Here is a 56638-nt window from a genome sequence, read left to right as displayed (position 1 = left end):
GGAGCAGAGTCGCGACTGCCTCAGGGTCATCCTCGGGCGGGTTGGATGGATCCGGCGAGCCGGGAGAGAGCAGCCACGCTGCCCGGATGCCGTGCGGACCGAGTTCGCTGGCGAGCTGGCGGCACAGGCCGGAGAGGGCGGACCAGGCAATATGGGAGCCGCCGAGGCCAGGGATGGCTTCCCGGCCGCCCCCCATGGCCAGGATCACCCCGGTGCGGCGGGGGATCATATGGCGGGCGACGGCGGTGGCCAGAGTCAAGTGGGTGGTGACTGCCTTGGTGACAGGGCGCAGTACGTCTTCGTCGGCCATGTCGACCAGCGGTGTGCCGTGCAGGTCGTCGTTGGACGTGGCGTTGAAGGCGATGTCGATCCCCACGGAGTGCCGGGCGACCTCGTCGGCGTGCTGCTCGACCGCGGCGCGGTCGGTCGCGTCGAGCGTGGCGACCGCGACGCGACCCCCGGATGCGGCGATGGTGTCGGCCAGCTCCTCCAGAGGTGCGCGGGTACGCCCGGCCAAGTGGACGGTGGCGCCTTCGGCGGCAAAGACGCGGGCGACCGCGGAGCCAATGGCTCCAGCGCCGCCGTAGACGATGGCGGTCTTGTTCTCCAGCAGCATGAGATTCCCCTACTTCATCGAGGTTCGATCACCTGGCCCCGCAGCTATACCGCGCTCGCAGGCCACCGCCCATCAACCGCGTGCACAACCTTCAGGGCCACTTCACCCGGCTGGACCGATACCGCCACGCCTCCATCCGCTCTTGGAGCGATCCGCCTGCCTCGGCGTCGACGAATGCGCTCGACACATCACAGAACACGGCCCTTCACGCCGATACGTGCTCCCTACCCCTCGGGGCCGAGCAGGTTCAAACACAGGCTCCGAGGACGAACTCGTAGCAGTCGGGCCCGCGCTCCTCACATCCGGGATCTCAGCACGTCGACCTCGCAGCCCGGCGCGGACGGGTCGAAGCCGTGCTCGACCAGCCAGCGAACCCCCAGCAGGCTTCGCAACGACCACCACGCGCGGATCACGTCGAGGTCGACGTCAGTGCCGTAGCCGGCGATGACGTCGCCGAGGTGCTCCTCGTGTCCGAGCGTGAGGGTGGCGAGGTCGTACAGGGCATCGCCCTGGCCCGCCTCGGACCAGTCGATGATGCCCGTGATCTCGTCGCCGTCGACGAACACGTGAGCGATCTGCAGGTCGCCGTGCGTGAACGCCGGAGGCGACGGTCGGAGCGCGGCCTCGGCGATCTGGCGGTTACGGGTGACCAGGTCGGCGGGCAGGACGCCGTCCGCCACGAGCAGTTCGCACTCGCCGTCGAGGTCCGCCGTCAGCTCGTCGAGGTCCCGGCCGGCCCGGCCGGGCCTGGGCGGCAACGGCGCATCGTGCAGCTTCCGGATGGCGGCGCCCGCCGCGGACCATGCCGCCGGGGACGCGGTCGACGGCTCGCCGAGGCGGCCGAGTGCCCTCCCCGGGACTGCGGCGATGGCGAGCACGGGCGGCTTGCGCCACAGGACCTCTGGTGTCGGGACCGGCGCCAAGGCCATCGCATCGACTTCCACGTCGATGCGCGCCTGATCGGCGTCCACCTTCAGAAATACGTCCCCGACCCTCAGGGTCGCGCGCTCGGAATGGGCGACGACTACCTTGACCTCATCCATGGCGACCAGTATCTCGAGGTGACCCGTCGACGTCGCCGAATTTATCGCGTGCGATGGCACGACTGCCCATGTCCCGCTACTCGGTGGCCTCGGGCACGACTCCGACTGCGGAGCAGGCCCAGCCCACCACTGCTGTAAGGAGTCCTCAGGCGGCTCCTTCTGAGCCCGGCGGCCTGCCCCTACGGCGTTCGCCTGCAGCACCGTCCATCGATCACCTGACAGTTCTCCCGCCCCACGCGAAGAACGTCACGTCGGACGGCGCCCCTTCACCACACCGTCCAGGCCGGCATCGACGACAACAAGGGCTGAGTGGTCTCGCAGCTGCCGCTCCCCATTCGTCGAGGACGGCTTTGCGCGCGGCCTCACGGGGTCGATGGTGGTGCTGGTAACGGTGGGGGGCGGGATCGTCGTGTCCGCGCCATAGACGCGGCCGCGCATCAACTCGTCCATCCCCTTGAAAATCCCGCCCGCCGCTGACACCCAGCTGAACGCGGAGCCGTTCCTCCGCGAGCCGCCACGAGGCGAGGCACCAAGGTCCCTGCTCCCTCCGGTGGAGTTGTCGAGCCATTCCGGTGATCCACCACTCGCGCGGCGAACTGTGCAGAGTCCGGTTCGTTTGGTCGGGCATGCGACAGATCAAGCGTGTAACCGTGACCCTGGGAACCTGCGCCGTCATCCTGACGACCATGTCAGCCGCGTCTGCCTACGCCGCACCCGCGAACCTGGCTTCCGTGCAACCGATTCTGCAGGGGATCCTCGCCTTCGTCCGGCGGATGCTCCTTTGACGCCAGCGGGGTGGTGCGGCCGACGGCAGCACGGCCCCTGGTCTGCGGCGCCGGCGGCCAGGTCGACTCCGCTGGGGCGACAACGCCTACGACCGGCCCGGCAGCCTCAGTCGGCTGCGTGGCCGGCCTGCGGGGGGTGTCTGTGGCAGGAGTGAAGTACCCGGCAGCCGCAGCCCGTTGACGCGCCATATGCCCGGTGCCCCCACCGCGAGGTCGGGGGCACCGGCGCGACACCAGAGCACCAGGACACCAGGACGGACATGCCTACTCGGCACCCTGATCCCGCCCAGCTCTGTATCTCATGGCTAACAGGAACGGAACCGCGCAGCTGCGAGCAGTGCTTTGTGGCCGCGCTGCTGACATCAGCGAACGCGCACCGTCACGACGTCAGAGGCGTGCAGGCGTACGGGGTGTTGGTCGTGCGCGCTGGTCAGGCCGTACAGCACCGCGCGGAATTGCAGGTCGCCGCGGCGCGCGGATGTGCCGTGTGAAGTGAGCCGCGCGTCGCCCTTGACGGCGGCGCTGCAATTCTCCTGGTGCCATCCCTCGCCGAAGCCGTTCTCCTCCAGGCACAGCTGATGCAGGTAGCCGACACTGTCGTCGCCGCCATGCGCTTTGATCGTGATGGTCTTACCGACCTGTGCCGTGTGCGGCGCCGTAATGTCCACACTGCCCTTGGCGAACGCAGGCCCGGCAGCCAGAGCCACCGACGCCAGACCCAGCGCACCGATCGCGGCCACACGGCCGCCCCGCGCCATCATCCCGGTCTTCGTTGTCCTGGTCATGGACTTCCCTCCCGTGGGTCTCCCCCACATGGCGAGAGCCCCCTTCACGAAGGCGCCCGGTGCGCCTCGCTGACCATCCAGATGAGCCGGCAGACCCACCCGTTGCATCCCGCCCAACACCGTTACAAATCCACCACAAACCTGCCGACCACGCTGATCTCGGATCAAACCGAAGGAGCCACTCAGGGCAGATCGGAGCGAGTAAAAAGCCCTCGATACAACGGGTCTGACGGGGTGTCGCCCCTCCGGCGGCCCGGTCCCAGGCTGACCGTCACCGACGACACCCGCCCCTACGGTGTGTAAGGACGGCGCCGCGTCAGAACCGGGGAGCCCACCCCCCGTTGTCGGAGCATCCGTCCGGGTGCTCCATGACGCACACGCGAACGTGCCCAGCTCACTGACTCGGTTCGTCAACGTGCGGACGCCGGGGCATTCCGGGAGTAGCTGCGGTCTGCGAGATCTGGCGCCACCCGGAGCCGCCCTGTCAGAGCGAGGAACGCGACGAATGCGCCCATCGCCATCCCGCCAAGGCCGGCCAAAGAGCCCCATAGCATCGCAGGCACGGACACATACCAGGTACCAGGGCTGCCCCGGATACTGACCGCCCATCAGTGCTGCGCCCCTGCCCTCGGGTAACGCACAGCGGCTTTGCGCGGTAGCACCGTTGAACCGCGCGCCCTGAGAGGATCGGCGCATGACGGACTCCCCTATGCGTGTGAATGCCCTCATCGTCGATGCCGCCAACCCCGTTCGGCTTGCCGCATTCTGGTCGGAGCTGCTCGGCAGGCCGGTCGTGGGGCGCACGGGACCGTACGTATGGCTGCAGCGCGAGAACGGCCTGGGCCTGGGATTTCAGGAGACCGACGAGCCGAAGTCGGGCAAGAACCGCATGCACGTCGACATCAGCTCACCCGACCCGGCCGCCGAGCAACAGCGGGTCGAGGCACTCGGCGGGCGCAGGCTGGAGCAGTACGCCGATGGCGGGTTCCTGGTGATGGCTGACCCCGAGGGCAATGAGTTCTGCATCATCCCCGAGGGCCCGGTCGAGCTCGATGACGAGGGGCGGGCCCACTACCTCAACTGACCGACGCTCCCGGTCACCAGCGGCCCGTCGCGTCGCTGTTCGCTCTCAAGCGTCTCCGCGCTGAAGCTCCAAGCCGTGGCGGCGCTCCGGCCCCTCAGTGGACGAATAACACGTTGGCCGGCCGCCGCCGAGCTGCGACGATGCCTCTGTTTGCCGAGCGGAGGTTCTTTGTTCGTTTTTGCGTGTGTGGGGTGCGACGCCGGCCTGACCATCCCGCTGTCCCAGGTCGCCCTGCCGGTCCATGCCCATCAGAAGTACGGAAACGGGACTCAGCTCCCGGTGCTCATGGAGTCGGGCACTTTCGCCGTGGACCCGAAGCCCTTGGGGCCGCCGTGGCGGCGGTGGGAGGAGGTCGATCCGGACGAGGCGGCGGACCGCGGCATCCATGCGCCGGTCTACGCCCTGTCGGACGGCTCACCCGGCGCCATCGTCATCGCACCCGGCGATGCACGCGGCACCCTGCTGATCCCGGAGAAGGGCGGCGGCTATTGCTGCGGCCTCGACTGGGCCGACGGCCCCAACATGGCCTGCGAGACGTGCGGCCTGCCCGTGGCGAGCAGGATTGACGACTGCTCGCTCTGGCAGGCGGTGTGGTTCGCACCAAACGCCGTGTGTCGCCGCCTCGTCGACGGCGCCGACGCCGCACCGCTTTCCTGGGCGGAGCTGACGGCAGAGGGGAAGGGCACACCCCCGTTCGAGCCGATCGCCACGTGGGGATCGTGGCTGGGGTCGGACCGTTGGTGGTCGTGGAGTCCGCAGTGGGAGGCGGCAGTCGGCCGGGCGCTCGCCCACCTGTTGGTGGCCTCGGAAGGCCGACCGGTCACCGTCCCGGAAGGCCTGACCGAGGAAGTGTTCCAGCGCGCCCTCGACGCCCTGCTACCCGCGGGTCCGCCGGTGCGGCGGGCCGTCCTGGCCGGACCGGGGCTGCCCGCCTCCGACACGGACGCCGGCATCCTCCTCGTGCCGACCCATCCGCAGACGGGTGAGACTTGGAGCCCGGCCGACCCGCCCAATCCGGCCGCCTCGGCATACTCGGTACCCCTGCCGTTCGGCGTGTGGCTGTGGTTGGCATTCCCCGAGCCGTACCTGCCCGTCCCTGCGTCAGGCGGCATGCCCGCCGGCGTCCTCCGCGACGACCCACCCGCGCCGCGCCCCCGTCACCGGTTCCGGGCCGACCCGGGTACGTTCCACGACACCCTGGTCCGGCTACCAGCCGTCCGCAGCCCGTGGCTTCGGGAGATCCTCGAAAACCTCACCAGGCACATGCGCGCCCACCTCTTCTAGCCGGCCGGCAGAAGGCACGGACACCGCCCTTGGACCCATCCGGTGATCGTGCTGCCCCAAACGAACAGTGCCGGACAGCGGTGCCTAAGAAGTGGGCTTCTGGCTCAACTGCTGTGGTGGCAGCGCTTGAGGTGGCCTGCCCGGGACGGCTGATTCAGGAACCAGCAGGTCAGGTGCGAAAGCCGTCGTCGCGGCAAGCCAGTTCCACAGAAGGTGCGCCAGAACCCGCTCTCGTGTGCGTGTAGCGATGCAGATCACGAAGTCTGCGCATCTGCAGACACGGACGGCATCGGGCCCCGGGAGTGCAAGGGCTCAGGACACCACTCCGCGCAGAATTCGGGGCTAATATTGCCGGCGGCTTCATCGGCCGAAGAAGGCTTCATCGGGGGAAAGAGAAGGCGTGGCAAGGATAGAGCTGTCGTGCACACCGACGGTCGAGGACTTCCGGGAGGCATTGCGGGTTCGGGCGAAGGCTTCGAAATCGGCTCGCCGGACTCGCTGGCTGCTTGCAGGCACGGCTGGTTGCCTAGCCGTCGGGCTGGGGCTGTCGTGGACGACTCAGGGGACAGTCGATCCGCCTCTTGTGGTCATGCCGTTGGCTCTCGTGCTGCTCCTGGTCGGACAGGCACGGCTCCAAGCACGAGCTTTCCACCGCCTCGCCGCAAGCAAGGGCGAACAGCGCATCATCGCGGACGAATCCGGAGTCACCGTCACCACTGAGCAGACGTCCACGTCCCTTACCTGGCAGGCAGCGCCCCGTTACGCCGAGACTCCGCGATTGTTCGTATTGCTGAGTGGTGACAAGAACGCCTCGTCCATGACGCTGTTGCCCAAGCGCGGCGCGGGTGGGGAAGCCGATGTCGATCGGCTACGCGGCCTCCTTGAACAGCACCTTGCCCCCATCGGATCGAAACGCGATCGCGCCTACGCCTGAGTGATCCGGGGGTTGGCTTTCGTCTCCCCCGCGGGTGTCATGAGCAGGGCGCTACTCATAGCGGACCTCAGGTTCGGACAGGCCGGCCCCGAGGCATCGACATCTTGGTGAACCTGCCGTCGACAGCAGCTGGATAGCGAACCCGGGGAGCGGCCCGCATCCCCCCTTCGCCAACGGATCAACTCCAGCAAACTCTGCGGTCCTGGTTCTCACGGCCGTTGAGGAACTCCGCGGCAGCGCGCAGCTGGTACCCACGGGGCGACTGTGAAGAGCTGCGGGGCTGTGGAGAGAGGGTCGGTACGTTCGTCGGTGATGCAGTGTTCTGCTCAAGGGCGAAGGGCTGGACATCGACCGGGAGGACCCAGCTGCAAGGGATGTGCGGTTCAGCAAGGCTCTGCGGACCCTCGCCCGTGCCGGACGCCTCTGCCGGCCGGCTACGCGATCGTCCGACCGCCTCCCTCACCCGTATTACGCGGTCCGTCCCCGGGAGCCTTTCCTGGCCTGGGTGGCGGACTTGGCGGGGGTGGATGACCGGTCTTCGCTGATGCCGGTCAGTCCGGCGAGCCCCGGGCCGTACTGCTCGTTCAGCGGCTCACTGAGGTCGGTGTAGATCTGCTGGACGTACATGTCGTGGCGTACATATCCCTTGACCAGCGCAGCGAACAGCGGGTCGTTGACCCACACGCAGTCCCAGTCCTTGCCGTCGGGTGCCAGGGCCCACAGCGCCGTCGCGCCGTCCGCCACGACGGCCAGGTGCCGGGCCTGGTGGTGGCGGTAGACGACGCCTTCGGTACTTGCGTGGCGGAGTGTCCGGCCGGGCAGTTCGAAGGGCGGGGTGCCGAAGCAGAGCATGTCGAAGGTGACGCCCCGTTCGGCCGCGGCGGCCGCCTCTTCGCCGAGTGCTTCCAGTTCCTCCGTGCGGCCCGAGAGGTAAACGTGCCGCTCGGAGTCGGCGAGCAGACTGCGGGCCCGCCCGATGATGGCGGCGCGGTCGTTCGTGGACCGCAGTGGTCGGATCTGCTCTGTCCGGTCCTCGGCGACGAAGCGGTTGAGTTCGTAGCGGGCGTCCGAGACCCGCCTTCGGAAGTCGGTCTCGAGGTGGCCGAGGAGTTGGTCGGCCGCTACGGCGGCGAATCGGGCCGGGGAATCGCCGACCTTGACCACAGCGCCCCGTGAGGTGAGCCGCCGGAGGGTCTCGTAGACCTTGGGCTGCGGGATGCCGGTCACGTTGGACAGTGCGTATCCCGTCAGGGGCTCCTTGCCGAGCAGCCCGACGTAGGCCCGTGCGTCGTACTGGGAGAAGCCGAGCTCCACCAGCCTGGCTGCGGTCTCGTCAGCCGTACTCATGGTTCCGCACTCCCGTCAGCCGGACTTCGCAGGGTCACTACCGTAAGAGTGAGTGTATCGGCGGCCAGGGGCTGCCCTGTAGTCCTTGGTGGGTTCGCGACGACAGCACTTAGGAGGCCAGGGTCTCCAGTTTCCGGCGTGCGGTCTCAGGGCCGAATGCCCAGAAGACCACCAGGCCCACCACCAGAGTGGTGAGGAACATGAGATAGAGGGCCCCCATCCCTCCGTCGCCGTCGAGAACCCAGCCGATCACTGCGGGGGCGAGGACGGCCCCCACGTTGCGGAAGCTGCTGGCGGCCATGGTTCCCCACGCCCGCATCCGGGTCGGATACAGCTCGCCGGTGTACATGAAGGCGATCGGCGCGACCGCGTTCACGCCCAGCAGGACGGGTACGGCAAGAGCGATCAGGCCGACCGCGGACTGAGGGTGCCCGGACCAGGTGACGACGGCGCCTGTCGCGGCGCCCAGTGCGGAGACCAGGTAGCCGAGTGTGATCCAGAACCGGCGCCCGAGGCGGTCCACGGTGAGGGCGATGGTCACGACCAGTGCCACGTTGACGGCCTGGAGTCCTGCGCTGGTCAGGGATGCGGTCGCCGGGTGCATGCCGCCCTGGTTGACCAGCAGGCTCGGCAGCCAGGTGGTGAAGCCCCAGAGGGTGAAGTAGGTGGTGAACCATACGGTCCAGATCATCACGGTGCGCCTGAGGTACTGCGGGGAGAAGATCTCCGACAGGCGCGTGGACCGGGTGTCCGGCGCGATCGGAGCCTCGGGGGGCTCCAGGCGGCGTCCCTTGCGCAGGCTCTCCGCCTCCATGGCGGCCACCAGCCTTTCCGCCTCCGCGATCCGGCCGCGGGAGGTGAGGAATCGCGGAGACTCCACCAGCCGACGCCGTGCCCAGAGGGCGACGAGCAGCGGGGTCGCTCCGAGGCCGAGCATGGTGCGCCAGGTCGCTTCGTCGTGCAGCAGGCCGAACAGGGCTGCCGCGACGAGGGATGCGGCCATGTTGCCCAGGGTGAAGCTGGTTTCGTACAGCATCACCGCGCGGCCGCGGGCGCGGCCCCGTACGAGCTCGTTGAACAGCGCGGCGGCCACCGGCACTTCGGCCCCGAGGCCGATGCCCTGCACGAGGCGGAAAAGGCCAAGGCTCAAGCCGCTCCACGCGCCCGCCGCCAGGAGGGCGGCCACCCCGAACAGGGCCATGGCGGCGAGGAACACCGGGCGGCGGCCGTAGCGCTCGCTCGCCCGACCCAGGCCGAGGGCGCCCGCTATCTGACCGACGTAGCCGGCGCTGATGAGCAGGCCGGCGTCGCCGAGGCCGATGTCCATCGTCGAGGTGACCGCGGTGAGTGTCACCGCCAGCGCCACGGTGTCGAAGAACGTCCCCGTCCCCAGGATCTGAAACGCCCTCCGGTGGGCGCTGGTGAACGGCAACCGCTCCCATCTGGCGAGGAGTTCGCCCCCTCGCGTGCCGTTGTCCTCGGATCGTTGCCGTACTTCGGTCATCACGCCTCCCACGAACAATCAACCAATTGAAGGGCTAGTCACTACCGCAGTAGGTAGTACACACTGAGGCGAGCCGGGCCCCGCTGTACAGAGGCCTGCACGGAAGAAACGAAAGGGAGCGGCCCGCTCCCGACACAGACAGGAAAAGGAGCGCGGATGAGGCGGATCGACCTGCATTGCTATCCCGGGACCGCCGAGTGGATCGCCTCCCAGGAGCCTTTCCCGGCGGCGCTTGCGGAGTACTGGAACAAGCCCTGGGAACCACGCACCGAGGAGGAGGTGGTGGCCGACCTGGACAAGCACGGCATCGAAGCCGTGCTGGTGGCCTTCGACATCGAGACCGTCACCGGCGCCCCGCCCTGCGGTAACGACTATGTCGCTGCCCTGCGGGACCGGCACCCGGGCACCTTCCTCGGTGCCTGGGGAGCCGTCGACCCGCTGCGCGGGGAGCAAGCCATCGCCGACGCCGAGACGGCGGTGCGCGAACACGGTGTGCTCGGCTTCCACTTCCACCCGATCATGGGGCGCTACTCGGTGGACGACCGGCGGCTCTACCCCCTGTTCGAGACGATCACCGCCCTGGGCGTGCCGGTGATGATCGACGTGGGAACGACGGGGATGGGGGCAGGCATGCCCGGCGGCATGGGCGCCCGCATCCGCCATGCGCACCCCCGGGCGGTGGACGAACTGGCCGCTGACTTCCCGGACCTGACGATCATCGCCGCGCATCCGGGCTGGCCCTGGATCGAGGAGATGACCGCGGTGGCCCTGCACAAGGGCAACGTCCACTGGGAGATGTCGGGTTGGGCGCCGAAGCACTTCCCGCAGCAACTGCGTACCGACATCCGTGCCCGGCTGCGGGACAAGGTCATGTTCGGTACTGACCACCCGAGCCTGCCGTTCGAGCGGCTGCTGCGTGAGTGGGAGGAGCTCGGCTACACGGAGACCGTCATGAATCAGGTGTTCCACGGCAACGCGGAACGGCTCCTCGGCCTATAGGCCCAGGTCCTGTCCCCCCAGGTCCTGTCCACGCAGGCCCTGTCCGAGTAGGTCTTGTCCATGCGAAAGGGATGATCATGACTGACGACACGCCAGTGGCGCTGGTGACGGGCTCCGCACGAGGAATCGGGCGGGCTGCCGTTCTGGCGCTGGCCGCGGCCGGGTACGACGTGGCGGTGAACTACGCCTCCAGCGACCAGGCAGCCAAGGAGACCGCAGCCCTTGCCGAGAAAGCCGGGGCCCGGACGATGGTCTGCCGCGCCGACGTGGCTGACGAGACGGCGGTGCTCGGCATGGTGGAGGAGATCCGCAACCGGTTCGGCCGCCTGGATGTGCTGGTCAACAACGCCGGCACCACGGCCCGTACGCCGCCCGCCGACCTGGACGGGCTCGACATGGCCGAATGGGACCGGGTCTTCGCGGTCAATGTGCGCGGCCTCTTCCAGGTGACCCGCGCCTGCGTGCCGTTGCTCCAGCAAGCCGCCACGAAGCGTCCGGGCCGAACGGCCGTGGTGAACCTGGCCAGCATCGTGGGCCTGCGTCCCGGGCCGCAGCCGTTCCCGTACGCCGCGTCCAAAGCAGCGGTGGTGAACCTGACCAAGACCCTTGCCGGGCGCCTCGGCCCGGACGGCATCCGGGTCAACGCCGTCGCACCCGGCTGGATGGTGGGCGAGTGGATGGAGGACCAGCTCGGAGAGAACTACGAACGGCTGATGGAGCGACGGGGCCGCCACACCCCGATGCGGCGGTGCGTCACACCGGAGGACGTCGCCCGGAGCATCCTTTCCCTGATCGACTCCAACCCCTTCGTGACCGGCGAGATCGTCGTCGTCGACGGCGGCTTCACCGCGACCACCTGAGTGCAGGAGGACACCGTGACCTTGGACGGAATCGTTCCCTACCCGCCCGAGTACATCGAGCGCTACCGCGCGAAGGGCTACTGGGAGGACCGCACCCTGCGCGACGTGTTCGCGCAGCTCTGCGCGCAGTATGCCGATCGCGTGGCCCTGCACCACGACGGCGCCGACATGACGTATGCCGTACTGGAGGAGCGCGCCGCACGAGCGGCCCAGGGCTTCTGGGCAATGGGCCTGCGTCCGCTGGACCGGGTGGTGCTGCAACTGCCCAACGCCGCCGACTTCGCCGTGACCCATCTCGCGCTGCAGAAGATCGGCGTCATCCCCGTCATGGCCCTCCCCGCACACCGCTACCGGGAACTGGAGCAGTTCGCGCGGCTGTCGGACGCCGTCGCCGCGATCACTCCGGACAGGTCCAAGGACGCCGATCACCGCGAGATCGTCGCCCGGGTGCGCGCCACGGTGCCCTCGCTGCGTCGGCACATCGTCGCCGGCGACCCGGGCGAGGACGCCACGGCGCTCAGCACCGTCCTGGCCGGCGATGTGGGCGAGGACGCCTGCGTGGACCTGGCGTCCGTCGAGGTCGATCCCATGGACCCGGCGCTCTTCCAGCTCTCCGGCGGCACCACCGGCATCCCGAAGCTCATTCCGCGCCTGCACAACGACTACGTCTTCAACACCAGGAACGCCATGTCGGTGTGCGACATCCGGTCGGACGACTGCCTGCTCAACGTCCTGCCGATCTCGCACAATCTGCCGCTGGCCTGCCCCGGCCTGCACGGCTTCCTCTTCGCCGGAGCCCGCACCGTACTGCACCCCACCACGCGCGGCGCCGAGGTGTTCCCGCTGATCGAGAAGCACCGGGTGACCCACATCCACGTGGTGCCCGCGCTGCTGATCAAGTGGCTCAACGACCCGCTGATCCACGACTACGACCTGTCGTCGGTCCGCGTGATCCAGAGCGGCGGGCAGCGCCTCCAGCCCGAAACCCGCGCGCTCGCCCAAAGCATGCTGCCGGGGTGCCGCATCCAGGAGAACTTCGGCATGGCCGAAGGTCTGCTGACCTTCGTACGGCTCGACGACCCCGAAGAGGTGCGCATGGAGACCGTCGGCCGCCCCGTATGCCCGGACGACGAAGTGCTGCTGCTGGACGAGAACGGCCACGAGGTGCCCGACGGCGAAGTCGGGGAGCTGGCCGCGCGCGGCCCTTACACGCTGCGCGGCTACTTCCGCGCCCCCGAGCACAACGCCCGCGCGTTCACCCCGGACGGCTTCTATCTGTCGGGGGACCTGATGCGCCGACACCCCTCAGGCAACTATGTCGTCGCCGGCAGGCGCAAGGATCTCATCAACCGCGGTGGGGAGAAGATCAGCGCCGAGGAGATCGAGAACCTTCTCATCGGCCACCCGGCGATCGTCAACGTGGCCTGCGTTCCGGTGAGCGACCCCGTACTGGGCGAGCGCATGTGCGCCTGCGTGGTCCCGCGCGAAGGGGTGGCGCCACCGACCCTGGAAGAGCTGACCGACTTCCTGTCCCGGCACGAGATCGCCAGGTTCAAACTCCCCGAGCGGCTGGAGATCATGCCGAGCCTGCCCCTGTCCCACGTCGGCAAGGTCTCCAAGAAGGACCTGGTCGCCCGCTTCGCCGACGCCGCACCGTCCGCCGCACCGGGCGGTACCTCATGAGCGCCCTGCTGCGGAGTCAGTGCGAGCGGGGCACCGCCACTCTCACGCTCGACGACCCGGACCGCCGCAACGTCCTGTCCGGCCCGCTCGTCCGCGAACTCCTCGCAGCATTCGACGAGTTGGAGGCGGACCCGGCCATCACCTCAGTCGTTCTCACCGGGGCGGGCTCGGCCTTCTGCGCCGGAGCCGACCTCACGGACCTCATGGCGGCATCCGAGGGCGACACCTCGGGAGTCGAAACCGTCTACGAGTCCTTTCTCCGTGTCGCCCGCTCTCCCCTGCCGACCATCGCCGCCGTCAACGGCCCGGCGGTCGGCGCCGGCCTCAACCTCGCGCTGGCATGCGATGTGCGGGTGGCCGCCGAATCCGCGTGGTTCGACACCCGCTTCCTCAAGCTCGGCCTGCACCCCGGCGGCGGCCACACCTGGATGCTGCACCGCGTGGTCGGAGCCCAGACGGCCGCCGCCATGGTGCTCTTCGGCGAACGCCTGGACGGCGCCGCGGCCACCACCGCTGGTCTGGCCTACCGGTGCGTTCCCGACCCGGACCTGCTTCCCGCGGCCCATGCTCTCGCCGCCAGAGCAGGCGCCGTCGAACCGGAGCTGGTCCGCCGTACCAAAGGGTCGCTGCGGCGCGCGGGCGACGGGCGGGGGCACGACCAGGTGGTGGAAGAGGAAACCCGGGAGCAGCTCTGGTCGCTTTCCCTGCCCGGCACCGCCCAACGCCTCCGCGAGCTCCGGAAGAACCCCAGAGGCTGAAGTCCGCCTCCCGACATGATGAAAGGAGTTCACCTGTGCGCTCCGTTGTGATCGTCTCTCTCCTCCGCACCCCTATCGGACGGGCCGGCAAAGGATCGCTTCGGGACATGCGTCCCGACGACCTGGTGGCCGGTGTCATCGCCCGAGCCGTCGCGGATTCCGGCCTCGCGCCGGACCTGCTGGACGACCACGTGCTCGGCACGGGCTACCCCGAGGGGCGCCAGGGCTCCAACCTGGCCCGACGGGCGAGTCTGCTCGCCGGCTTGAGTCCGGCGCTCCCCGGCTCGACCGTGACCCGCTTCTGCGCCTCCAGCCTGCAGGCCGCCCGGATCGCCACCCACGCGATCCGGTGCGGCGAGGCCCAGGCATACCTGGTCTCCGGAGTCGAGTCCGTCAGCCAGGTGGGGCGCACCCTCAAGGAGGAGGACAAACACCCTGAGTTGTCCTCCGGGGAACAGATCACCGATGTCTACATACCGATGGGCCTCACCGCCGAGAACGTGGCCGAACGGTGGGACGTGTCCCGCGAGGACATGGACGCCTTAGCCGCGGAGAGCCACCGGCGGGCGGTGGCCGCCACCGGGGCCGGGTTCTTCGCGCGCGAGATCCTGCCGGTGCACAGCCCGCAGGGACCGGTCACTGCCGACGACGGGCCGCGCCCGGACACCGACAGGGACAAGCTGGCGGCGCTGCCACCGGCCTTCCGGCCCGGCGGCACAGTGACCGCCGGCAACTCCTGCTCGCTCAACGACGGCGCCGTAGCAGCCGTCCTCGTGGACGAACAACTCGCGGAGAGCCAGGGGCTGCCCGTACGGGCGCGCATCCTCGGTACGGCGGTGAGCGGCGTCGATCCGGCCGTGATGGGCGTGGGCCCGATCGACGCGGTCCGCCGTCTCCTCGACCGGGCAGGGCTCCGCATCGACGAGGTGGACATCGTCGAGCTGAACGAGGCCTTCGCCTCCCAGGTCCTGGCCGTCAGCCGAACTCTCGGCATCGACCTGGACGAGCAGCTCAATCCGTACGGAGGGGCCCTCGCCCTCGGACATCCCTTCGGCATGACGGGGCTCCGGCTCATCGGCACCCTGCTCAACGGGCTGGAGACGACCGGCGGGCGCCTCGGCATCGCCACCCTGTGCGTGGGCGGCGGCCAGGGCATGGCCGTACTCCTCGAACGGGTCTGAGAACGGCTCGCGCCCGGAAAGGTGGTGCCGGCGGGCGCTAGTGGGGAACGGCGTCGGCCCGTCACCTCGGCACCGGCGCAGCGAACGGAAACCGTGCGCAGCGACGGGCAGCACGGAGCGGGCGAACACGGCAGGCCGAAGGCGCACCGCGAGATCTATCGCTGCGGTGATGTGGAAGGCATGCGCAGGCAACCCGACCGGAGGCCTGTGCGGACGTTACAGCCCCTTGCCGTCCGCCGCGATGCTGCTCATGAGGCGGTTCAGGTGAGAGCGCATCACGGCGATCAAGTCGAAGGAGCGGCCGGCCGCCAGCCACTGGATCCGCAGCCCGGCGTCGAGCGCGGCGCACTCCCGGGCGATGTTCTCGTGGTCCAGTCCCGCCTTGAGTTCGCCCGACTCGGTGCCGGCACGCAGACGGTCGGCGAGTTCACGTACGCCCTTCTCCTGCCATTGGGAGAAGAAGTCGTGCGCGGGGTGGTCGGGAGCGGTGGCCTCGGCGCCCACCACGACGGCGAGTTCCATCATCCCCGGCATGTTCAGCGACTCGGCGGAATCGTCCAGGTGACATCGGAAGGCGTCTCGAACCGAGTCGGACACACGGACCCACCGCTCGTCGAGCTTCTCGTGCCAGTACTGCACCACGGCCAGCAGCAGTTGCTGCTTGTCGCCGAAGTGGTGAAGCAGCCCGGCATCGGTGATTCCGGCGTCGCGGGCAACGCCGGCCAGCGAGGTCTTGCGGTAGCCGTCCTGCCCGAAGCGCAGCAGCGCGGCCTCAAGGATCTGGTTCCGCCTGGCCAGCCCTGTTGCGTAGCCGCCGCGCGGCCCCCTTGGTGTCCCCATGCACCCAACCGTACCGAGTGCCGGGGCAGGTACCACCGAGCCCCTGCCGCCTGGAGGGCGTCTCGTCGATCAGTGATGCGTTGTTCCGGGGCATGCTTTCCCAGCAGGGGCAGCTGACCGATGACCGCGCACGTCAGGCCGACGCGGTGGCTGTCACCCGCCCGAACGCGATGCCGCCCGCCCTTTCCCACCACGTGATCACCGGCACCTGACGGAGCCGTACGGCAATGGGCGACCTGCCGCCGCGCACAGGAATGCCACCGACATCTCGACGTGGGTGCCGCCTTCTTGCACACTGACCGCCACAGCTTGGGTCACGTCGACAGCGGATCGTCAGGCCGCCGCAGGTGGCCGCGCGACAGCCGGCCGGAACGCACAATCGGGAATCGGTGAGGCGCTTTGGACGACTCGCTCGCAGGTGAGGCGCGGCACGCCGATGACGGACCTTCGCCCGTGCCGGACGAAAAGGGCTCGATAGCCCGCCGCCGCAGGCCCGAGTCGGGCGCGCGGCCCGTCCTGGGCCGCGCGCTGCAGATCCTCGGCGCGTTCAGCGCGAAATGCCCGGAGATGACGTTGAGCGAACTGTCGCGGCGGTCCGGGCTGCCGGTGTCGACCGTGTACCGGATGCTCGGTGAGCTCACCGCCTGGGGAGCGCTGGAGCGCGGCGACAACGGGTGCTACCGCGTCGGCCTGCGACTGTGGGAAGTCGCCTCCCTTGCGCCGCGCGGGCAGGGCCTGCGCGAAAGGGCCCTGCCGTTCCTGGAGGACCTCTCCCGGATCACCCGCGAGAACGTGCAGCTCGCGGTGCGCGAGGGCACAGAGGTCGTCTTCGTCGAGCGCATCGCGGGGTCCGGTGCGGTGCCCGTACTGACGCGCGTGGGCGGGCGGTTCGCGCTCACGGTCACCGGTGTCGGGCTGGTCCTGTTGGCGCATGCCCCTGCCGAGGTGCAGGAGCAGGCGCTCGCCGGCCCCCTGGAACGGTTCACGCCGGGTACGGTCACCGATCCGCGTGCGTTGCGGCGCATGCTGGCCGAGGCGCGGACCCATGGCTACGCGGTCAGTGACCGCCAGGTCACGATGGACGCCCTGTCGGTCGCGGCTCCTGTGCACCGCGGTAACGCGGTGATCGCCTCGGTGTCGCTGGTGGTACGCCACGGCAGCACCTCCGCGCATGCGCTGGCCCGGCTCGTCTGTACGAGCGCCCGGGCGATCTCCCGCGCGATGAGCACGCCGCAGGTCTGAACCCCGCCGTCCCGGACTTGAGCCTCAGGACCGCGCATGCCGTGCCACGTCCTGACGCGTCGTGCCCCGTCGTGCCCCGTCGTGCCCCGTCGTGCCGCAGATCCTGCGGGACGTCCCGCCGCGGCGGGCGCGGCCGCGCTTACGCAGAGGTTTCCCGGCATCCGGAAAGCTCCCTGGTGACCCGGGGGCGCCGACCCCACGATGGTCTGCACCGGTCGGCGCCCGGCACCGGTCCGCCGGGGCCCCGCGACGCTCTCCGCACACCCCCGGCGGCGAGGGACCGATAAGCCTCCGCCCCCTCGCTGGAGCGCGCGCACCGTACGCCCCACTCAGAAGGGAACGATCATGACTGCTTTCGTACGCAATCACTGGTATGTCGCCGCCTATGGCCGCGAGGTCGGGCGCGAGTTGCTCGGACGCAGCGTATTGGGCGAGCCGATCCTGCTGTACCGCACGGAGGACGGCCGGGCCGTGGCCATGTCCGAGCGCTGTGTGCACCGACGCTTCCCACTGTCGCACGCGCCGAGCCGGCTGGAGGGCGATCGGGTGGTCTGCGGCTACCACGGTTTCACCTACGGCACCGACGGTGGCTGTGTCTTCGTTCCCGGCCAGCAGCGCATCCCGCGCACGGCGCGCCTGAAGACGTACCCGGTGATCGAGCAGGATTCCTTCGTGTGGGTGTGGATCGGCGACCGCGAGCCCGGGGATACCCTGCCGCCCCGCGCTCCGTGGATGGACTCCCCCGACTTCACCGTGGTGTCGGGCATGGAGCCGATCGACGGCGACTACGGTCTGCTGGTCGACAACCTCATGGACCTGTCGCACGAGACGTACTTGCACGGCGGTTTCATCGGCACTCCCGAGGTGGCCGAGACGCCCATCACCACCGAGGTCGACGACACGGCCGGAATCGTCCGCGTGCGCCGCCACATGGACGACGCGGAGTGCCCTCCGTTCTACGCCAAGTCCACGGGTATCGAGGGCCGGATCAGCCGCTGGCAGGACATCGAATACCACGCGCCCTGCCTCTACTTGCTCCACTCGCGCATCGCGCCTGTCGGCGCACCCGGGCCGAATCCTGACGGCAGCGACCCGCATGCCTTCCACGTCGAAGTCGTCTACGGCATCACCCCTTCGACGGAGAGGACTACGTACGACTTCTGGGCCGTGGCCCGCGACTTCGCCCTCGATGACCAGGACGTCACCGCATTTCTGCGCAGCAACAACCACACCGTGGTGATGCAGGACGTCGTGGCCCTCAACGTGCTGCAGAAGTCCCTGGACACCGAGCCGGCCGGCTACCAGGAGCTGAGTATCAACATCGACACGGGCGGGCTCGCGGCCCGGCGCCTTCTCGCTCGCCTGGCCCAGGAGGGGGCCGCGGCGCAGGACCGGGCGGTGGCCCCGTGATTCCGCCGCGCCCACCTGTCCTCTCCGGCGAGGACGTCTACCGCATCCACTGGGTGCTCGGCACCGACCTGCTGCTGGCCGTCTGTCACTGCGGCGCGCAGCGGGAGTTCGAGGACCCGGTCGAGCTGTGGGACTGGCTGCTGGGCCACCCCGAGGGCCACCGCCCCGTCCCTGCCCCGGAGTTCGGTCCCTCGTCCACCCCTCAGCCTCGAAGGCGGCCTTCGCTTGATGCTGCCCCCCGCCCCCGTCCCGTTACCGGACCCGGTCCGGAAAGAGAGTCACCATGAGCACTACGAGCCTGCCCCTCACCGGGGACGAACTCGACCTGACCCTGCTGCGCAAGGAGCCCCTCGCCGAGGGCGTCGTCCGGCTCAGCCTGGCTCATCCCTCCGGCGAGCGGCTGCCCGCATGGAGCCCGGGTGCCCATATCGACCTGGCACTGGGGCCCGATGTCGTACGGCAGTACTCGCTGTGCGGGGACCCGGGGGACGCGTTCCTCCTCCAAGTGGCCGTGCTGCGGGAGCCGGAGAGCAGGGGCGGCTCCCGGTACGTGCACGACACGCTGGCCGAGGGCGACACGGTCCGGGTGAGCGGCCCCCGCAACCACTTCCCGCTGGTCGACTCCCCCCGCTACCTCTTCATCGCCGGCGGCATCGGCATCACCCCGGTCCTTCCGATGATCGCCGCCGCCGAACAGCGAGGAGCTGACTGGCAGTTGGTCTACGGCGGGCGCAGCCGCGCCACCATGGCCTTCGCCGGGCAACTGGCCAGGGACCATCCCCACCGGGTGGAACTGTGCCCCCAGGACGAGTCCGGCCTCCTCGAACTGGACGGGCTGCTGGCCGGACCCGCCGCCGGCACGCTCGTCTACTGCTGCGGGCCCGAACCTCTACTCAACGCAGTGGAGCGGCAAAGCGCTTCCTGGCCGGACGGCACGCTGCACATCGAGCGGTTCGCGCCGAAGACACGGATGGACGACACCCCTTCAGCCTCGTTCGAGGTGGAGCTCTCCCGTAGCGGCATCACGGTGACCGTCCCGCCGGACAAGACCGTCCTCCAGAGCGTCGAGGAGGCCGGCGTGCAGGTCCTGTCCTCGTGCCAGGAGGGCACCTGCGGCACCTGTGAGACCGCGGTCCTGGACGGGGTGGTGGACCACCGCGACTCCCTCCTCAGCCCCGCTGAACAGGCATGCAACGACACGATGTTCCTCTGCGTCTCGCGCGCCGCCTGCCCGCGCCTGGTCCTGGATCTGTGACCCCACAGGCAAGAGTCCCTCGCATGGACCCGAGACCGCGGCCGTGATCGCCGCGGGACCGGGTCCATGTTCGGTTCGCCTCCGGCGAGAGCCTGGCACCCGGGGCTGTGATGTGCGTCACGCATCCAATGCCTAGCGAGTACTAGGTATTGGCTTCATCATCATCCGAAAGCGAGGGACAGTTTCGAGCCAGCGCCCGAGACACGAGCCATCGACGAGCCATCGGTAGTGGCTGCCGTCATCGGTAGTGGCTGCCGTTCCCCGCACGAACCCCCGACCGCCCTGTTCGCGAAAGGAGCGGCTCCATGACATCGACGTCTGCCGGCCCCTCGCTCGACGCAGCACAGTCCGACGACACCGCAAGGTGGACCCCGCGTCTGGTGGGCGTGCTCATCGCGCTGATCTGGCCGACCCAAATGCTTGCCGCCGCCGGGATCCTGGGGGCGTATGCGACCTCCAGCGTGGCGCAGAGCTTCCACACCACCTACGTGGCCTGGTTCGGTCTGACCTTCGTCCTCGTCACCACGCTTCTGACGCCGTTCGTGATGAAACTGGGTGACCGGTACGGCAAGAAGCGGCTCATGCTTGTGATCACCGGCATCGGGGCCGTCGGCGACATCATCGCCGCGACCGCGGGCAGCTTCTGGCTGATGCTCATAGGGCGGGCGATCGCGGGCTGTTATGGCCCGTTCGGCGCCCTGTCGTTCCCGGCCGTGCGGGACATCTTCCCGGCCCGTCTGGTGAAGCCCGCCAGCGCCATTCTGGGCAGCAGCGTCGGCCTGGTGGGCGTCGGCGCCCCTTTCCTGGCCGGCTGGCTGGTCGACAGCTGGGGTTACCAGGGCGTGATGTGGTTCCTCACCGCGGCCACGGCCCTCTCCTTCGTGCTGATCGCCTTCCTGGTGCCGCACACCCCGCCGCGCGACAAGCGGCCCGGCTTCGACTGGCTCGGCGGTCTGGTGCTCGGCGGGGGGCTGACCGCGGTCATCTACGCGCTGGGCCAGGGGCAGAGCTGGGGGTGGGCCGACGCCCGTACCCTTGGCTGGCTCGCCGGCGGTCTTGTGGTCTTGGGTGTCTTCTTCTTCGTGGAGCGCTCCAGCGCCCACCCCATCCTGGACTTCACGGTGCTCAGGCGCCGCCCGGTCGCCCTGGTCCTCACCGCGGGCGGGCTCGCCCAGGCCATCGCCTACACCATGCCGAGCCTGGTGATCCTGCTCGCCGTGTATCCGCACATCCCCGGTGTTTCCGCCGGTCTCGGGTGGTCCGCACAGCACAACGCCGCCGTCGGTGTGACCTGGAACCTGGTGATGTTCGGTACCGGCATCGTCGCCAGCCGCCTGATGCGCAGAGTGGACGCCCGCCATCTGTGGTGGGCGGGGCTGCTCCTGATGGGGCTCGGCTACGGCCTCGCGGGCTTCTTCCACGCCGATGAAACGGAACTCATCCTCACGTCGTGTCTGGCCAACCTCGGCTCCGGCCTCGTCGTCTCCGGCGCTCCGGTGTTGGTGGTAGGCGTGGTGTCCAAGGACGAACAGGGCCTGGGCAGCGGCATGCTCAACATGCTCATCACCCTCTTCGGCTCTGTCTTCACCGCCCTGGCGTTCGCCGTTCTGGCGAGCCACAGCGTCGTCAAGAGCGGCACCGCCTTCTACCAGGACGCCGGCTACGACTGGATCTTCTGGACCGGAGCACTGCTCACCGCCGTGCCCCTGGTGATCTCGCTGTTCGTTCCGCGCCTGCGGGATCCCGCGGAAGCCGACGCCGCCCCCGCCGCCTGACCACCGCTCCCCCACAGCCCCGCCCGCCGACACCGAGAAAGACGCCCATGCCGCACACCTGGACCGCACAGGTCATCACCCCCGCCTGGCGCGAAGAGCCGCCCGTCGCACCGGGCCGCCCGGCTGCACTCCTGCGCGCGGAGTTCACCGCGAGCAGCCCGGTGCGACGGGCGGAGCTGCGGGCCACCGCCCTGGGGGTGTACGAGATGCACCTCAACGGTGCCGTGGTCGGGGACCACGTCCTGGCACCGGGCTGGACCAGCTACCACCACCGCCACCGCTACCAGTCCTTCGACGTGACCCCATGGGTACGGCCCGGCGCCAACGCCTGGGGCGCCCACCTCGCGGACGGCTGGTACCGGGGCCTGCTCGGATTCAACGGCGGCAACCGCGACATCTACGGACCGGACACCGGGCTGCTCGCCGAGCTGCGGATCGCATACGCCGACGGCAGCGTCCAGACGGTGACGACCGGTCCCGACTGGCGGGCCGCGGCCGGGCCGGTCACCGCCGCCGGCCTGTACGAGGGGGAGGTCTACGACGCCCGCCGGGAGCTGCCGGGCTGGTGCGAACCAGGCTTCGATGGCGCCCCTTGGCAGCCGGTGCGCGTGCTGGACTTCGACACCTCGGTGCTCTTCCCGGCCGACAGCCCTCCGGTACGACGCATCGAGTGCCTCCCTCCGGTGGCCGTGACGACCTCGCCCACCGGCCGCACTCTCGTGGACTTCGGACAGAACCTGGTCGGCAGACTCCGCATCCGCCTCCGCGGTGACGCGGGCCGCACAGTGACCCTGCGGCATGCCGAGGTGCTGGAGGACGGCGAGTTGTGCGTCCGTCCGCTGCGCGGCGCCGCGGCCACCGACCGCTACACCCTGCGCGGCGATACCGACGGCGAGCAGTGGGAGCCCCGCTTCACCTTCCACGGCTTCCGCTACGCCGAACTCGACAACTGGCCCGGCGAACTCACCCCCGGTGACGTCACCGCTGTGGTACTGCACAGCGACCTTCGACGAACCGGCTGGTTCGAGTCCTCCGACCCGTCCCTGAACCGGCTGCACGAGAACGTGGTGTGGGGAATGCGCGGCAACTTCCTGGATGTTCCCACCGACTGCCCCCAGCGCGACGAACGCCTCGGCTGGAGCGGCGACATCCAGGTCTTCGCCCCCACCGCCACCTTCCTCTACGACACCGAAGACTTCCTGCGTTCCTGGCTGAGCGACCTGGCCGCCGACCAGAGCGACGACCCCGACGGCGTCCCGCCCCTCATCAGCCCCGCCATCCCCGTGAACATCCCCGTTCCGCTGCCCCCCGGCAACCTCGCGATGGCCGGCTGGTGCGACGCCGCCGTCATCGTCCCGTGGGTCCTGTACGAGCGGTACGGCGACAGTCAAGTACTGCGCACCCAGTACCCGTCCATGCGCGCCTGGGTGGACGCCGTCGACCGGATCGCCGGCCCGGGACACGTGTGGGGCGAGGGCTTCCAGTTCGGTGACTGGCTCGACCCCACCGCATCCCCCGAGGACCCGGCCGGGGCGACAACCTCCTCCCCGCTGGTTGCCACCGCCTATTTCGCGCGCTCGGCCCGCCTGCTGGCCCGCAGCGCCGACGTGCTGGGGAAGTCGGACGAGGCCGAGGCCTACCACGCTCTCGCCGACGCCGTGCGGCAAGCCTTCCGCGCCCGCTTCCACATCGGCGGCGGTCGCCTGGCCGAAGAGACCCAGACCTCCTACGCCCTCGCCCTCGGGTTCGACCTGCTCCAGGACGGCGCCGAGCGCGCCGAGGCCGGCAGCCGGCTGGCCGCCCTGGTGGCCGAGCGCGGCCACCGGATCGGGACCGGCTTCCTCGGCACCCCTTTGGTATGCGACGCGCTCACCGCCACCGGCCACACCGACACCGCGTACCAGCTGCTGATGGGCCGCTCCTGCCCCTCCTGGCTCTACCAGGTGGACAGAGGAGCCACCACGACCTGGGAGCGCTGGGACAGTCTGCTCCCCGACGGCAGCGTCAATCCCGGAGAGATGACCTCCTTCAACCACTACGCACTCGGCGCCATCGCCGACTGGCTGCACCGCACCGTCGCGGGTCTCGCACCGGCCGCCCCCGGTTACCGCCGTCTGCTCGTGCGGCCCCGCCCCGGCGGCGGCCTCACCTGGGCGCGGGCCGCGCACGAAACACCGTACGGCCGGGCCGAAGTGGCCTGGCACCTGCACGAAGGGCAGCTCACCGTCACCGTGACCGTTCCGCCCGGCGTCGAGGCCACCGTCGAACTGCCGGACGCCGAGCCCACCCGCGCCGGGCCGGGCACCCACACCCTCCACGCCCCCCACCGCATCGCCGAGGAGCAGCAGTGAACCTTCCCTACCAGGACCCCAGCCGCAGCGTCGAAGAACGGGTGGCCGACCTGCTGCCCCGGATGACACTGGAAGAGAAGGCCGGACTGCTCTTCCACCACGCCATAGGCATCGGAGCGAACCCCGCCCCTGTCGGCCTCACCGCCGAGCAGATGATGTCCGGCGCGCTCATGTCGCACTTCAACCTGCTGGGCGCGGGCACCCCGCGGGAGATGGCCGAGCTCCACAACCACCTGCAGGAGCAGGCCGCAGCCACCCGTCTGGGCATCCCGGTGACATTGTCCACCGATCCACGTCACGCGTTCACCGACAACCCGGGCACCGCGATGATGGCCGGCCCCTTCTCCCAGTGGCCCGAAACCCTGGGCCTGGCAGCCACGGACGACGCCGGCCTGGTGCGCCGATACGGCGACACCGTGCGCCGCGAGTACCTGGCCGTCGGCCTGCGCGTCGCCCTGCACCCGCAGATCGACTTGGCCACCGAACCCCGTTGGGCCCGCATCTCGGGCACCTTCGGCGAGGACGCCGACCTGACCTCCCGTCTGGCCGCCGCGTACATCGAGGGCCTGCGGGGGCCGGGCGGACAGCTCGGCCGGGACAGCGTGGCCGCGATGGTCAAGCACTTCCCCGGCGGCGGTCCGCAGAAGGACGGCGAGGACCCGCACTTCCCCTACGGCAGGGAACAGATCTACCCGGGCGGCTTCTTCGATTACCACCTCAAGCCCTTCAAGGCGGCCCTCGCCGCCGGCGCCACACAGGTGATGCCGTATTACGGCATGCCGGTCGGCACCCCGTACGAAGAAGTCGGCTTCGGCTTCAACCACGGCATCATCACCGGGCTGTTGCGCGAGAAGCTGGGCTTCGACGGCATCGTCTGCACCGACTGGGGACTGCTCACCGACGGCCCGATCATGGGCGAGACGCACGCGGCCCGCGCCTGGGGCGTGGAACACCTGACCCCCGAGCAGCGGGCGTTGAAGGTACTGCACGCCGGTGCCGACCAGATCGGCGGCGAGGCATGCCCCGAGCTGATCACCGCGCTGGTCCGCGACGGACTGCTGACGGAATCCCGGCTCGACGTGTCCGTCACCCGCCTGCTGGCCGAGAAGTTCCGCCTCGGCCTCTTCGACGACCGCCGCTACGTCGACCCGGACGCCGCCGAAGAGACCGTCGGCCGCGCCGACTTCCGCACCGCCGGCGAGGCCGCCCAGCGCCGCTCGCTGACCCTGCTGGAAAACCGCGCCGCCGTACTCCCGCTGACCGGCCGCCCCCGGCTGTACATGGAAGGCGTCGACCCGGACACCGCCGCCGAGTACGCAGACCTCGTCACCGATCCCACCCGGGCCGATATCGCGGTACTGCGCCTGAACACCCCCTACGAACCCCGACCCGGCCTCTTCGAGTCCTTCTTCCACGCCGGCCGCCTCGACTTCGGCCAAGAACGCCTCCAGCAGATCCTGACCCTGCTCGACACCGTGCCCACCGTCGTCACCCTCCACCTCGAACGTCCCGCCGTCATCCCCGAAATCGCCGACCGCTGCGCCGCCCTGCTCGCGGCGTACGGCGCCGGCGACCGGGCGCTGCTCGACGTCCTGTTCGGCCGGGCCGATCCGCAGGGCGCACTGCCCTTCCCGCTCCCCCGGTCCATGGCTGAGGTCGAGGCCGGCCGCCCCGATGTCCCGCAGGAGAGCGCCGAGCCGCTCTACGCGTTCGGCCACGGGCTTCGATACGCCACGCACCGTGCCAGGCAGCCGGACCGCGCTCGCTGAACCCCCGGTCCGTCGCACGCCCCTCACGACTCCCACACAGGCGACCCGCCCCCTGCAGTCTTGCCCACCCACATCAGCCCCTTCGCATCACGCGTGAATACGTGAATACCAGGAGTACCCATGAGCAGCACCTTCCCCAACGGCTTCCTTTGGGGCGCCGCGACCGCTTCCCACCAGGTCGAGGGCGGCAACGTCAACAACGACTTCTGGGAAATGGAACACCGCCCCGACACCTTCTTCGCCGAGCCCAGCGGGGACGCTTGCGACAGCTGGCACCGCTGGGAGGAGGACCTGGACATCGTGGCCGAACTCGGCCTGAACACCTACCGCTTCTCCCTGGAGTGGAGCCGCATCGAGCCCGAAGCCGGTGAAGTTTCCCGCGCCGCGCTGGACCATTACCGGCGCATGATCGCCGGTTGCCGCGACCGCGGGCTGAACCCTGTCGTCACCCTGCAACACTTCACCGTGCCCCGCTGGATGACCGCCGGCGGCGGATGGGCCGCTTCCGGCTCCGCCGACCGCTTCGCCCGCTACTGCGAAACGGTCCTGCCCATCCTGGCCGAGGGCGTCTCCCACGTCTGCACCATCAATGAGCCCAACCTCGCCGCCATGACAGCCCAACTCCACCTGCCCTCCACCGGCGAGCCCAGCCCATTCCCCGGCTCCATGCCTCCGCCGCACCAGCCCACCGCCGACGCGCTGATCGCCGCCCACGCCCGCGCGACGGAAATCCTGCACAGCCGCCCCGGCCTCGCAGTCGGCTGGACCGTCGCCAGCCAGGTCGTCCAGGCCGCACCCGGCGCCGAAGAGGCCGCCGCAGCCTGGTCCCGCCGGCGCGAGGACATCTTCCTCGAAGCCGCCAAGAACGACGACTTCATCGGCGTGCAGGCATACACCCGCACGGTCGTCGGCCCCGACGGCGCTCTCCCCGTCCCGGAGACCACCGAGCGGACGCTGACCGACTGGGAGTACTACCCGCAGGCCCTGGAGCAGGCCGTACGTCACGCCTGGCGGACCACCGGCGGCGTACCCGTCCTGGTAACCGAGAACGGCATCGCCACCGCCGACGACACCCGCCGCATCGACTACGCCCGCACCGCCCTGCACGGGCTGCGGGCCGCCATGGACGACGGCATCGACGTACGCGGCTACATCCACTGGTCGCTCCTGGACAACTTCGAGTGGGTGGCCGGCTACAAACCCACCTTCGGCCTGGTCGCCGTCGACCGTCAGACCTTCGCCCGCACGCCAAAGCCCAGCGCCCACTGGCTCGGCACCATTGCACGCACCGGCCAACTCGCCGACTGACCGTCCGCGCGCCGCAGCCAAGGTGAGCGTGGCACCAGGACGGGAACACGGCGAGCACCGCGGCGGCCGGTCAGGCGTAATGGCGGTAGAAGGCCTGGGCGACGCAGGCCGGCTTGGCACTGCCCTCGACCTCGACGGTGAAGGTCAGCGGCATCTGCACGCCGTTGCCCTTCACCTCCTCCACCCTGCCGACGACACCGTGGAGGCGGATCTTCGCACCGACCGGGACGTGGCCGGCCTCGGGGACCTCCCGGTCCCCGTCGAACCGGTCCGGGGTGCCGAGCTTCGGCCGGCGGTAGACGCGGTGACGATGTCGATCACGGCACCGTCCAGCCGGACGAGCATGATCCCGAGACCGCGGCCTGGGCGGACGGGAGGCCAAACACCCAGCCCACTCCCCCGGCCAGGCCCTGACACAGGAACAGGCAGGCATCTTGGTGACACGCAACCCCAGGCGCCTTGGACGCCTGACACCCCACCCGCCGGCACCACACCCCCACTCGCGCCAACCTGCGCACCAGATGCCCAACGGCCGACGTCGTGCGGGCTTGTCACCGTCGCGCCAGGCGCCACCGGCTCAATCGACGAAGGCCAGATGATCGGCGTCCCCACCGCGCCACTCGATGAGGAAGATGGTCGCGTCGTCGCTGGTGATGCCGCCCCGCCCCTGTTTCAGGGCGTAGGAGAGCGCGCGCACCACCGGCCGCACCGCAGCGTGCTCACGGACGGCGCGGTTGGTCAACTCGATGAGTTGCTCCTCACCGAACTGTTCCCCGCCTGTTTGGTGTTCCTCGATCAGGCCGTCGGTGAAGCACAGCAATCGGTCCCCCGGCTGCAGCACCCGCTCGCTGACTTCCGGCTCCTCGCCGCCGAAGCCGACCGGCAATGTGGTTGGGCTCTCCAGATGATCCACCACAGCACGGTTACGGATCAGCAGTGGTGCCGGGTGTCCGGCATTGACCCATTGCAGCCTGCCCGTGGCGATGTTCAGACACATCATCTGCGCGGTGACGAAGTGGTCGTGGCCGAACTGCTCGTTGATGGCCTTGTCCATGAACGCATACACCTGGGACAGACCGGTGTTGGCCCGCCGAGCGTGGCGGTAGGCGCCGATGGCCACCGTCGCCATGGTCGCCGCGTCCAAGCCGTGGCCCATCGCGTCGATCATGGCCATATGAAGGATGTCGCCGTTGAGGGCGTAGTCGAAACTGTCGCCGGCCACCTGGTACGCGGGCTCCAGGATTCCGGCCACCTCAACCTGCGGAACGGTCATCGACAGCGGAGGCAGCAACGGCCACTGGATCTCTGCGGCCACGCTCATCGGGGCGCTGCGTCGGCCTGGAAGAACAAGTCGGTGTAGGCGTCCTTGGTGACAATCATGTCCGCGACCAAACCGGCAAGTCTGCGCAGGAGCCGCCGGTCGTCGTCATCCACGCTGTCCAGGGTGAGAGCCATCGCGCCGACCTGGTCACTGCCGTCCAGCAGCGGCACATACATCCGCACGCTGCCGTCCTGCGGCACCTCAACCGTTCTGCGGCTCAGGAATGCCTCACCGGCGGGTGAGTCCTCAACCGGCTCGGGGTGACCGACCGTCAGCCCTCGGCCCGGAAGCGGCACCAAAGGCATCTGTTCGTAGTCCTGCAAGAGGATCGACAGGTCCCGGCCACCGGCCCTGGCCACCTCTTCCGCGACGAGCGGGGCGATCAACTGCGGCGGCATCTCGTGAACCGGCCAGGGCCGATCGCCGCGCCATGCGCTGAAGCTGGCGCTCGGGCCGCTGGTTGGTCTCGCGCGCGTGATACGTCCGGCCAGGGAGCACACCTACCGGTTGATGATGAAGCTCGTGCAGCGGCTGAATCGGGCGGTACGGGCCGAGGCGGGGGGTCTCGCTGGAGACGGCGGCAGCGATGGCCGGCGGAAGCGGGCTACACGGTCAAGGACGTGGCGGTCGGGGGCGTCGCTGCGGTGATGGGGCGCGTTGGGCAGGAGGGCCGTCGCAGGGCCTGTCCGGTGAGCGCGGTGCTGGATGTGCAGGACGCGGTCATCGATGGTGTTCGCCTTCGGCGACGCCGCAGCAGTTCGGCCAGGTCCGTTTCACATCGTCGCACCACTCATTTCAGTGACATAAAGCCACATATGACGTACGTCGAGTTATGGTCTTCGTGGCGGTGAGCGACGCGCGGTAGGCGTGGTGACGCCAGGCGGAGTCCACCAGCTGGCCGTCCACCGTGATGGCTCGCCGTAAGGAGTGTTCATGAAACTCTCCCTGTTCCCTTCTCCTCGAGTCGCGTGCGCGGTGGCGTCCAGTGCGCTCATCGCGTCTGCGTTGGTGACATCCGCGGGCCCGGCCTTCGCCGGACCCGTCCGCGGTCCGGAAGCGCGGCAGGCCGAAGCGAGCTCTGCCGCACAGTGCGGCTTCTTCCGATACAGCGTCCGTGAGTCCCAGTTCGCCGCTTACGGCCACTGTGGTCCGACGACGGTGCTGATCCATGTCGACGTCCGAGGGCATGGCAGCACGAACGACTACCACCTCTGCGTCGGCCTCGGCAACACGCAGCTACCAGGTGCAGGTCCGAACTACCTCAACGCCTACTACATCGGCGGTGCCGGGTGTCGGCTCGGACATCGCTCCGGACACACGCCTCACTGACGCGGATGTGAAGGTGGCACCGCTGTTGGCCTGCGGTGTCGGATGGGGCGCGTGACTCGCTCCCCTGGTCATCATCTCGGTCGAGGCAGCCCCTGGTCGTCGACCAGGTCATGCACTTCAGCGACGCCGCGGGATCAAGCGATCCCGCGCGACCAGGGGGATGAGTCCACCCCGTAGAGCACGGGTGAAGCGCCCAGGCGAACGGGCCGCCTGCGTGCGTCGGGTGTCGCCGACCGCCGCACGCCGGCCGGCCAGCTAGCCGACGACATTCCCACGCTCGTGGCGCGTACGGGCCACGAGTACGAACGACCGGGCGAAGCAGGAGGCTTGGCCGCCGCCCGACCTCATCCGTATCGCGCCTGCCACGTTCCATTCGATCAACTCGGCGGCGCTCGGGCTCACCCATCATGCGGTCCCGACGCCGTCGCTGGCTGCGGCCCTTCACCACCGGAATTCACCGCCGTAAAGGCGCCGGTGCCACCATTCGCCATGCCACCGCAGGCGCCGGTAGGCGTGTGGGTCGGGCAGGGTCCGGCGGCGGAGTTCTGCGTCCAGACACGCCACCACGCGCCCGAGTTCGGCGCGGGACGGCTGCGGAAGCGCACGCAACGCCTCTTGCAGAACGTCCCGGGCGTTCGCCACGTCGACGAGCGATGATTCGGGATGGGGCGAGGCGGGGAAGCACAGTTCCAGATAGCGTCCGGGCTGTCGCAGGAACGCCCGGTAGTGCCTGAGCGCGGCTTCCACCGACCCGTCCCACAAGCCGTCCCACAGACCGGCCCAGGAGTCACCGTGCTCACGCTCGGTGCGCTGGATCTCGGCGCAGGTGCGCTCGGACAACCCGGGAATTCGGCAGGTCCCAGGGCTCCAGGCGGGCGGGATCGGATTTTCGGCGCGTAGCGCGCCAGGCCGTCTACGCGGCATGGGCCTTTCGGCTGGTCAGCATGGTCGCGATCATGCCGGACGGCCTGACAGCCCACAAGGCCCTGCGGACCTCACCGTCTCGCGACACACTCGCACCATCCCGATCTTGCGGGGTTGCGCTCGCCGACGTTCCACGTGTCGGACAGAGCCTCAATGAACAGGCCCCCTGCTCTGTCGCGGGTGCCCCACGTCAGCGGTGAAGCGCGGAGGGCCACCGTCGGCTGTCGTGGCTGCCGCAGCAAGTCACGGGCGGGGGTGGCCCATTGACAGGCCATCGAAGAGGAGGTCTAGAAACGGGTATCGCGAATACCCCCCGCGGCCCGCCCAGTTCCTGCTGTGACGCCGACTGCACCGCGGATCTCGACAGCGCGGAGCCGCCTTGCCGTGGCCGGCGAATCAGGTTCCGCAGGCGCAACCAGCGGCAGCCGGTGCGGGTTCGTCGGCTGGGGGTTCGCTGCGGCAGCAGGTGTCGCCGTTGCGGACGTCGCTCTTTCCCAACTGGTCGGCATCGGCCTTCACGACGTAGACCTCCCAGGGCTCCTTGCCGGGACCGTGCACCCAGACCTTGTCCTGGAGGGCATAGCAGCAGGAGGTGTCGTTCTCCTCGAAGGTCGCCAGCCCCGCGTCCTTGAGGCGGCTGATGGCGGCGGCGACCTGATCGGTGGTGTCTACCTCGACGCCGAGGTGGTCCAGGCGGGTCTCCTGGTCCGCCTCGCCCTCGATGAGGACCAGCTTCAGCGGCGGCTGGGTGATGGCGAAGTTGGCGTATCCGGGACGGCGTTTGGCCGGCTCTACGCCGAAGAGCTTGGAGTAGAACTCCACGGACCCTTCGAGGTTGGCGACATTGAGTGCGAGCTGGATGCGTGACATGACGATCTCTCCCGGTCTCGTTGCATTGATGCCTGCCTGAAACCGTCTCCGAACCCATGACTGTCCCTCGGCCTTCGAAGCCTTCGGCGCTGTCGTCTGCGTGCACAACGCCGGCCGGTCTCAGATGGCCGCCGCCTTCCTCTGCTACCTCGGTCAGGGCAAAGTCGAGGTCCGCTCGGCGGGATCCGCACCGGCCACACCGTGAATCCGGCCGTGGCGGAGGCGATGGCCGAGACCGGCATCGACATCGCCGCCGAGACGCCGAGACACCGAGACACCGAAGATCCTCACCACAGGTCGTGCAGGCGTCCGACGTGGTGATCACCATGGGATGTGGCGACGCCTGCCCGGTCTTCCCCGGAAGGAGGTACCTGGACTGGAAGCTCGAAGACCCGGCCGGACAGGGCGTGGATGCGGTCCATCCGATCCGGGACGAGATCGAGCAGCGGGTCCGGGGCCTACTGGCCGAGCTCCTGCCCAGCGAAGCCTGACCGCAGGAGGCCTGACGGCCCGCCCCTTGGGACCTTGCGAGCGGGACGAACGCGCGGCGACCCGGCCTGCTTCCGCCCCGGATACCGGCAGGTGAGCAGCGCACATGTCGCTGCGCGCTGGGGTCTCCGGAAAACCGCGCCTGGGTCCTGCGCCGTACGCAGGTGCCGTACGCAGCCGCGCACTCCCCCACCCTCGCCCCGGACGACCGGTGCCCCGCGCCCCGCGCCCGTGCCGCTCAGTAATTCCCTACGTCCTCTTCAGCAATTCCCTACGGCCTCTACGGAGGCATCAAACGGCTGCGATCTGGGCCGAGCCTTCTGCGCCGGGACCTACTCCGAGGGTTCGCGCAGGCGCACGGCGAGGGCGGCGATGTCGTCGTCCAGGCGGCCGCTGCTGTAGTGGACGAGGTCCCGGTGAAGAGCCGCGAGCAGCTCGTGGGGCGGCGTGGGGGGCTGGCGGCGCATCCAGGCCGCCAGCGGGAAGAACCCACCATCGCGGGCGCGGGCCTCGGCGACCCCGTCGGTGTAGAGAAGCAGCAGGTCGCCGGGGGCGAAGTCGAAGGTGTCGATGGTGTAGTGATCGCCCATCAGCTCCGCGAGGTTGAGCAGCGGCGAGGGGGTGGTGGGCTCAAGGGCACGGAGTTCCCCGCGGTTCAGGATCAGTGGCGGAGGGTGTCCGCAGTTGAGGATTTCGATGCGACTGCCCTCGTGCGGGATCTCGACAAGTAGGGCGGTGGCGAAGCGCTCCATCGTCCGCTCGGGGGGAAAGGCGGCGTTGTAACGGGTGCTGCTGGCGTCCAGCCGGCGCGCGATGCTGACCATGTCGGCCTCGCCGTAGGCGGCCTCCCGGAAGGAGTTGACGATCGCCGCGGCCGCCCCCACCGCGGGCAGACCTTTACCCCGCACATCGCCGATGAGCAGCCTGACCCCGTAGCGCGTGTCGACCACTTCGTAGAAGTCCCCGCCGATACGGGCCTCCGCCGCGGCCGCGAGATACAGCGACTCGATCTCGACGCTCCCGAAGCGGCGCGGCATCGGACTCAGCACCACCTGCTGGGCCGCGTCGGCGACGAGCCGCACCTGAAAGAGCGTCCGCTCCCGCTGGAGCCGGACATGACTTCCGTACGCGGCTGCCACGGTGACCGCGATGATCCCCGCGGCCGTCCACCAGGTCCCCAGACCGGGGAACACGATGCTGAGGCCGATCATCAGAAAGAGGCAGACGGTCCCGAGCAGGATGGTGGGGAGCACCGGCCACATGGCGGCGGCCAGGGCCGGTGCCGCGGGCAGGAGGCGGCTGAAGGCCACTTCTGGGGGCGTGGCGTATGCCAGGCCGGCGATGACGACGGTCAGGATCACCGGCGACAGCCGCACAAGCGTCCCCCGGCCGGGGCGACGACGGGGCCTCGGCCGTCCAGACTCGATCACACATCACAGAATATCTACGCAAAGCGAACATGGCGCCCCCGGTCGATGCCGCGCGGACCGCCCCCTGGGCCTTGACCTGCGGTTGCCGGTCCGATGCGGCCTCCTCCACCAGTGCGGCGGGACGGCGTTTCCACCCGCCCCGTCGTCGCCGGAGCGCCGTGGCGCCGGCTTGGCGGGTCAGCCCTCCAGAGCTGCTGCGATGCGGTCGAGGTCGGCGAGGAGCGCCGCGGCGCGCTCGGGCGGGACCGCTTCGACCATGCGCTGTTCGACGGCGTACACGGCGCCCTGGACGGCGGCGAGACGCGCGTGGCCCTCTTCGGTGAGGCGGGCGGGCCGGGCCCGGCCATGATCGGCGGTGGCAGGGCGGGTGAGGAGTCCCGCGTCCTGCAACCCCCGCAGGACGACGTTCCCGGACTGCCGGGTGACGAAGGTCGCGCGGGCGAGGTCGGCGTTCGACATGCCGGGGTGCTGGGCCAGCAGTTCGAGAGTGGCGTACTGAGGCACGGTCAGCCCGTGCTCGCGCACCACCTTGTCCATGGCGCCGCGCAGGGCGGCCTGGGCACGTTTGAGCAGGTACCCCACGTGGTGGGTGACGTCGTCCGCGGGACGGAACGGCTCGGTCGGCGCACTCTCGTTCATGTCAGCATTTTGACATGGTCGATTCCGGCGCTCTAGTCTCCCTATGTCAAAGTCCTGACATAGAAGAGTGAGGGGAACTCATGCCTGTCGCCATCGACGGTCCCGACTTCGTCGCCCTGCAGGTCCATGACCTGGAAGCCGCGGCGGCCTTCTGCGAGCAGCATCTGGGGCTGCGCCGGGCCGCGGTCTCGCCTCCGCATGCGGTCGTCTTCGACACCGAGCCGATCCCGTTCGCCGTCCGCGCGCTCCTCCCGGGCGTCAACGTCGCCGACACCCCACGGCCGGGCCTCGGTGTGGTGCTCTGGTTCCGCACTCCGGACGCTCATCAGCTCCACGACCAGCTCCTCGCCGCCGGCATCAAGATCCTCACGCCGATGGCGGACAGCCCCTTCGGGCCGATGTTCTCCTTCGAGGGGCCGGAGGGCTACACACTCACCGCGCACGGAGGCTGATCCACACCGCCGCCCGCCCCGGGACGGGCTCCTCCTCATTTCCCACCGGCATCCGGTTGCTGGAGGAAAGCTGAAGGAAAGGGGATGGCGCACCGCGGTCAGGCCACGTCCCGCCAAGGCAGAGGCCGGGATTCGCGCACGACCTCGGTACGCCTGGCGGCCAACGGGCCGGAGTTGCCCATACCGGCCCCGGCGGGCTGACCGGAGCGGTCGACGCGCCGGCTGGTGACGAGCCACAGAGCGGTGACGCGCGCCAGGAGGCCGGCCCGGCTGCCGGCGGCGAGGCCGATCACCGGCACGTTCTGGGCACACATCCCACCCGGCGACTCCGGCCCGGGAGATACGCCGCCCGCAGGGTCCGTTGCGGCGGCGATGCAAGGCGTGAAGACCCTGCTCCCTGGCGGTGACCACCACGGCGGCACCCCAGACCGGGCGGCGAAAGTCCGGTCCGCGTCCCGGCGTTCGGACCGCCGGGACGCGGAGTCCGGTCGCTCACGCCGCACTATCGGCGGGCTCGGGGCCCCGCGCCTCCTCCCGCGCGGCAGACGGCTCCGGCGCCGCAAACGGCTTCGTCGCCGGGGGAATCCGTCCGGCCATCCGGCAGCCCAGGCAGCCGGGGTGGCCGTTCCCGGCCGCGAGGTCGCGCGTGCGCATCGGCTGCTGCTCCCTCGGCCTGGGGCCGCTCGGTTTGCCCCAGCCGGCCAGATGCAGGGCCCACGTCAGGAGTGCCGCGACGACGCAGACGGCCAGACCTATCAGGATGCCCGCGGGTCGGCCTGCGCAGAGGGAGACGCCGATGCAGGTGGTGCCGAGGAGGGCCGCGGCGGTACCCGTCCAGCCTGCGACCGTGTGACCGAGGTCCGCATCGCCATGAGCGCTCATCGTTTCTCACTCCATCGAGGTGCCGGCGGTAAGCTCGGGACAGGGAAGATTTATCTCACGAGCTAATTTACTTAGATGCTAAGGAGAATCTGCGTGATGGGCAAGCCCCGCCCCGCGGCATCGGCAGAGCAGGCGCTGCAGCACATGGACCAGTTCGTCTCGCTGGGCCTCATGGGCCAGCACCACGCCGCCGAGCTACTGGGGCTGAACGTCACCGATCTGACCTGCCTCGGGCACATCATCGGCGCGGGAGCGAAGGCACTGACGGCGGGTGAGCTGGCTGAGCGAGCCGATCTGACCACCGGCGCGGTGACCGGAGTCCTCAATCGCCTGGAGCGCGCCGGCTACGCCGTCCGGCGTCCGGACCCGGCCGATCGCCGGCGCATCCGCATCGTCGCCGACGAGGCCGCCGCGGCGCGCGTCATCGAGGTGTACGAGCCCTTCTACCGACGTCTGACGGCGTTGTTCGCCGACTACTCCCCCGACGAGATCGCCGTGCTGGCCGACTGGTTCACCCGGGCCACCACGGAGATGCGCGCCCACCTCGAAGAACGAGCGGACGCCGGCAAGGGGTGACGGGAGCGGAGACGGCTCGGGACCGGTGTCCGACGACCGGCGAACCGCCACCCGCACCCGGCGGCGCGTCAGACAACTCGTTGGGAGGCCGGCTCAGCAGACGGCGTGGCGGGCGGCGCGGGTCGGGCAGCCGACGCGCCCGCTCCCGCCACACAACGTTCGGGCTGGCCCGTTGCCGCCGGACGAGCCCGCAGGGTCGTTCAGGGCCTGCGGCCGTGGAAGGTGCGGCGCAGGTCGTTCACCCAGGCGTCGGGGTTCTCCCAGGGGATGAAGTGGCCGCCGTGGTCGTGGGCGTTGACGTTGACGTGGTGAAACCAATCGGCCTGCGGGCCGGCCTTGAAGGCCCGGACGCGCTCGTCGGCGGTGTGGATGCCGGGCGGGTTCTCGTACGTGACGAAGGTGAGGCCGACCGGGGCCTGCACGACCGGGGTGCGGTCGTGGGCGGGGGCCCAGGGGTAGCGGTTGGCGTTGGCGTAGTAACGCATCGACGTGGCGATGGAGTTGTTCACCCAGTAGATCGTGGCGTGGGTGAGCAGGTCATCCTTGGTGAAGACGGACTCGACATCGCCGCCGTTGTCGCTCCAGGCCTTCCAGCGCTCCAGCAGCCAGGCGAGCAGTCCGGCGGGTGAGTCGCTCAGCCCGTGGGCCAGGGTGGCGCCGTCGAGCATGTGCACGGCGAGGTGGGACGCCGAGCGGTGGTCCAGCTCGATGATGCGGGCGCGGACGTCGGCGGGCTGGTCGTCGGTGAGGGGCCGGTTCCGGGCGAAGTCCCAGGCGCGGGGTCCGGTGAAGAAGTCGAGCGGCAGTCCGGAGCCGATGTGGATGCCGTACAGCTCGTCGGCGTACTTGTGGCCGAGCTGGCTGGAGACGATCCCGCCGATGTCGCAGCCGCCGGCCGCGTACTTCTCGTATCCCAGGGTCTCGGTCATCAGGGTGTGCCAGAGGTCAGAGACCTTCCAGAAGTTGATGTCTGAAAAGCCGGTGAGCGGTCCGGGGAAACCGAAGCCGGGCAGGGACGGCACGATGACGTCGAACGCGTCGGCGGGGTCACCGCCGAACGCGGCCGGGTCGGCGAGCGGGTCGATCACCTTCGACCAGTGCCAGAACGTCCACGGCCAGCCGTGGGTGAGGATCAACGGGATCGGGCGGGGGCCGCGGCCGGGCTTGCGCATGAAGTGCACGGGGACGCCGGCGACGCTCACCTGGTAGTGCTCGTAGACGTTGATGGCGGCCTCGGCCTTGCGCCAGTCGTAGTCGTCCCGCCAGTAGGCGACCAGCTCACGCAGATAGCTGTCCGGGACGCCGTAGGACCAGTCCCCTTTCCCCTCGTCACTCCCCTCGTCATTCTCCTCGTCCGCCGGCGGACGGGTCAGTGTGAGACGGGCGCGCAGGTCGTCGAGGACCTGGTCGGACACGTGGATCGGGGTGGGCTCCAGGGGGAAGGCGTGCGGGGTGGTCATGGCGTGGTTCCTTCGGGGTGAGGGAAGCGGTGTCGTCGGCCTGTTGGGTGGTTGGGCGGGGCGCGGAGCCATTTCAAGGACGGCGGGCAGCGATGCGGCGAGTGCCTGGCGGTGCTGCGGGTCGAGCTGGGCGGCGACCGGGCGACCGATGCGCTCCTTTCGCCGCGATTCGACCACCTTGGCACCGGCGCGGACAGTCAACGGCTCTGACGATAGGACGTTCCCCCATCCGCCCCGGTGCGGCGTGACTCGGTGGTCGCCTGCGTCACGCCCGGCCGTCCGGCGGTCCGCCTGCGGCGATCACGATGCATGGGTCGTTGCGAACGACTGGACTTCTGAAATGGCCTCGCCTGTCAGGCCGCCGGCACGCCCCGGCACGGACACCGAGGTGAGACCTGCGCCGGCCCGGCTGATGTACGCGTGTCCGCCGACAACGGTGAACCGGTCGATGAGGTCGGCGAGTTCGCCCCTCCCGGCCGGGTGGGCGTGGGCCTAACCTGGGATGACAGGGCAGAAGACGCTAAGGGGGAGGCGGCATGCCTGAGTGGGCTCTCGCGATACTTATTCCGGTCGGTCTGCTGGCTGTGGGCCTGGGGACGTTCTTGGTCTGGGCCCGACTGGGGACGAAGGAACCGTTGAATCACGACAACCCGATGCCGGAGACCCATTTTCGACAGGGTGATGGTGCGGGCGGTGGCTGACCGGCGGCGTCCGGCACGGCACGGCCGGCCTTCGTCGTGGCCGAGCAGGCCGAAGCGGGCGGCCGAGAACGTGTCCGGGTCAGCCACGCCGCCATCGACACGGCGCAGGACTCCGGCGCCGCCGGGCTGACGCACACCGGCGTCGGCAGAAGAGCTCCATCGGGCTGAGCAACGCCTTCATGCATCAGACCTGAGAGGGGATTCCGGCAGGGACTCCGGCAGGCCCGGAGCCGCTCGGCCAAGGTCCGTCACCGCCGTGGCGGGCCTTCGTCGAGCGCAGGCGCCAGGCGCGGCGGATCAGGTATGCCGAGTGAGTTGACGGACCGCGGCGTCATTGCTTCACTACGGATGCCCAGTGGCTGAGCCACTGATTCAGTTGGCCGGACTTCCCTGGAGACTTCCCATGCGTGACGAGACCATCGCACGTCAGTCGGTGGTTGACCTTCTGGAGGCACGACTCCGCGACGACATCCTGGACGGTACGCACCGACCGGGGTCGCTGCTCCCTCCGGAACGCGATCTCGCCGCGCGGTACGGCGTCACCCGTACGACGCTCAAGCACGCGCTCACCCGCCTGGAACAGGCCGGCATGCTGCGTACCCGGCACGGTATCGGCACCAAGGTCCGGGACATCTTGAAGGTCGGCGGCGCCGAGCTGCTGCCGATGCTGGTCGGGCGGGACAGTGCCTGGCTCGCGGAGATTTTCGAGGCCCGCCGGCACATCGGCGCCCTCATCGCCCGCCGCGCCGCCACCCGGCGCACCGATGCGCAGGCGCGACGGCTGTCCGCGCTGCTGGTGGCGGTGGCCGAGGCGGCAGACGGCAACGCCGCACAGTTGGCCGATGTCGAGGTGCACCGGGAGCTCGCCCGCGCCACCGGCAACAGGGTGTACCTGCTCCTCACCAACACGTTGTTCAACGCCTACCTGCCCGTGCGGCTCAGCCTGCGTGCGCCCTTCGAGCAGCCCGCCGAGGCCGCCGCCCGGATCGCCCCGCTCGTGCAGGCGGTGGTGGACGGCCGGGCGGCGGACGCCGAGCGCGCTGCCGAGTGCTATCTGCGTGCCACGGAGGAGCAGATGCTGCGTCCTCTGAAGACCACGCGCTGACGGGCACGGCGTGACGGGCGCGCTGCCCGTACGCCCACCCCAGGGCGATCGCCCTGTCATCCGGGCGGTGCGGCGGGGCCGACGGATGCCCGCCGCGGGCAGCTTTCGGTGCGCGCGGCGGGCTTCCGTCGGCCGGTCAGGAGCCCCCGGCCTCGACCACTGCGTTACGGCTCACGGCGAGCGCGGCCGCCATGATGGAGAGCTGCGGGTTCACCTCCGGGCAGCTGGGCAAGGCCGATCCGTCGGCGATGAGAACGCCGGCCGTCCCCCGGAGCCAACCGTCCTCGTCGGCAGGGCACACCTGCGCGTCGGTACCCATAGCGACGGTGCCGGTGGGATGGAAGGCGGACAGGTGCAACTGCCGGGCCGAGAGTGTCCGCACCGTCTCGTCGAGTTCCTCCGCCGACCGGACCCGCGGGGCGGTGGGAACGCCCGTGAGGACCTCCTCCGCGCCGGCGGCGAACAGCAGCCGGCCCATCGCGCCGACCGCCCTCAACAGGCGGTCCCCGTCCCGCGGGTGGAGGCCGTACCGGATCAGTCCGCGACCGCCCACCCTGCCGGAGGGACGGTCGGCGACCATCGCTCCGAGAGTCGCCAGGGAGCCCGCTTCCGCCAACTCCCCGCGGAGTTCCCGGCCGAGGCCGGGCAGGATGAACGAGCTCATGCCCGGCGGCCCGCCGGTCGCCTCGATGAGGATCCCGTCGCTGTGCAGTTCCTCGACACCGACGCTCTGGAGCACGCCCCGCCACGACTCGACGGGCTCCGGAAAACGGCCGGCGACACTCGTCGCGGGGTGAATGGCCAGATTGCGTCCCAGCCGTGGGTGGCGGGCGAGCCCGGAACGCCAGAGCAGGGGCGGAGACTGCAGGGCGCCCGCCGCCACCACGACCAGCGGGGCGAGGATTTCGCATTCGCTGCCGTCCGGGCGCCGGACGACCACACCGCAGGCCCGCGGACCGCCCGGCCGGTCCCGCTCCGTCAGGATGCGCAGCGCCCTGGCGCCGGTGACGATCCGGGCGCCGGCCCGGCACGCGTCGGGGAGCACGGAGAGCTGAACGCTCTGTTTGGCGCCGGTCGGGCAGCCGACCACACATTGGCATGAGCCCTTGCAGCCGGTCGCGTTGCGCCGTAGCGGCGCGGCCTGCCATCCGAGACGTTCTGCTCCCCGCAGGGCGGTGCGGCCGTTCGTACCCAGGAGATCAATGGGCGGCGTGGCCACCTGCAAGGTGCGCTCCACCTCGTCGAGGCAGGCGCCGAACGCCGCTTCGTCGGCGATGCCGAGGCCGAAGGAGTCGCGCCAGCGGGCCAGTACGTGGCCGGGCGTGCGGTAGCACGTCCCGGAGTTGACGACGGTGGTGCCGCCGACGGCACGCCCCACAGGGAGCAGGACCGGCGGATTGCCGACGGCGAAGGTGGCGCCCCCGTCGCGGTACAACTCCCCGAACCGGTCGAGGGGCACCCGTCGCGCGAAGTCCGCGGTGGTGTGCCGCTGCCCCTCTTCCAGCACGATCACCCGTAGACCGGCGCGGGCGAGGGTACGCGCGGCCACCGCCCCACCGGCGCCCGATCCGATCACCACGGCATCCGCGGTCGAACGGTCCGGCCACTGGTCCGACGCTACGCAGTCCAGCGGCGGGTCCTCCGGAGCTCCGGCGTCGGAGGGGGCGGCGGGCGTCTGGTGGAGCATCCGTGCCGTTCCCGCGGCCAGCAGGACCGGCATCTTCAACACGTCGAACTGCGCCAAGAGTCCGGGACGGCTGCTGATCGAGGCGAGCAGGTCCTCCCGCTCGGCGGGCAGCATCCCACTGAGCCCCCGGCCGGTCCGCAGGACGGCGTAGGCGTCGACGGCCGAGGCGGCGCCGTGGACCGCCACGCGGGCCGCGGCCGGCATCCGCTCCAGCAGAGCGGTGAGCCGCGCGGGCACCGAAGCCGCCCACGGCGCGTCACCGTCCTCCGCCAGCAATGCGGCGATCAGACCCTCCAGTGCGCGGCTCATCGCTCCCCCACCTCGGCGTGCGCGGTCCCGTCCAGGCTCCAGGTGGCTTCGGTGCGCCAACGGCCCCACCAGCGCTGCAGTACGACGCGTGCGTGCGAGGTCTCGCTGTTGCGGCACACCGCGGTGCTGCCGTCCGGGTCGGTGTACTCCAGGGCCAGCGTCCGGTTCTCCGGTTGGGTCACCAGGACCCGGATACGACGCAGCCCGGACCGCCCGGTGACCGTCCATGACGGCAGTCCGATCCGGGCACGGAAGCGGCCTGCCCCCAGTCGGCCGAAGGCGCTGCGCTCCGGCGTCCGCGGCCAGGTGCGGCCGTTCCTGCGCAGTCGGAGGAAGACCGTCGGCGGCAGCCTGCGCAGTCCCGCCTTCTTCGAGACGGCGGCCACGATCTCCAGGACGTCCCCCGACCCGAGGTCCGCGTGCAGCCAGGCCCAGCGGCGGGCGTTGCCCTCACCGTAGATCCGGGCGTCGGCACCGGGTGCCGCGTCGAGGAGCAGCCGGCGTCCCTCGTGCGTGACGCTGCCGGTGTAAGTGGCGGACGGCGCGCTGACGAGGTGGGCGGCGGGCAGCAGCCCGCGCCGCCAGGCCCAGCGCGGAAAGGTGTACAGCGGGGCGCCCCCGGAGTGCTTGGTGAGGTCCCAGGCGAACGCTCCTGCCGTACCCCGCAGTCCGCTCGGGCCGGCGTCGATCCCCTCGGCTGCGAAGGACTTCGGCGGACGGTCTGCCGACTCCACCGGATCCGGTCCGAAGCGGGCGTGTTGCGGGGGTGCGTCCGGCGCGAAGAGCCCGATCCATCCATGTGTGTAGGCGGGCGACCCGTCGGACGGCGCGGTCAGTTCGTGGTGCAGCCAAAGGCCCGTGCCGGTGGCCGGATCCGTCATGGTCGTGTACCAGACCTCGGTCCGGTCGGGTTCGCCCGCCCAGCGGCGGGCGTACAGGGACGCTGGAGCGTCGTCCCGTTGGGGCCATCGGAAACTCGCCACGAACGGCACCAGCGCACGCGCCACTTCGAACCGCAGCACACCGTGTCCGACCTCCGTCCCGCCGTCCAGCAGCACGAACGGAAGGACCGTCAAGGACGCCAGTGGTCTGCGGGGGGAGACGGATTTCCAGCCGTCGAGCGTGTAGTGGCGTCCGTTCGCGGTGAACCGCATGCGGTAGCGGATACGGCGCCGGGCCAGCGGCGAGATCTCCATCTCCCCGCGCACCGGCACGTCACCCGGGAAGCCCTCGATCCGGACCCGCCCGTCGATCCGGCCGTCCGTCGTGCGATGCGGCAGCAACATCCGGTCGGTGCGCACCGCGAGGTCGAACCGGATCCGGCGCCCGGCGGACTCGCCAGCGAGTCGCACCGAGCCCCTCATGGTTTCCCTGAAAGCCGTCGACCGGCCACCCATCGCCTTCCTCCGCTTCCTCTGCGTCCCGTTCCTCTGTGTCCCGGTGGGATATCCAGCGCACTCCGCCGCTCACCGAACTTCGCCCAGTGGTCCACTGGCTGAGCCACTCAACCACCAGGGAGATGTTCCTGACAAGACACAACCGGAGCCGTCCTCACCACAGCGCCACGAGGTGAGGGTTCGAGCGCGGCCCCGCCGACGCAGGTGGACGACCCTCGGATCGCATGCACCGCCGTCTGCCACACGTCCTCGCACGAGGGCAGGCCGACGCGGGCGAGGCGACCGGCCGCACAAGGCCAACCACCGCCCATGGAGGGGCAATTGACCGCCGTGCACGAGTCCTGAGCGCCCCACCCACGCGATCGAACGGCAGCCCGGCCGCCCCGGCGGGCAGGTGCCGTTCACCCTCCGTCCCGCGCGACGACCGACAGACCCTCGCACGGCCTCGCACCGCCTCGCCCGCCCCCTTGACCGACCTAGGGCCTCGCGGACACCGCCGCTCACGGAGAGCCCCTAAGCACAACCACATTTGCGCAACCAGAGTTGGCGAAGACACAATGGCGATATGCCGGAACCCTCTCCCCCTACCGTTGCCACCGACGAACTGGACGTCGGCAGCCTCGCGCTCTTCGTCGGCTTCGCCGCCTCCCACCTGGTGCAGGAGCAGCTCACCGAAGAAGGCTTCGGCGACCTCCGCTTCTCGCACGGCTATGTCTTCCAGCACCTCGTCAACGACGCCCGGCCGACCGTCGGGGAGTTGGCCGCCAAGCTGGACATGACCCAGCAGGGCGCTTCCAAGGCCGTCGTCGAACTCGAACGCCTCGGGTACGTCGAGCGCATCCCCGATCCGCAGGACGCCCGCGCCCGCCGCGTGGTGCTCACCGCCAGTGGCGACAGGGCGGTCAGCGCGGCGCGGCGCGCCCGAAAGACGCTCGACGAGCGCCTGGCCGCACGGTTCGGAGCCGACCGGCTGACCGAACACCGTGCGCTGCTCGCGCAGTTGCTGGACGAACTCGGTGGCGCGGCGGCCGTCCGGCGCCGCAGCGTCCGGCCGCCCGCCTAGGGAGTGAGGCCGACATCATCCCCAAGGTGCCGGCGCCCTTGTTCAGCGTGTCGTGTGCGACCGGCCGGCGCAGCACCGACGGCCCCCTCCCTCGAACATCACGCCTCCGCCGGTGCGCGCCGGAGCGGGCGATGGCCCGGCCAGGGGCGGGCCGCCTTCAGAGCAGCGCTTTGGCGTTCCGTTCAAGGTCCTCAATGCCGCCGCACAGGAAGAATGCCTGCTCGGGAAAGTGGTCGTACGCCCCGTCGGCAATGGCATTGAAGGCATGGATCGACTCGTCCAGCGGGACGGTCGAACCATCCATGCCGGTGAACTGCTTGGCGACATAGGTGTTCTGCGACAGAAAGCGTTCGATTCGACGGGCTCGGTGGACCGTGATCCTGTCCTCTTCGCCGAGCTCTTCGATTCCCAGAATCGCGATGATGTCCTGAAGGTCCTTGTACTTCTGCAGAATGCTTTTGACGCGTGCGGCGCAGTCGTAGTGCTCCTGCGATATGTAGCGCGGATCCAGAATGCGGGACGTGGAGTCCAGCGGGTCCACCGCCGGGTAGATGCCCTTCTCCGAGATCGGGCGGGAGAGCACCGTCGTGGCGTCGAGGTGGGCGAAGGCCGTGGCCGGAGCCGGATCGGTCAGGTCGTCGGCGGGGACGAAGATCGCCTGCATCGACGTGATCGAGTGCCCGCGGGTCGAGGTGATGCGCTCCTGCAGCATGCCCATCTCATCGGCCAGGTTCGGCTGGTACCCCACCGCCGACGGCATGCGGCCGAGCAGGGTCGACACCTCGGAGCCGGCCTGGGTGAATCGGAAGATGTTGTCGATGAAGAACAGCACGTCCCGGCTCTGGACGTCACGGAAGTACTCGGCCATGGTGAGGCCGGCCAGCGCGACGCGCAGACGGGTGCCCGGCGGCTCGTCCATCTGACCGAAGACCAGCGCGGTCTTGTCGATGACGCCCGACGCGGTCATTTCCTCGATGAGGTCGTTGCCCTCACGGGTACGTTCACCAACACCGGCGAACACTGACACACCGTCGTGATGGCTGGCCACGCGGTAGATCATTTCCTGGATGAGCACCGTCTTACCGACACCGGCACCGCCGAACAAGCCGATCTTGCCGCCCTTGACATAGGGGGTCAGCAGATCGATGACCTTGACGCCGGTCTCGAACATGTCGGTTTTCGATTCGAGTTCGTCGAACCGGGGCGGGTGGCGGTGGATCGGCCAGCGCTCGACGGTGTCGGCGGGCTTCTCGGTCTCGTTCAGGACATCACCGAGCAGGTTGAACACCTTGCCCTTGGTGAAATCGCCGACCGGGACCGTGATCGGGGCACCGGTGTCGATCACCGGAGCCTGACGGACCAGACCGTCGGTGATCTGCATGGCGATGCACCGCACCACGCCGTCCGCCAGATGCTGGGCCACCTCAAGCACCAGAGTGCGCCGCTCCCCCGCGAAATCCACGTCCACATGCAGCGCATGATGGATTTCCGGCAGCGCGTCCGGGGGGAATCGCACGTCCACGACGGGCCCGAGCACACGGGCAACTCTGCCGGTGACGTGGGTGGCGGTAGCCATGAGAGGGCACTCCTCGCTGTCACGGACGGGGCGGGCCCCATCGCGGTCAATTTCCCACAACCTTAGTTGCACAACTTCAGATTCTCAACTTTAGTTGTTTACTCTCGCGAGGGAGGGAGGCTCGGGAGGGAGGAGAGACGGACGGCCTCTTCGACCGGTTCGGGGACAGCTGCACCACAGGCCAGGGCTGCTCGATCCCGCCTGGGGGACCGGGGGGACCGGACGGGGGCAGCTTCATGATCCGAGTACCGAGACCGTCGGCACGCCTGGAGGACACCACCTTGGACACCGCTCCAGGCTCCGCCCCAGACTCCACCCCACAGTCCGCGAGCCAGGTATGCCCCCGAGCTCCGAAGTGTTTCCCCGTCAGTTCGGACGCGCCTGCCTCCCCCGGGGTCCCGCGGCATTTCGTCGTCTCCCCTGACGGCTGGCGGGTCCTCTTCGTCCGTACCCGCGGCGCGACCCCTGGGCACGGGTGCTCGCCACGTCGGCGCGGGCCACGCTGTGCACGCAGGGCCAGCCGGCGGCCGGGCGCGCAGCCCCTCCGGCAGCAACAGGGCCCGTTGGTCCGGCAGTTGGGCCGCCACGAAGCCGGGCTACCAGATCACGAGGGTGCCGCGGCCACCCCGAGGTAGTGCAGCGTGTACGGGTGCACCTGGCCCGGAGGGGTCCGCAGCCAGCTGCCGGGGATCAGTACGGCCCGAGAAATCCACGGTGTGGTGCGCGCGGCCCGAGCCGACGTGGATGAGGGGGTGACCGCGCGGCCTCTGCGGCGCCCCCCGCCCGCCGCATTGCAGCGGCTCACCCTCGAATCGGCCCGGGATCTGGTGGACGGTTTTGCCCAACCAGGCCCAGGTCAGGCCTCGCCAGGCCAGGTCACGCAGACTCAGGCCCCATCGCGTTGATGACCGCGAAGACGGCGCCCTGCGGGTCCTGCACGACCGCCATCCGGCCCGCCATCATGTCGAACGGCGGCTTGAGGACATTGCCGCCCGCCCGGATCAGCGCGTCGACCGTGCTGTCGGTGTCGTCGACCGCGAAGTACGGCAGCCAGTGCGAGGGCGTGCCGGTCGGCAGGCCGTCGATGTTGGAGAGGGCCTGCATGCCGCCGACGGTTCGGCCGTCCACGTTGAGCGCGTAGTAGCCGCCCCCGCCTTCCATGGGGGCCGCGGTGATGCCCAGCGCCGTGGAGTAGAAGGACGAGGCGGCGTCCGTGTCGCTGGTGTCGAGCTCGTTCCAGATGATCGCGCCGGGCTCGTTGACGATGCCTGCGCCGGGGAAGTCCTTGGCCTGCCAGAGACCGAAGACGGCTCCCGTGGGGTCGCTGGCGACGGACAGCCGGCCGAGCGTCATCACGTCCATGCCCGGCATCATCACCTGGCCGCCGTTGCTCACGATCTTCCTCTCCGTGGCGTCGACGTCGGCGGTGGCGAGGTAGCTGGTCCACACGGGCGGCGGCGTGGGGTCGGGCTTGGTACCGTCCCGATTCATGGCGGTCATGATCCCGGCGACCGGCTTGCCGTTCAGGGAACAGACCGCGTAACCCCCGGTTTCGGGCGGTCCGACCTCTCCTTGCCAGCCGAACAGATCCCGGTAGAAGTCGAGAGCCGCCTGCTGGTCGGAAACCATCAAATCGACCCAGCAAGGTGTTCCGGGCGCGTACGGACCGGTGACATCTGACATGAGCAGCCTCCATAGCCTGACTGAGCGGTCGCGGAGCTGCGTGCGCGCAGAAGGCCAGCCAGTGATCTCTCTGCCGGCACGGCTTCAAAACCAGTCAAGCACCGGTCCACGGTGGGTGCACGCCGACGGGTGACGGTCCGGGGGCAGGATCTGCGTCGAGCCGCCTGTTCCGCTTGCTGACATCGAAGCTACTGAGCAGTAGTGTCGCGGGTCGAGGAATGGAGCTCATATGACCCGCACGCAACGCGCCTACACGGCATCCGGCAGCATCGTCGTCAACACCGCCCCGTCCACGGCTTACGAGCAGGTCAGCAGCCCTGCACTGATGGGGCGCTGGAGCCCGGAGAACCTCGGCGCGACGGTGCGCGACGCGCAGCAGCCCTCCTTCGTCGGCATGACCTTCGACGGCCACAACAAGCGTGGCGCCTTCCGCTGGACCACACGCTGCACCGTGACCGCGGCGGAGCCCGGCGAACGCTTCGCGTTCCGGGTGCACGCCATAGGGCTCAAGCGGCCATTTCTGCGGGGCCCGATCGCCACGTGGGAATACCGCTTCGAGAGTGCCGGCGCGGGCACGAAGGTGACCGAAACCTGGACGGACGACCGGCGGTCCTGGCCCGATTTCGTGGCCAACACCTTTGACCGGATCGCCACCCGCGGGCACACCTTCGCTTCCTTTCAGCACCGCAATATCCAGACGACGCTACGCAACCTCAAGTCGGCGCTGGAGGAGACTTCGAAGACGCCCTGATGAGTAGCTCGCTCCCTGTATGCCGTGGGGAAGGGCGCAGCGATTCGCCGCCACGTCGCCGCACACACCGAAAGATGCCGGTTGGTGCGGCGCCAAGGGCCGGGCTCCCGGTTCAGGCGCCAAGGGCCGGGCTCCCGGCGGTGGCCTGGGCGTACTGGTTGAGAGCGAGCCAGACCCGGTCCCGGGTGACGGGCAATTCGGTGAAACGGATGCCGGTGGCATCGCGCAGCGCGTTGGCGAACGCCGGAGCCACCGGGTTGAACGGGCTCTCGCTCATCGACTTGGCACCCAGCGGGCCGATCGCGTCCGTCGTCTCCATGAAGTGGACCTCGGTCCGCGGGATGTCGGCGTACTGGGGCAGGCGGTAGCGGCGGAAAGCCGCTGTGGTGACCTCACCGCGCTCGTCCACCCGCACGGTCTCGAAGAGGGTCGCGCCGAGCGCCTGGGCGACGCCGCCTTCCACCTGGCCGCGGCACTGCATCGGGTTCATCACCTTGCCTGCGTCGGCCGCGTGCACGCTGCGCAGGATGCGGATCTCGCCGGTGCCGGGGTCGACGGCGATCCGGAACCACTGGGCGTTGAAGGCCACCGAGCGCGGGGATCCGCCCCAGTGTCCGTCCGCAGCCAGTTCCTCCTCCGCCCCGGCCGCGTGGGCCGCCTCGTACAGTTCCTTCAGCGTGACCACCCGGCCCGCGCAGTCGATGGCTTCAGCGCCGATCTTGCACAGGTGCCGTGCCACGCCCGTGTGCCGGGCCGCGAAGGTCTGCAGACGCTCGGCCAGGGCGGCGGCTGCCAGCAGGACTGCCTTGCCCGCGACGACGGTGCCGGCCGAGCCGAAGGCTCCCGTGTCGTGGCGCACGACGTCCGTGTCGGACTGCCGGATCGCGATCCGGTCCTCGGTGGTGTTGAGTGCGCCGGCGGTGATCTGCTTGTGGACGGTGGTGGTGCCGTTGCCGAACTCGGCCGTGCCGACGGCGATGTCGTACGTCCCGCCCTGAAGGAGGGAGACACGCGCGTCCGCGTAGTGGCCGCCGGGCGGGCCGGTCGCGATCATCGCCATTCCCGTGCCCTGACCGATCAGCCAGCCTTCCGGGGCCTGTTCGGCGCTGGTGTCCTCCGCCATCGCGGTGCGGACCACGGACAGGCACTGGTCGAGCCCGTAGGAAGCGATATGGAGGTCCTCCTCCTCGCCGATCGGGCTGAGCATGTGCTCGCCGGGTCCGATGATGTTCTTCTCGCGGAAGGCGAGGGGATCCAGGTCCAGGCGGCGGGCCAGTTCGTCCATCACCGACTCGACGGCGAACGTGACCTGGCCCAGGCCGTAGCCGCGGAAGGCGCCCGCCGGCACGCAGTTGGTGTAAACGGAGTAGGCGTCGACCTTCTTGTGCGGGGCCCGGTAGACGGCCATCGACTCCCCCACGCTGTGGAACATCACGGCCGGGCCGTGGTTGCCGTAGGCGCCGGTGTTGGACACCACCCGGAAGTGGAAGGCGGTCAGGGTGCCGTCCTGGCGGGCGCCCATCTTGATGGCGACCTTGAACGGGTGGCGGGTGGTGGCCCCGTAGAACTGCTCGGCGCGGGTGTACTCCAGCTTCACCGGGCGGCGCAGCTTGAGTGCCGCGAGGGTGACGATGTCCTCGGTGAGCATCTCCTGCTTGCCGCCGAAGCCGCCGCCGACCCGGCCCGCGATGACCCGGACCTCGTCCTCGGGCAGGTCGTAGAGCGCGCACAGCGCGCGTCGGGTCAGGAACGGTGTCTGGGTGGAGGAGCGAACGGTCAGGCGCTCGCCCGTGCCGTCCTCCTTCGGCTCGAAGTACGCGACACAGCCGTGGGTTTCGAGGCTGGCGTGCTGGACCCGCTGGGTCTGGAAGGTTTCCTCGTAGATGACGTCCGCCTCGGCGAAGCCTTCCTCGACGTCGCCGATCTCCCCGTGCACCTCACCGGCGACGTTGTTCTCGGCGCGGGCGATGCGTGCGTCGGGGCCCTTGTCGCCGTGCAGCGCGGGTGCGCTCGGGAGCATCGCTGCCTCGGGGTCGATGACATGGGGCAGTTCTTCGTACGTGACCTCGATGCGTCGGCAGCCCTCCTCGGCGGCCTGCTCGCTGTCGGCGACGACGGCGGCGACACGCTGGCCGACGTACCGGACCGTGGTGTCGAGGACCCGCGTGTCGTCGGGGTCCTCGGTGGGGTGCTCGTGGCGGGCGGAGGAGTACAGCCGCTCGGGGGCGTCCTCGTGCGTGAGGACGGCATGCACGCCCGGGACCCGGAGGGCCGCGGCGGTGTCGATGGCGAGGATGCGGGCGTGCGGGTGCGGAGAGCGCAGGAGCTTCATGTGCAGCAGCCCGGGGACTTCGATGTCGAAGGTGTAGCGGGCGGTGCCGGTGACGACCTGGGGGCCGGCCGGTGCGCCGAGGCTCTTGCCGACCGCTTTGCCGGCGCACGGCCGCTCGGTGTGCTTGACGCCGCACACCGCGTCCTTGATGGCGCGGTAGCCCGTGCAGCGGCAGATGTTGCCCTTGAAGGCGCGGGGCAGGTCGTCGAGTTTGCCGTCGTCGTGTGCGGTTCCCTTCTCGGCTTCGAGGGCTGCCGTGGTCATCAGGAATCCGGCGGTGCAGAAGCCGCACTGGAAGCCCTGGGCGTCGAGGAACTTCTGCTGGACAGGGTGGAGTTCACCCTCGGGGGAGGCAAGGCCCTCGACGGTGGTGACGCTGCGGCCCTCGGCCCGTACCGCCGGATAGAGGCAGCTGTGTACGGGCTCGCCGTCCACGTGAACGGTGCAGGCTCCGCAGTCGCCGGCATCGCAGCCCTTCTTCACCCCGAACCAGCCGCGCTCGCGCAGATAGGTGCGAAGGCACTGCCCGGCGCGGGGGTCGGCGTCGAAGGGCTGGTCGTTGACCTGGATGTGGAAGCTCATCGCACACCGTCCTGGGGAAGCTGGGTGAGTTCGCGGCGGATCTCCTCGGCGAAGCGGAACGCCATGTGCCGCCGCCATTCGGGCAGGCCGTGGATGTCGTCGAACCAGTCGTCGTCGCCGACGGCCGCCTCGATGGCGCGGCGCAGACGGTCCTCGTCGGGCGGCAGCGGGAACCAGAGCCGGAAGGGTCGTACGGTGGCGGCGGTGACGGTCACCGCCATGGAGCCGTCCACGGGGTCGAGGGTGCCGATGACCAGCGCACCTGAGCGGCCGAGACCGTACAGCGATGCCTGGCGGAAGGCCGTACGGCTTCCCAGAGCACGCGCGGGCAGAGCGACCGAACGCAGCAGTTCGCCCTCGCCGAGGTCCTTGCGGCCCGCGCCGGTGATGAAGTCGGCGACCTTCACGCGACGCAGCGCGCCGCCTTGTGACTGGAGCAGGCACTCCCCGTCGAGCCCCGCCGCCAGCGAGATCATCGGCCCGGCCGGCAGCCCGTTGCAGAGATTGCCCCCGACGGTGGCCATGTTCCAGATCTTGAACGAGGCCAGGAAGGCCCGGCAGCACTGCTCGAACAGCGGCGCCGCCACAGCGTCGAATGTCCGACCGAAGCGGTAGAGCTGGGCGATGGTGCAGGTCGCAGCGATCTCCAGCGCCCCGTCGTGCCCGTGCCTGACCGGCTCCCAGCCCATCCGGCTCAGATCCACCAGACGCCGCAGATGCGGCTGGGGCTCGGAGAACAGGTAGGTGCCCCCGCCCAGCCAGGCGTCACCGGGCTGCCAGGGCTCACGACGGCGCGCGTCGCGCACGTCCAGCACCGTGTTCAGATCCATGCTTCCCCCGCCTTTCAGCCATCGCTTCCCCCTCAGTGAACCCCCTGGCGGGGAGGGAAAACGACTGGTTCAGCGCACGGAAAACCACCACCCTGACCACCCCGGAACTGGTTGATCAACCAAGAGGATTTCCGTGGCGAGACTTGGGCATTTGCAATGCTGAAGCTCACAATGGCCTGGTGAATGTGAGATGCGTGCTCGCCCTGCAGCCGCGCCAGGAGGCACCGCCTGCACGTCGAAAATCTCCTCCTGCTCGACAGCCTCGACATCGCCCTCGTCCGGGGCGACGAGTCCTTTCTCGGCCAGGAGATCAGCGGAGTCACCGGCAGAGATCTGGACGACCCGACGCGATGGCCCTCACCGCGGATCTGCCCCACCCTGGACCATCGGCAGCCGCCGACCGGCAGGGCATCCACAGAGGCGTTCTCACGCCGTCGAGGCGGCGGCACAGCCGGCTACCGGGCGCCCCTGCCTGCGCAGTGGCAGCGCCGCGCCCGGCGCCTCTGTGCGGTGTGTTGGTCTCCGCCCCGGACCAGGCCTTTGACGTACCGACAGGTACCGGATCCATCGCGGTGTGCTGGTCAGACACCCAGCACGCGTCGGGCATTCAGATGGGCAATCTTCGCCTTCGCCTCAGGTGAGAGGTCGGCCTTCGCGATCGAGTCCACGGCTTCGGCCGTGGACTCGTAGAGGGAGTCATTGGCGAACATGACCGCGTTGGCGGGTTCGGCACCTCTCAGGCACGCCGGCGTCGAGCGACGACCTCGTGAACGCCCTGGTCGGACTCGTCGAAGGTCGTGGCCGAGTAGCCGCCCGTCTGCGCGATGCGCTGCTGCATGGCGATGCGGTCCTGAACGTCGTGGGCAAGACGCGACCAGTTGTGCACCAGGCAGACCACCTCGCGGCCCACGGCTGCCGCCCGCATGGCCGCGAGCAGCTCGCCCAGCTGCGGCCGAGCGGAGCCGAGTGCAGCATCACCGAGGTCGAGCCAACGCCCGGCAAGGACCCATCCCTTGCGGTCGGCGTAGGCGTGGCAGCCGATGAGTCGCATGTCGAGAGGGCGCTGGGATCGGGACGCGCAACGGTCGTAGACGAAAGCCAGCGCAGCCCGGTTGGCGCTCACCGACCCACCTCAGCCGTGTGCCGGGCCAACAGCCACTGACAGTCCTGGGCAAGCTGATGCACCTGGACATGCGCCGCCGGCGCACCTCGTCCCAGGCCCTGCCTCGTCTGCCGCTCGATGGAGTCAAGGCGCCCCGTCAAACGGTTCGCCTCCACGCTGCCCTGCCCTTGCGCTCGATCCGGCTTGCGCGCCTCGGCGAGGAGTAACGCGATGTGCCCGCGGAGCACTTCCTCCAGCTCCACCATCTCGCTGAGTTCGGGTCTTCCCGAACCGAGTTGCCGCGCTCGGCGGATCGTCTCGCTGATGGTCTGCGCGTCAATCGGCACCTGTTGCATCAGGTTCAGCGTCGTGGCGGGCGGCCTGTCCATGTCCATGCTCCGATCTGGTCTGGAGGCACAGAGCGTGCTCTCCACACGACGGATCAGGAATGGCCAACAAGGGTTACCGAGACGGTAATAGACTCGTTTCCGGTGTAGCGCGACGATCAATCGTGCCTAGGATCACTCCGGGAGAGGGCCTATGGACACCCCCCGTAACCGGCTCAACTCCGACGTGCTGGAGCGTAACGATCTACGCAGAGCACTCGACGAGCACGACTTCGCTGCCGCCTTCGCTCTGATCAAGAAGTGGGGCGGGCTGAGTCAAAACAAGATCGCTACAGCATGCGAGCTGACCCCCGGCAAGGTCTCCAACGTAATCTCCGGTCAGCACCAGATCACGTCAATAGCCGTCATCCGCCGTATCGCTGACGGCCTTGGCATCCCCGGTGCATTGCTCGGCCTCGCCCCACGCCCATGGGAGAACCAGGCACAGAAACCTACCCCGCCCCCCACAGAGGATCGCCGGCCCTCCGAGGAGGTGTCGTGGCATCCCGACGCCACAGTCGGCCTGGCCGACCACCTGACGAGGAGCGATCTCGTGCTGAACCGCCGGGCCGCTACACGCGCCCTGTCCACAGCTGCCGTGAGCGGCGCCGCACTCCTCGATACTCTTGAGGGCTGGCTCCAACCCGCCAACGCCGACACCCGCGCCCGGCGCCGCGGACGGCTCGGAACTCGCGACCTTGACGATCTGGAGACGACCGCTCGCACGTTCCGCGCATGGGATCGCCAATACGGTGGGGGTCTACGCCGCAAGTCCGTCCTGGGGCAGCTCAACGAAGTGGCATCCGCCCTCGATGAGCACCAGAGCGCGCCCATCGAGCAACGTCTCTACGGAGTGATGGCTCAACTTGCAGGCACCGCAGCCACCATGGCATGGGACGACGGGCAGCAAAGACGTGCGCAGGACTACTACCTCGTAGCGCTGCGGTCCGCGCACGCCGGCGGAGACACCGCCTTCGGCGCCAATGTGCTTGCCGGCATGGCGCAGCAGATGCTCTACGCCGACCGCCCCCAAGACGCCCTCGAATTGGTCCGCCTCGCGCAAGACGGTGCGCGCGCCACCGCGGGGCCGCGGCTGCGCGCCATGCTCCACACCCGTGAGGCATGGGCCTACGCCGCGATGGGGCGGCACGCCGCCTTTCACCGCGCCAGCGGGCAGGCAGGCGAGGCCTTGTCTTCCGCCGGGCAGGACGAACCGTATTGGATCAGCTACTTCGACACCTCCGAACTCGCCGGCGTCACCGGCGGCCGCCTCCTCGACCTGGCGCGCCAGGCTCCCCGCCAGCACGCCGACACCGCGGCGAAGGAGATCCGCACGGCCCTCAACCAGCGCGGGTCCGAGGCGGGCCGGAGTCACGCCCTCGACTGGATCGGACTCGCCGAGTGCCATTTCCTGGTGGGCGACATCAATGGGGCGGTGGAAAGTACCCATCAGGCCGTTGGTGCCGCCACTCATACACAGTCGGGACGGGTGCGGCACCAGCTCGCACAGCTGTACCCGTATACGGTCGGCAGGGACGTCCCCGGGCCACTGCGCGAGGCCCGGGACCGGATCCGCGGGCTGCTGGCAACTTAGGAGAGACGGAGACCATGACCACCATCGCCGTTACCGGGCACATGGACCTCACGGAGAGCACCGTGCCTCTGGTTCAGGAGGCGCTGCGAAGCCTGCTGCGCGTGTACAACGCGGACGAGTTGACCGGGGTCACCTGCCTGGCACGCGGCTCCGACACTCTGTTCGCCGAGGCGGTGGTCGAGGCCGGCGGACACTTGATCGCCGTTCTCCCCTCGCAGGATTACCAAGAGGCAAAGGTCAAGCCCGATCACGCCCCTGCCTTCAATCGGCTGGCTGCCGTCGCGGACGTGGTGATCATGCCGTACGACACAGCGAATCGCGACGCGTATGAAGCAGCCAATGGCGAGTTGCTGAAGCGGGCCGACCGCCTCGTAGCAGTGTGGGACGGCAAGCCGTCCACAGGAAAAGGTGGCACGGCCGACACTGTTGAGCAGGCCCGCGACGCCGGCCTGCCTGTCGATGTCGTGTGGCCGAGCGAAGCCCAGCGCGGCGCCTAAGGACGAACCGGTTTGCGAGGGGGGCGATACGCCTCTTAAGGCAGGGGTGGGTGACCGCCCTCTGGGCCGGGCCAGGAAACCACGTTGGGTACGAGCGATTGCTCGTCGCGTGGACGGTCCCCACCGACACCTACCTATGCATCCCCTTCGACCGTCTCAGGCACTCAGCCGGCGTCGACCATCAGCTTCGAAGGCTCGGAAACCCCCAAACCCATCCGCCCTGGGGCCCCTTCACCAAGGTCAAACGCCCTCCCGAGCGTAAGACACGTCGCAGAGCTGGAAAACGAGCTCCTGTGGGGGCAGTCCGGCGGAAGTGGCCAGGCGTACCAGGGCTCCCTGGTGTATTCGCTCCGGTGGGGCACCGATGATCCTGGCGCGAAGGCGGTAGCCCTCATCCATCGCGATGACGGCCACAGGACGCGGCACCCGCGCTTCGGCCGACAGTGACCCTGCGGATGACGCCGGTGCCGATACCGGGCTCCCAGGCCAGGTCGGTGCAGCCGCATGCGGGGCAGAGCAGGCGCCGGAAGGAAGGAGTGCCGCACCAGCAGCAGCGCTGGAAGTGCAGTGTCCCGTCTTTCACCTCGGCCGGGCCTTCCTGCGGGAGGGGCTCCGTTGCCGCTGGTTCCACCTGCGTGGTCCAGTCCGGTGCGTCGTGGTGGTGAGGGGCGTCGAGGGAATCGATCACTGGGTGAATCACGGTGCCATCTCCTTCCGGGAGGAGGACTGCCGACGAGGGCGAGTCCGTTGGCATCCGCCACCCCGGGCACGAGGCTGCGGCGCACCAGCGTCGTCGCGCCATGCACACTCAGAAGATATGACACTCAGTGCCACACGTAAAGGTACTGAGTACCCACGGTCGAACCCGCGGCAGCCTTACCCCCCGGTACTGGCCTCGATCTCCTGCACCACGCGCCACATGGGGGTCCCTCGCTTGGTGATCACGACGACGACATCCTCCGGCTCCCGCCCACCTTCGCCCGCTTCCTCCCCCGGGCTGCTCCAGGACTGCTGCACGAAGCCCAGAGCGTGATCCATCCGGGCCGTGACGTCCTCGTCCCCGCCGGAACGGAGCCATGACCGCAGTGCGTGGTTGTGGGCGGCCACCACCGAGGCCGCGATCGTCTCAGCGCGCAGGTCCCTGTCGGGCCGGCCCGCGAAGCGCCGCTGCAGATACTCCGCGAGGGTGCGTTCGTAGCGGCGGACGACGGAGAGTTCGTGGGTTCGCAGGCCCGGAACGCTTTTGGTGAGGCGGTACCGCTGCACCGAGAACGAGGGGGCGGCGGCGTAGACCCGCAACACCAACCGGGCCGCCTCGCATGCCCGCTTCACCGGCTCCTCCTCGCTGGGCTCCTCGAGGAAAGCCGTCATCTCGGCGAGGCATTGCTCATGGTCGGGGAAGACCACGTCCTCCTTCGACGGGAAGTAGCGGAAGAAGGACCGCCTCCCGACACCGGCGAGCCGGACGATGTCATCGATGGTGGTCTGCTCGAATCCGCGCTCCACGAACAACGCGAACGCCGCCGAGATCAGTGCGTCCCGCATCGAGGGCCTGGCGGCGGCCCCGTCGGCGACGCCCGCGCCGTCTCCCTGTGCCTCACTCATGCGGGGAAGATACACCGACCGTCACGGACCACGGACTGGACGCATGGCACTGAGTGTGCATACTTCAGGGTACTGAGTGCCATCCATGAGCGCGATCGGACGATCGGACGACGGGACGTGTCTGCAATGAACCACATGCTCGACCTCTACCGACTGCCGGAGGAGCACGACATGCTCCGCGAGTCGGTGCGTTCGCTCGCCGAGGCGAAGATCGCGCCCTTCGCCGCCGCGGTGGATGAGGAGGCGCGCTTCC

At 69.5% G+C, this 56638-nt stretch carries 49 protein-coding genes and 2 pseudogenes (1 of these 51 cut by a window edge); 25 read left to right on the top strand and 26 right to left on the bottom strand.

Annotation, left to right across the window (positions count from 1 at the left end; all coding sequences use genetic code 11):
• The 4 genes from ACIRQ7_RS29560 to ACIRQ7_RS29545 form a co-directional block, all read right to left on the bottom strand.
• Positions 1-616, bottom strand: the 5' portion of a protein-coding gene (locus ACIRQ7_RS29560) for an SDR family NAD(P)-dependent oxidoreductase (protein ID WP_404265684.1). The gene continues 116 nt to the left of window position 1, outside the view; only the first 616 of its 732 coding nucleotides appear in the window; it begins with the start codon at positions 614-616; the stop codon falls past the left edge of the window.
• Between the two features lie 296 nt (positions 617-912).
• Positions 913-1659, bottom strand: coding sequence for a phosphotransferase family protein (locus ACIRQ7_RS29555; protein ID WP_404265683.1), 747 nt, complete (start codon positions 1657-1659; stop codon positions 913-915).
• Positions 1660-1905: 246 nt separating this feature from the next.
• Positions 1906-2109 (bottom strand): hypothetical protein, encoded by a 204-nt coding sequence (locus ACIRQ7_RS29550; RefSeq protein ID WP_404265682.1) that lies wholly within the window; start codon positions 2107-2109, stop codon positions 1906-1908.
• Between the two features lie 697 nt (positions 2110-2806).
• The gene (locus ACIRQ7_RS29545) at positions 2807-3229 is read right to left on the bottom strand and encodes a hypothetical protein (protein ID WP_404265681.1); all 423 of its coding nucleotides are present in this window, start codon (positions 3227-3229) and stop codon (positions 2807-2809) included.
• A gap of 694 nt (positions 3230-3923) precedes the next feature.
• Between ACIRQ7_RS29545 and ACIRQ7_RS29540 the strand changes: the two genes are divergently transcribed.
• The 3 genes from ACIRQ7_RS29540 to ACIRQ7_RS29530 all read left to right on the top strand — a co-directional run bounded on the left by ACIRQ7_RS29540 (position 3924) and on the right by ACIRQ7_RS29530 (position 6531).
• A complete protein-coding gene (locus ACIRQ7_RS29540; protein WP_404265680.1) occupies positions 3924-4313 on the top strand; it encodes a VOC family protein in 390 nt (129 codons plus the stop codon).
• Between the two features lie 168 nt (positions 4314-4481).
• Positions 4482-5597, top strand: a complete 1116-nt coding sequence (locus tag ACIRQ7_RS29535; protein ID WP_404265679.1) for a hypothetical protein — start codon at positions 4482-4484, stop codon at positions 5595-5597.
• A gap of 400 nt (positions 5598-5997) precedes the next feature.
• The gene (locus ACIRQ7_RS29530; RefSeq protein ID WP_404265678.1) at positions 5998-6531 is read left to right on the top strand and encodes a YcxB family protein; all 534 of its coding nucleotides are present in this window, start codon (positions 5998-6000) and stop codon (positions 6529-6531) included.
• Between the two features lie 468 nt (positions 6532-6999).
• Here ACIRQ7_RS29530 and ACIRQ7_RS29525 read toward each other — a convergent pair whose 3' ends face one another.
• Together ACIRQ7_RS29525 and ACIRQ7_RS29520 are read right to left on the bottom strand one after the other, a co-directional pair.
• The gene (locus tag ACIRQ7_RS29525) at positions 7000-7878 is read right to left on the bottom strand and encodes a TrmB family transcriptional regulator (RefSeq protein ID WP_404265677.1); all 879 of its coding nucleotides are present in this window, start codon (positions 7876-7878) and stop codon (positions 7000-7002) included.
• A gap of 109 nt (positions 7879-7987) precedes the next feature.
• Positions 7988-9382 carry an MFS transporter gene (locus ACIRQ7_RS29520; RefSeq protein WP_404265676.1) on the bottom strand — a complete coding sequence of 465 codons (1395 nt, stop codon included), beginning with the start codon at positions 9380-9382 and terminating at the stop codon, positions 7988-7990.
• A gap of 156 nt (positions 9383-9538) precedes the next feature.
• Between ACIRQ7_RS29520 and ACIRQ7_RS29515 the strand changes: the two genes are divergently transcribed.
• The 5 genes from ACIRQ7_RS29515 to ACIRQ7_RS29495 all read left to right on the top strand — a co-directional run bounded on the left by ACIRQ7_RS29515 (position 9539) and on the right by ACIRQ7_RS29495 (position 14863).
• Complete coding sequence (locus ACIRQ7_RS29515) at positions 9539-10381, top strand: amidohydrolase family protein (protein WP_404265675.1); 843 nt, start codon at positions 9539-9541, stop codon at positions 10379-10381.
• A 77-nt stretch (positions 10382-10458) separates the two neighbouring features.
• Positions 10459-11241 (top strand): SDR family NAD(P)-dependent oxidoreductase, encoded by a 783-nt coding sequence (locus ACIRQ7_RS29510; protein WP_404265674.1) that lies wholly within the window; start codon positions 10459-10461, stop codon positions 11239-11241.
• Between the two features lie 15 nt (positions 11242-11256).
• On the top strand, positions 11257-12924 hold the full coding sequence (locus ACIRQ7_RS29505) for a (2,3-dihydroxybenzoyl)adenylate synthase (protein ID WP_404265673.1): 1668 nt from the start codon (positions 11257-11259) through the stop codon (positions 12922-12924).
• Positions 12921-13682 carry an enoyl-CoA hydratase gene (locus ACIRQ7_RS29500; RefSeq protein WP_404265672.1) on the top strand — a complete coding sequence of 254 codons (762 nt, stop codon included), beginning with the start codon at positions 12921-12923 and terminating at the stop codon, positions 13680-13682. The genes ACIRQ7_RS29505 and ACIRQ7_RS29500 overlap by 4 nt, the downstream gene beginning before the upstream one ends.
• A gap of 35 nt (positions 13683-13717) precedes the next feature.
• A complete protein-coding gene (locus ACIRQ7_RS29495; protein ID WP_404265671.1) occupies positions 13718-14863 on the top strand; it encodes a thiolase family protein in 1146 nt (381 codons plus the stop codon).
• Positions 14864-15079: 216 nt separating this feature from the next.
• Here the strand turns inward: ACIRQ7_RS29495 and ACIRQ7_RS29490 are convergent, their stop codons facing one another.
• Positions 15080-15703, bottom strand: coding sequence for a TetR/AcrR family transcriptional regulator (locus ACIRQ7_RS29490; protein ID WP_404265670.1), 624 nt, complete (start codon positions 15701-15703; stop codon positions 15080-15082).
• A gap of 453 nt (positions 15704-16156) precedes the next feature.
• On the opposite strand from ACIRQ7_RS29490, the gene ACIRQ7_RS29485 reads away from it, so the two are divergent.
• The 7 genes from ACIRQ7_RS29485 (at position 16157) to ACIRQ7_RS29455 (ending at position 26813) form a co-directional block, all read left to right on the top strand.
• Positions 16157-16945 (top strand): IclR family transcriptional regulator, encoded by a 789-nt coding sequence (locus ACIRQ7_RS29485; RefSeq protein ID WP_404265669.1) that lies wholly within the window; start codon positions 16157-16159, stop codon positions 16943-16945.
• 345 nt (positions 16946-17290) lie between these two features.
• On the top strand, positions 17291-18355 hold the full coding sequence (locus ACIRQ7_RS29480) for a Rieske 2Fe-2S domain-containing protein (protein WP_404265668.1): 1065 nt from the start codon (positions 17291-17293) through the stop codon (positions 18353-18355).
• A gap of 283 nt (positions 18356-18638) precedes the next feature.
• Positions 18639-19610: a PDR/VanB family oxidoreductase gene (locus ACIRQ7_RS29475; protein WP_404265667.1), complete on the top strand. Its 972-nt coding sequence runs from the start codon at positions 18639-18641 to the stop codon at positions 19608-19610.
• Between the two features lie 305 nt (positions 19611-19915).
• Positions 19916-21385, top strand: coding sequence for an MFS transporter (locus ACIRQ7_RS29470; RefSeq protein WP_404265666.1), 1470 nt, complete (start codon positions 19916-19918; stop codon positions 21383-21385).
• A gap of 47 nt (positions 21386-21432) precedes the next feature.
• Positions 21433-23736 (top strand): family 78 glycoside hydrolase catalytic domain, encoded by a 2304-nt coding sequence (locus ACIRQ7_RS29465; RefSeq protein ID WP_404265665.1) that lies wholly within the window; start codon positions 21433-21435, stop codon positions 23734-23736.
• On the top strand, positions 23733-25505 hold the full coding sequence (locus ACIRQ7_RS29460; protein ID WP_404265664.1) for a glycoside hydrolase family 3 N-terminal domain-containing protein: 1773 nt from the start codon (positions 23733-23735) through the stop codon (positions 25503-25505). The genes ACIRQ7_RS29465 and ACIRQ7_RS29460 overlap by 4 nt, the downstream gene beginning before the upstream one ends.
• 120 nt (positions 25506-25625) lie before the next feature.
• The gene (locus ACIRQ7_RS29455; protein WP_404265663.1) at positions 25626-26813 is read left to right on the top strand and encodes a glycoside hydrolase family 1 protein; all 1188 of its coding nucleotides are present in this window, start codon (positions 25626-25628) and stop codon (positions 26811-26813) included.
• 577 nt (positions 26814-27390) lie between these two features.
• On the opposite strand, the pseudogene ACIRQ7_RS29450 reads toward ACIRQ7_RS29455, so the two are convergent.
• Positions 27391-28625 (bottom strand): annotated as a pseudogene (locus ACIRQ7_RS29450) (PP2C family protein-serine/threonine phosphatase).
• Positions 28626-29067: 442 nt separating this feature from the next.
• Here ACIRQ7_RS29450 and ACIRQ7_RS29445 point away from each other — a divergent pair.
• Positions 29068-29463: a DUF6355 family natural product biosynthesis protein gene (locus ACIRQ7_RS29445; RefSeq protein ID WP_404265662.1), complete on the top strand. Its 396-nt coding sequence runs from the start codon at positions 29068-29070 to the stop codon at positions 29461-29463.
• A gap of 441 nt (positions 29464-29904) precedes the next feature.
• Here ACIRQ7_RS29445 and ACIRQ7_RS29440 read toward each other — a convergent pair whose 3' ends face one another.
• Together ACIRQ7_RS29440 and ACIRQ7_RS29435 are read right to left on the bottom strand one after the other, a co-directional pair.
• Positions 29905-30303, bottom strand: a complete 399-nt coding sequence (locus tag ACIRQ7_RS29440; RefSeq protein ID WP_404265661.1) for a hypothetical protein — start codon at positions 30301-30303, stop codon at positions 29905-29907.
• Positions 30304-30783: 480 nt separating this feature from the next.
• Positions 30784-31257: an ArsI/CadI family heavy metal resistance metalloenzyme gene (locus ACIRQ7_RS29435; RefSeq protein WP_404265660.1), complete on the bottom strand. Its 474-nt coding sequence runs from the start codon at positions 31255-31257 to the stop codon at positions 30784-30786.
• Between the two features lie 124 nt (positions 31258-31381).
• Here ACIRQ7_RS29435 and ACIRQ7_RS29430 point away from each other — a divergent pair.
• A pseudogene (locus ACIRQ7_RS29430) lies at positions 31382-31748 on the top strand (arsenate reductase ArsC).
• Between the two features lie 330 nt (positions 31749-32078).
• Here the strand turns inward: ACIRQ7_RS29430 and ACIRQ7_RS29425 are convergent.
• A complete protein-coding gene (locus ACIRQ7_RS29425; RefSeq protein ID WP_404265659.1) occupies positions 32079-33176 on the bottom strand; it encodes a PP2C family protein-serine/threonine phosphatase in 1098 nt (365 codons plus the stop codon).
• A 177-nt stretch (positions 33177-33353) separates the two neighbouring features.
• A complete protein-coding gene (locus tag ACIRQ7_RS29420; protein ID WP_404265658.1) occupies positions 33354-33815 on the bottom strand; it encodes a MarR family winged helix-turn-helix transcriptional regulator in 462 nt (153 codons plus the stop codon).
• An 80-nt stretch (positions 33816-33895) separates the two neighbouring features.
• Here ACIRQ7_RS29420 and ACIRQ7_RS29415 point away from each other — a divergent pair, with 80 nt between their 5' ends.
• Complete coding sequence (locus ACIRQ7_RS29415; protein WP_404265657.1) at positions 33896-34267, top strand: VOC family protein; 372 nt, start codon at positions 33896-33898, stop codon at positions 34265-34267.
• 98 nt (positions 34268-34365) lie between these two features.
• Here ACIRQ7_RS29415 and ACIRQ7_RS29410 read toward each other — a convergent pair whose 3' ends face one another.
• Both ACIRQ7_RS29410 and ACIRQ7_RS29405 read right to left on the bottom strand, forming a co-directional pair.
• Positions 34366-34581, bottom strand: coding sequence for a hypothetical protein (locus ACIRQ7_RS29410; RefSeq protein ID WP_404265656.1), 216 nt, complete (start codon positions 34579-34581; stop codon positions 34366-34368).
• Positions 34582-34759: 178 nt separating this feature from the next.
• Positions 34760-35149, bottom strand: coding sequence for an HGxxPAAW family protein (locus ACIRQ7_RS29405; protein WP_404265655.1), 390 nt, complete (start codon positions 35147-35149; stop codon positions 34760-34762).
• A 93-nt stretch (positions 35150-35242) separates the two neighbouring features.
• Between ACIRQ7_RS29405 and ACIRQ7_RS29400 the strand changes: the two genes are divergently transcribed.
• Positions 35243-35725 (top strand): MarR family winged helix-turn-helix transcriptional regulator, encoded by a 483-nt coding sequence (locus ACIRQ7_RS29400; protein WP_404265654.1) that lies wholly within the window; start codon positions 35243-35245, stop codon positions 35723-35725.
• A gap of 200 nt (positions 35726-35925) precedes the next feature.
• Here the strand turns inward: ACIRQ7_RS29400 and ACIRQ7_RS29395 are convergent, their stop codons facing one another.
• Complete coding sequence (locus ACIRQ7_RS29395) at positions 35926-37185, bottom strand: epoxide hydrolase family protein (protein ID WP_404265653.1); 1260 nt, start codon at positions 37183-37185, stop codon at positions 35926-35928.
• A gap of 1104 nt (positions 37186-38289) precedes the next feature.
• Here ACIRQ7_RS29395 and ACIRQ7_RS29390 point away from each other — a divergent pair.
• Entirely contained in the window at positions 38290-38991 is a 702-nt protein-coding gene (locus ACIRQ7_RS29390; RefSeq protein ID WP_404265652.1) for a FadR/GntR family transcriptional regulator, read from the top strand.
• A gap of 136 nt (positions 38992-39127) precedes the next feature.
• On the opposite strand, the gene ACIRQ7_RS29385 is transcribed toward ACIRQ7_RS29390, so the two are convergent.
• Both ACIRQ7_RS29385 and ACIRQ7_RS29380 read right to left on the bottom strand, forming a co-directional pair.
• Positions 39128-40987, bottom strand: coding sequence for a GMC family oxidoreductase N-terminal domain-containing protein (locus tag ACIRQ7_RS29385; RefSeq protein WP_404265651.1), 1860 nt, complete (start codon positions 40985-40987; stop codon positions 39128-39130).
• A complete protein-coding gene (locus tag ACIRQ7_RS29380) occupies positions 40984-42339 on the bottom strand; it encodes a hypothetical protein (protein ID WP_404265650.1) in 1356 nt (451 codons plus the stop codon). The genes ACIRQ7_RS29385 and ACIRQ7_RS29380 overlap by 4 nt, the downstream gene beginning before the upstream one ends.
• A 610-nt stretch (positions 42340-42949) precedes the next feature.
• Here ACIRQ7_RS29380 and ACIRQ7_RS29375 point away from each other — a divergent pair.
• Positions 42950-43447, top strand: coding sequence for a MarR family winged helix-turn-helix transcriptional regulator (locus ACIRQ7_RS29375; RefSeq protein WP_404265649.1), 498 nt, complete (start codon positions 42950-42952; stop codon positions 43445-43447).
• 157 nt (positions 43448-43604) lie between these two features.
• On the opposite strand, the gene atpD is transcribed toward ACIRQ7_RS29375, so the two are convergent.
• Both atpD and ACIRQ7_RS29365 read right to left on the bottom strand, forming a co-directional pair.
• Positions 43605-45023, bottom strand: a complete 1419-nt coding sequence (gene atpD / locus ACIRQ7_RS29370; protein ID WP_404265648.1) for a F0F1 ATP synthase subunit beta — start codon at positions 45021-45023, stop codon at positions 43605-43607.
• Between the two features lie 876 nt (positions 45024-45899).
• A complete protein-coding gene (locus ACIRQ7_RS29365) occupies positions 45900-46706 on the bottom strand; it encodes a VOC family protein (RefSeq protein WP_404265647.1) in 807 nt (268 codons plus the stop codon).
• Positions 46707-46935: 229 nt separating this feature from the next.
• On the opposite strand from ACIRQ7_RS29365, the gene ACIRQ7_RS29360 reads away from it, so the two are divergent.
• Positions 46936-47457, top strand: a complete 522-nt coding sequence (locus ACIRQ7_RS29360) for an SRPBCC family protein (RefSeq protein ID WP_404265646.1) — start codon at positions 46936-46938, stop codon at positions 47455-47457.
• A gap of 112 nt (positions 47458-47569) precedes the next feature.
• On the opposite strand, the gene ACIRQ7_RS29355 is transcribed toward ACIRQ7_RS29360, so the two are convergent.
• From ACIRQ7_RS29355 to ACIRQ7_RS29335, 5 genes are all read right to left on the bottom strand, one after another.
• Positions 47570-50371: a molybdopterin-dependent oxidoreductase gene (locus ACIRQ7_RS29355; RefSeq protein ID WP_404265645.1), complete on the bottom strand. Its 2802-nt coding sequence runs from the start codon at positions 50369-50371 to the stop codon at positions 47570-47572.
• Positions 50368-51201, bottom strand: a complete 834-nt coding sequence (locus ACIRQ7_RS29350; RefSeq protein WP_404265644.1) for an FAD binding domain-containing protein — start codon at positions 51199-51201, stop codon at positions 50368-50370. Before ACIRQ7_RS29350 ends, ACIRQ7_RS29355 begins: the two co-directional genes overlap by 4 nt.
• Positions 51202-51782: 581 nt before the next feature.
• Entirely contained in the window at positions 51783-51911 is a 129-nt protein-coding gene (locus tag ACIRQ7_RS29345; protein WP_404265643.1) for a hypothetical protein, read from the bottom strand.
• A gap of 26 nt (positions 51912-51937) precedes the next feature.
• Positions 51938-52324: a recombinase family protein gene (locus ACIRQ7_RS29340; RefSeq protein WP_404265642.1), complete on the bottom strand. Its 387-nt coding sequence runs from the start codon at positions 52322-52324 to the stop codon at positions 51938-51940.
• Positions 52321-52698 carry a DUF6415 family natural product biosynthesis protein gene (locus tag ACIRQ7_RS29335; protein ID WP_404265641.1) on the bottom strand — a complete coding sequence of 126 codons (378 nt, stop codon included), beginning with the start codon at positions 52696-52698 and terminating at the stop codon, positions 52321-52323. The genes ACIRQ7_RS29340 and ACIRQ7_RS29335 overlap by 4 nt, the downstream gene beginning before the upstream one ends.
• Positions 52699-52843: 145 nt before the next feature.
• Here ACIRQ7_RS29335 and ACIRQ7_RS29330 point away from each other — a divergent pair, with 145 nt between their 5' ends.
• Together ACIRQ7_RS29330 and ACIRQ7_RS29325 are read left to right on the top strand one after the other, a co-directional pair.
• The gene (locus tag ACIRQ7_RS29330) at positions 52844-54283 is read left to right on the top strand and encodes a helix-turn-helix domain-containing protein (RefSeq protein WP_404265640.1); all 1440 of its coding nucleotides are present in this window, start codon (positions 52844-52846) and stop codon (positions 54281-54283) included.
• Between the two features lie 14 nt (positions 54284-54297).
• Positions 54298-54780 (top strand): hypothetical protein, encoded by a 483-nt coding sequence (locus tag ACIRQ7_RS29325; RefSeq protein ID WP_404265639.1) that lies wholly within the window; start codon positions 54298-54300, stop codon positions 54778-54780.
• A gap of 240 nt (positions 54781-55020) precedes the next feature.
• Here the strand turns inward: ACIRQ7_RS29325 and ACIRQ7_RS29320 are convergent, their stop codons facing one another.
• Together ACIRQ7_RS29320 and ACIRQ7_RS29315 are read right to left on the bottom strand one after the other, a co-directional pair.
• The gene (locus ACIRQ7_RS29320; protein WP_404265861.1) at positions 55021-55224 is read right to left on the bottom strand and encodes an OB-fold domain-containing protein; all 204 of its coding nucleotides are present in this window, start codon (positions 55222-55224) and stop codon (positions 55021-55023) included.
• Between the two features lie 432 nt (positions 55225-55656).
• Entirely contained in the window at positions 55657-56385 is a 729-nt protein-coding gene (locus tag ACIRQ7_RS29315) for a TetR family transcriptional regulator (RefSeq protein ID WP_404265638.1), read from the bottom strand.
• A gap of 126 nt (positions 56386-56511) precedes the next feature.
• On the opposite strand from ACIRQ7_RS29315, the gene ACIRQ7_RS29310 reads away from it, so the two are divergent.
• Positions 56512-56638, top strand: a 127-nt coding sequence (locus ACIRQ7_RS29310) for an acyl-CoA dehydrogenase family protein (protein ID WP_404265860.1), incomplete at its 3' end; no start/stop codon positions are given.

The sequence above is a fragment of the Streptomyces sp. NPDC101393 genome (assembly GCF_044767385.1).
GTDB lineage: Bacteria > Actinomycetota > Actinomycetes > Streptomycetales > Streptomycetaceae > Streptomyces.
This window is presented reverse-complemented; position numbering and strand designations above follow the sequence as displayed.

Excerpts from the sequence above, each read along its gene's own strand:
- ACIRQ7_RS29555 (WP_404265683.1), bottom strand. The coding sequence starts at position 1,659 with ATGGATGAGGTCAAGGTAGTCGTCGCCCATTCCGAGCGCGCGACCCTG.
- ACIRQ7_RS29550 (WP_404265682.1), bottom strand. The coding sequence starts at position 2,109 with ATGGACGAGTTGATGCGCGGCCGCGTCTATGGCGCGGACACGACGATC.
- ACIRQ7_RS29545 (WP_404265681.1), bottom strand. The coding sequence starts at position 3,229 with ATGACCAGGACAACGAAGACCGGGATGATGGCGCGGGGCGGCCGTGTG.
- ACIRQ7_RS29540 (WP_404265680.1), top strand. The coding sequence starts at position 3,924 with ATGACGGACTCCCCTATGCGTGTGAATGCCCTCATCGTCGATGCCGCC.
- ACIRQ7_RS29525 (WP_404265677.1), bottom strand. The coding sequence starts at position 7,878 with ATGAGTACGGCTGACGAGACCGCAGCCAGGCTGGTGGAGCTCGGCTTC.
- ACIRQ7_RS29520 (WP_404265676.1), bottom strand. The coding sequence starts at position 9,382 with ATGACCGAAGTACGGCAACGATCCGAGGACAACGGCACGCGAGGGGGC.
- ACIRQ7_RS29515 (WP_404265675.1), top strand. The coding sequence starts at position 9,539 with ATGAGGCGGATCGACCTGCATTGCTATCCCGGGACCGCCGAGTGGATC.
- ACIRQ7_RS29510 (WP_404265674.1), top strand. The coding sequence starts at position 10,459 with ATGACTGACGACACGCCAGTGGCGCTGGTGACGGGCTCCGCACGAGGA.
- ACIRQ7_RS29500 (WP_404265672.1), top strand. The coding sequence starts at position 12,921 with ATGAGCGCCCTGCTGCGGAGTCAGTGCGAGCGGGGCACCGCCACTCTC.
- ACIRQ7_RS29490 (WP_404265670.1), bottom strand. The coding sequence starts at position 15,703 with ATGGGGACACCAAGGGGGCCGCGCGGCGGCTACGCAACAGGGCTGGCC.
- ACIRQ7_RS29480 (WP_404265668.1), top strand. The coding sequence starts at position 17,291 with ATGACTGCTTTCGTACGCAATCACTGGTATGTCGCCGCCTATGGCCGC.
- ACIRQ7_RS29475 (WP_404265667.1), top strand. The coding sequence starts at position 18,639 with ATGAGCACTACGAGCCTGCCCCTCACCGGGGACGAACTCGACCTGACC.
- ACIRQ7_RS29470 (WP_404265666.1), top strand. The coding sequence starts at position 19,916 with ATGACATCGACGTCTGCCGGCCCCTCGCTCGACGCAGCACAGTCCGAC.
- ACIRQ7_RS29465 (WP_404265665.1), top strand. The coding sequence starts at position 21,433 with ATGCCGCACACCTGGACCGCACAGGTCATCACCCCCGCCTGGCGCGAA.
- ACIRQ7_RS29455 (WP_404265663.1), top strand. The coding sequence starts at position 25,626 with ATGAGCAGCACCTTCCCCAACGGCTTCCTTTGGGGCGCCGCGACCGCT.
- ACIRQ7_RS29445 (WP_404265662.1), top strand. The coding sequence starts at position 29,068 with ATGAAACTCTCCCTGTTCCCTTCTCCTCGAGTCGCGTGCGCGGTGGCG.
- ACIRQ7_RS29435 (WP_404265660.1), bottom strand. The coding sequence starts at position 31,257 with ATGTCACGCATCCAGCTCGCACTCAATGTCGCCAACCTCGAAGGGTCC.
- ACIRQ7_RS29420 (WP_404265658.1), bottom strand. The coding sequence starts at position 33,815 with ATGAACGAGAGTGCGCCGACCGAGCCGTTCCGTCCCGCGGACGACGTC.
- ACIRQ7_RS29415 (WP_404265657.1), top strand. The coding sequence starts at position 33,896 with ATGCCTGTCGCCATCGACGGTCCCGACTTCGTCGCCCTGCAGGTCCAT.
- ACIRQ7_RS29410 (WP_404265656.1), bottom strand. The coding sequence starts at position 34,581 with ATGTGTGCCCAGAACGTGCCGGTGATCGGCCTCGCCGCCGGCAGCCGG.
- ACIRQ7_RS29405 (WP_404265655.1), bottom strand. The coding sequence starts at position 35,149 with ATGAGCGCTCATGGCGATGCGGACCTCGGTCACACGGTCGCAGGCTGG.
- ACIRQ7_RS29395 (WP_404265653.1), bottom strand. The coding sequence starts at position 37,185 with ATGACCACCCCGCACGCCTTCCCCCTGGAGCCCACCCCGATCCACGTG.
- ACIRQ7_RS29390 (WP_404265652.1), top strand. The coding sequence starts at position 38,290 with ATGCGTGACGAGACCATCGCACGTCAGTCGGTGGTTGACCTTCTGGAG.
- ACIRQ7_RS29385 (WP_404265651.1), bottom strand. The coding sequence starts at position 40,987 with ATGAGCCGCGCACTGGAGGGTCTGATCGCCGCATTGCTGGCGGAGGAC.
- ACIRQ7_RS29375 (WP_404265649.1), top strand. The coding sequence starts at position 42,950 with ATGCCGGAACCCTCTCCCCCTACCGTTGCCACCGACGAACTGGACGTC.
- atpD (WP_404265648.1), bottom strand. The coding sequence starts at position 45,023 with ATGGCTACCGCCACCCACGTCACCGGCAGAGTTGCCCGTGTGCTCGGG.
- ACIRQ7_RS29365 (WP_404265647.1), bottom strand. The coding sequence starts at position 46,706 with ATGTCAGATGTCACCGGTCCGTACGCGCCCGGAACACCTTGCTGGGTC.
- ACIRQ7_RS29360 (WP_404265646.1), top strand. The coding sequence starts at position 46,936 with ATGACCCGCACGCAACGCGCCTACACGGCATCCGGCAGCATCGTCGTC.
- ACIRQ7_RS29355 (WP_404265645.1), bottom strand. The coding sequence starts at position 50,371 with ATGAGCTTCCACATCCAGGTCAACGACCAGCCCTTCGACGCCGACCCC.
- ACIRQ7_RS29350 (WP_404265644.1), bottom strand. The coding sequence starts at position 51,201 with ATGGATCTGAACACGGTGCTGGACGTGCGCGACGCGCGCCGTCGTGAG.
- ACIRQ7_RS29345 (WP_404265643.1), bottom strand. The coding sequence starts at position 51,911 with ATGTTCGCCAATGACTCCCTCTACGAGTCCACGGCCGAAGCCGTGGAC.
- ACIRQ7_RS29335 (WP_404265641.1), bottom strand. The coding sequence starts at position 52,698 with ATGGACATGGACAGGCCGCCCGCCACGACGCTGAACCTGATGCAACAG.
- ACIRQ7_RS29330 (WP_404265640.1), top strand. The coding sequence starts at position 52,844 with ATGGACACCCCCCGTAACCGGCTCAACTCCGACGTGCTGGAGCGTAAC.
- ACIRQ7_RS29325 (WP_404265639.1), top strand. The coding sequence starts at position 54,298 with ATGACCACCATCGCCGTTACCGGGCACATGGACCTCACGGAGAGCACC.
- ACIRQ7_RS29315 (WP_404265638.1), bottom strand. The coding sequence starts at position 56,385 with ATGAGTGAGGCACAGGGAGACGGCGCGGGCGTCGCCGACGGGGCCGCC.